Source organism: Rathayibacter sp. RFBD1 (assembly GCF_002932915.1).
In the GTDB taxonomy this organism is placed as follows: Bacteria; Actinomycetota; Actinomycetes; order Actinomycetales; family Microbacteriaceae; genus Rathayibacter.
This window is the reverse complement of sequence record NZ_PSWQ01000009.1, coordinates 282,041-335,976: the sequence shown is the minus strand read 5'-3', so window position 1 is coordinate 335,976 and position 53,936 is coordinate 282,041. Positions and strand designations below refer to the sequence as shown.

Below are 53,936 nucleotides of genomic sequence, written 5' to 3'. Positions count from 1 at the left end.
GCGCCACCGGCTCACCGGGCTCCGTGATCCGCTCCAGCGCCGCGACCAGGGGCGCGCACCGCAGCGCCTCGTTGGTCTGCGTCCTCCGCTCCGCCGCCACCGGCGCCACCCGCGCCCACTCGCTCCGGAGCCATGCGGCGAATCCGGCGCCGTCGACGTCGGGCACGCCGAGCAGCCGCGCGACCGAGAAGAGCAGGGACGGCTGCCGGTGCTGCGCGGGCAGCTCGTCGATCAGGGCGAGGAGGCGCGCATCCTCCGCGACGGCGAGCGCCCACTCGACCTGCCGCTCGGAGGTCTGCGCGAGCTCGACGGCGGCGCGGCGGAAGCGGTCGGCGGAGGAGGGCATGCCTCCATCCTGAGGGAGCGGCGCCACGGTTCCTGCAGGCGGGCGGAGGACCTGCGCGGCGGGCGACGGCCCCGCCTCCGCGGATGTCGGTGGTCGCCGGTAGAACGGACTCATGTCCGACACCGCTCCGAGCTCCGCGTCCGCGCCGGTCCGCGAGCGGCGCCTGCTCGACATCCGGCGGATCTACGCCGAGCCGGCCGCGCTCGAGCTGCCCCGCGGGCAGGAGGTCCTGGCGCGGTGGCCGGGCGCCGAGATCGTGCCCGTCGAGTCGCACTGGCTGATCCCGGAGGTGCACGGCGACGAGGCGAACGTCGCGCGCTGGGTGCGCATCAAGACGGAGGCGCTCGTGCTCGGGGTGAAGAAGTCGCTCGTCACGCGCCCGAACGGCCGCTCGGCCGACTTCATCGCCCCCTCCACCGCCAACGGCTGCGCCATGGCGTGCGTCTACTGCTACGTGCCACGGAGGAAGGGCTACAGCAACCCGATCACGCTCTTCACGAACATCGAGCAGATCCAGCGCCACCTCGCCCGGCACATCGGCAAGCAGGGCCCCAAGGCCGAGGCGAACCAGTGCGACCCGGAGGCCTGGGTCTACGACATCGGCGAGAACAGCGACTGCTCCGTCGACGCGCTGCTCAGCGAGAACGTCCGCGACCTCTGCGAGCTGTTCCGGATGTCGCCCACCGCCAAGGCGTCCTTCGCGACCAAGTACGTCAACCGCGAGCTCCTCGAGTGGGACCCGCTCGGGCGCACCCGCATCCGGTTCTCGCTGATGCCCGCCGAGACGGCGAAGGTCACCGACATCCGCACCTCGCCGATGGCCGAGCGGATCGCGGCGATCAACGACTTCGTCGACGCCGGCTACGAGGTGCACGTCAACTTCTCGCCCGTGATCCTCACCGAGACCTGGCAGCAGGACTGGACCGAGCTCTTCGACCAGCTCGACGCCGCCCTCCACCCGCGGGCGAAGGCGCAGCTCGCGGCCGAGGTGATCCTCCTCACGCACAACGAGGGCCTGCACGAGGTGAACCTCGGCTGGCACCCGAAGGCGGAGTCGCTGCTCTGGCAGCCGGGACGCCAGGAGCAGAAGGTCTCCGAGAACGGCGCCGTCAACATCCGCTACCGACGCGACCTCAAGCGCGCGGCCCTCGACCGCTTCCGCGCCCTCCTCGCCGAGCGCCTCCCCTACTGCCGCGTCCGCTACGCCTTCTGAGCGTCGGCACCCCCGCCGGAGCGGCGCGACGACTCGAGGAGGAGCGCACCCTCCTCCTCCCGCCGACTTGCCGAGACACCGCCAACCCGGCGAGACACCACCGCGGAAGGCGGCGCCTCTCGCACGAGAGCAGCGTCTCGCCGCAGGAGCTCGCGCAGCGCGTACGCAGGGGCCTCACTCCCGTCCGAGCACCCACCGACACCTGCCCCGTCCTGCCGAGACACTGCCGGCCCGCCCGGCACCTCACTGCCGAGGCGATGTCTCGCGCACGAGCGCGCCGTCTCGACGCAGCCGCCCCGCCCACCGGAGGCACCCGGCAACTGAGCCCCGGAGTCGCCCGGCTGGGAGTCCGCCCGGCGGCCGGGGCCACTGCTTCGCATTCCGGATAGCGGCACGTGCCCTCCGAACGAGGGGCGTACTTTCGGAGAACAGCCGGAGGGACGGCCCGACCGCCCGACTCCACGGGCCTGCAGAGCAGGCGTCAGCGGGGATCGACGGCTCGGCGCGACGGCATCCGGGCTCGACATCCCGGAGCCCGGCACCCCCGGATCGACACTCCGGACACTCGACTCGGCGGCACAGCACACCCCGGGTCCTGCTCCCCACGAACACCCCCACCATCTCGCACTCCCCCTCCCGGCGGCACTCGCCGGGGCACCCCACCGTCGCGGCCGGCACCCGCGACACAGCACAGAACGGCGGCACGCACCATGGGCGCTCTCCTCTACGGCACTCCCCCCACCTCGCACGAGATCGACGACCGCGCGCTCGCGCACCTCCAGATCGTCATGATCAACAAGTTCCGTCGCGACGAGGCGTTCGCCTTCCAGCTCGACGCCTCGAGCGCGCACGGCACCGGACGCCAGACGCTCTGGCTGCACCCGACCATCCCTCTCCAGTTCTCGTTCCACGGAAGCCGCATGCCGGCGATCAACGCCACCTGGGTGCGCGCACTGATGGAGGAGGCCAACAGCGGCCGGGGCCTGCGGATCGTCACCGAGCCGGCGCAGCAGCCCGAGTCCTCCGGGCTCACGCACGCTGCCTGAGCGCGCCGTGTCCAGGCGCGACGACGACGAGCCGATGGAGGTCACCGACTTCGTCGAGCTCGCCGGTGCGGTGCACGACGACGCGGGCTTCGAGTGCTCCTCCACTGTCGACGGTGTGACGGGCGCGCTCTGCGTGCTGCCCGACTCCCTGGTGCTGCGGAGCGCCGGCACCGGCGACTCGACCCGCGTCGGCACCCGCGACATCCGCTCCTGGCGGGCCACTCCGGCCGGCGCCACCTTCTCGCTCGCCGTGGAAGCCGGAGCGCGGCACACCGTGGTGCTGCTCACGCAGTTCCAGGCGGCGACCGTCCAGGCCATGACCCGCGCCGCCGGACCCGCGACTGGTTTATCCGCTTAACGAATTCCCCGTTCGGGGCACGCGGTGAGGAGCGCTCCTCGTGCGACCCTGATCGGGATGAACGAGAAGGACGAGGTCATGCGCTCCGACATCGGCGGGCGTGACATCGAGCAGGCGCGGGCTCTCTTCGAGCAGTCGTACAACGGGCACCGCTTCGTCGTCGAGCCCGGCGAGGACTTCTCGTACCGCTACACCTCCGTCGGCGACGGCGACGTGACGCTCCGCGGCAGCCAGTTCGCCGGCTCCGTGCAGGGCTCGATCCAGACCGAGGGCGAGTACGTCGTCTCGTGGCTGACCGCCGGCGCGGGCGTCACCGATCTCGACGGCGACGCGGTGACCCTCGGATTCGGGCAGCCGGCGATCTTCGTCAACGACCGTCCCAGCCGGTTCGAGTTCCACGACTACCGCCAGAACCTCATCCACTTCGACGGCGCGTACCTCGAGGGCATCGCGGAGGAGGTCGAGGGCACCCGCGGCCCCCTCCTCTTCGACACCACCGCACGACCCGAGGGCGCGGCGCTGCGGCGCTGGTCGGCGACCGTCGCGACGGTCGCCCGGGTGATCTACGACGCCGACAGCTCGCCGCTTCTGCGCCGCGAGGCCGACCGCGCGGTCGCCGTCGCCCTGCTCGAGACCTTCCCGCACGCGACGCTGGACACTCCCGGCGACCTCGGAGTACCCCGCTCGGGGCGCCTCCGCCAGGCGATCGAGTACATGTACGAGCACGCCCACGAGCCGCTCCGGACCGAGCAGATCGCCGACGCGGCGGGCATCGGCCTGCGGACGCTGCAGACCGAGTTCCGGCGCGAGTTCGGCTTCACCGCGGTCGACTACCTGCGGCGGATCCGGCTGGACGGCGTGCAGAAGGAGCTGCGGGCGGGCGAGTCCGGAGTCGTCAGCGTCAGCGAGGTCGCACGGCGCTGGGGCTTCGCGCACCTCGGCCGGTTCTCGGCCTCGTACGCCCACCGCTTCGGCGAGCGCCCCAGCACCACGCTCGACACCTGAGGCGTCAGAGGTAGTCGGTCCCGCCGTCGTCCTCGCTGTCGTCGCCCTCGCCGCGCGGCTGCACGGTCGGCCGCGCGGGCTGGAGCCGTCGGGTCTTCTCGCGCATCGACTCCACCGCCTCCGGATCGTCGAGGTCGACGCCGCGGTCGAGCGCCGGGCTGGTGAAGAGCTGGCTGGCCGGTCCGACCAGGAGACGGGTCTCGCCTCGCAGCCCCTCGTCCGAGAGCGACGGCACCACGACCAGGTCCGACTTCCCCACGTTCGCCAGCGCCTGCGCGTACTCGACGACCGCCGAGCACACCTCGTCGCCCAGCAGCACGAATCCGCTCGCGTAGTACAGCTTCTGCATCTCGCCCTCCCCTGGATCCCGGACCGCCCCTCCGGTCGGCCCGTCCCCCGACGCTAGGACGGCGCCGACCGGGCGCCCCACCCCTTGACGGGGGTGGGGCGGAGGGGTCAGAGTCCGCGCGGAACGGGCAGTCGCAGCGCGGTCGCGAGCGCCTCGACGACGCGGGTCGCGCGCACGTCGCCGACCCCCTCCATCCGGTTGGTGAGGAACGCGAAGCCGACTCCCGCGTCCGGGTCGGCGAAGGCGACCTGTCCGCCCGCGCCGTCGTGCCCGAAGCCGCTCGGCGTGAGGTACCGGCGCGCGTCCGTGCCGAGCTGGAAGCCGCAGCCCCAGGCCGGCCACGGGCCCGGCACCGGCCACACCGGCGGGCCGCTGCTGAGCGGAGCGGTGGCCCGCTCGATCGTCGCGTCCTCGAGCAGCCGCACGCCGTCCGTCTCGGTGAACGCCGCCGACCAGATCGCGGCGAGCGCCCGGGCCGAGCCGATGCCGCCCGCCCCGGGGATCTCGGCGGCCTGCAGCATGGGATCGTTGAAGCCCGTGCCCGGTCCGACGAGCTCGACGGGCAGCGCACCGCCGAGGGTCATCGCCCGCTCGCCCCAGTCGACGACTCCGGGGGTGCGCGCCGCGGCCTGCGCCGCCGTGAGCTCGGCGAGGGTGGGGCCGACGAGCATCGTCGCAACGCGACCCTGCTCGGAGGCGGGCAGCCCGATCCACGCCTCCGCGCCGACCGGTCCGGCGATCCGCCCCTGGAACGCGGCGCCGACGCTCCGCCCGGTCACCCGGCGGATCACCTCGCCGATCAGCCAGCCGTGCGTGATCGGGTGGTAGGCGTACCCCGTGCCCGGCTCCCACAGGGGCTCCTGCTCGGCGAGGCGCCCGGCGACGACATCCCAGTCGGCGAGGTCGGCGGTCGTGAGCGGGAGGCGGGGGGCCGAGAGCCCGGCCCGGTGGGCGAGCAGGTCCTGCACGCGCACGTCGGCCTTGCCCGCCGCGGCGAACTCGGGCCAGTAGTCGGCCACCCGGGCGTCGTAGTCGAGCAGCCCCTCCTGCACGAGACGTGCGGCGAGGAGGGAGACGAGGCCCTTCGTGCACGAGAAGACGACGCTGAGGGTGTCCTCCCGCCACGGCTCCTCCGCCCCCGCCTCTCCCGCCCAGAGGTCGACGACCGGCCGGCCGTGCAGCCGCACCGCGACCGCCGCTCCCGAGCCGGGCCGGACGGCCTCGGCGAAGGCGTCGCGGACCCCCTCGAACCCGGGCTCCACGACTCCGTGCACCGCAGTCACCCCTTCACCGCGCCCTGCAGCAGAGCGGTGATGAACTGCCGCTGGAAGATCACGAAGACCAGGATCGTCGGCACGATGATCAGCAGCGCGCCCGCGTTGAGCAGCGGGATGCTGTTGCTGTACTGCCCCTGGAAGAAGGTGAGCGCTCCGGCGACGGTGCGGTCCAGCGGATCGGAGACGAGCACCACCGGCAGGAGGAACTGGTTCCAGGTCCAGAGGAACAGCAGGATCGCGAGCGCCGACAGGGCCGGGCGCGCGAGCGGCAGCTGGATCCGGCGGAACTCCTGCCAGGTCGTCGCGCCGTCCACGCGCGCCGCCTCCGAGAGCTCGGACGGGATCCGGACGAAGTGCGCGCGCATCCAGACCACGCTGAAGGGCATGTAGAGCCCGATCAGCGGCAGGATGATCGCCCACTGCGTGTTCAGCAGGCCCAGCGACTGGATCTCGTAGTACAGCGGGATGATCAGCGACTCGAACGGGATCGTGAGCCCGAGGATGAGGAACACGAAGACGAACCCGCCGCCGCGGATGCGCAGGTTGCCGAGTGCGTAGCCGGCGAGGGTCGCGAAGAGCAGGCTGATCGGGACGACTCCGAGCACGATCAGGGCGCTCGACCCCATCAGCTGCAGGACGTGCCCGGTCTCGAAGGCCTGGGCGAAGTTGCCCCACTGCGGGTCCGTCGGCCAGGTGAGGCCGGTCGGATTCACGTCCGCCGGCTGCAGCGCCGCCGAGAGCATGTTGACCAGCGGGATGACGGTCAGCACGAGCACGACGATCAGGACGACGCGGCCGATGACGACCTCGGACTTGGTGACGATCATCGGTCGCTCACTCTCGAGAGGCGCTGGAGGGGGAGGACGCAGGCGAGCACGAGCACCATCAGCACGATCCCGAAGGCGGAGGCGAGACCCACGTCGCTCTGCGTGAAGCCGATCCGGTAGATCGAGATGCCGGGCACCAGAGTCGAGCGGCCGGGGCCGCCGAGCGTGGTCGTGTAGATGATGTCGAAGCTGCTCAGCGCCGCGATCACGGTGATCGTGGTGAGCACCGAGATCTCCTGGCGCAGGCCCGGGACCGTGATGGTGAAGAACTCCCGCAGCCACGTGCCCCCGTCGAGCCGGATGGCCTCGTAGAGCGAGACGTCGATCTTGCCGATGCCGGTGAGGAAGAGGACCGTGCAGAGCCCGGTGAGCACCCACGAGCCGATCAGGCCGACGGCGGGGAGGGCGGTCTGGAAGTCGCCCAGCCACGGCCGCGCGAGCGAGCCGAGCCCGACGGCCTGCAGGATCTGATTGACCGCTCCGGTCTGCGAGTACATCCACGACCAGGCGATGCCGGCCGCGGCGAGCGGGATGATCTGCGGCAGGAACAGGATCGTCTGCGACACGCTCGAGAAGACGCCGGGGCGCATCGAGCGCAGCAGGCTCGCGAGGACCAGGCCCGCCGAGACCGGGATCACCGTGAAGTAGAGGATCAGCACGAAGGCGTTGCCGATCGAGCCGAGCAGGTCGGGATCGGTGAACACGCGGAGGTAGTTCGAGAAGCCCACCCACTCGGAGGGGCCGACGCCGTTCCACTTGTAGAACGAATACTGCACCCCGGTGATCAGCGGGTAGATGACGAACGCGATGTAGACGAGCAGGGCCGGCACGACGAAGAGCCAGCCGACGAGGGTCGCCCGCCGCGCCGCAGTGCTCCTGCGGCGCGGCGTCCCGCTCCGGCCCCCGCGGTCGACGGCGCTCGAGACGAGAGGGCCGGCCGCGGTCATCCGGCGAGTTCCTTCGCGTAGAACTCCTGCACGGCCGTGACGAAGTCCTGGCCGGAGATCTGGCTGGTCACCAGCAGCTGCGACTCCGGGATGATCGCGCCCGCGTAGATGCCCGCGGTCGCGTTCGACATGAAGTCGACCTGGCCGTCCTCCGCGCCGATCTGCGCCGACATGGCGAGCGCCTGCTCGAGCAGCGAGCCCGACTCGACCTCGGGGAGCGCCTGGGCCGGGTCGCCGCCGGGAGCGGCACCGGTCACGTCGACGACGATCTGGCGCGCGGCCTCGTTCGTGTGGATCCAGTTGAGGAAGAAGACGATCTCGTTGAGGTGCGACGACTTCGCGGCGACCGAGAACGAGTTGGCGGCGCCCATGGCCACGTGGCTCCCGCCCTCCTCGGCCGGGGGCACCAGGAAGAAGTCGACGCCGTCGCCCATCTTGGTCTGCGTGTCGGCGGCCGCCCAGTTGCCGTTGAAGGCGAACAGGCCCTCGCCGCCCTGGAAGCGGCTGACGAAGGAGGAGTAGTCGATCGCGTTGATGTCCGAGGGGAAGTAGCCCGCGTCGGCCCAGGTGCGGACGAGCTCCGCACCCTTCACGTTGCCGTCGGTCTCGTAGGTGGCACCGGGGACCGTGAAGATCCAGTCGGCCATCTCCTGCTTGTCGGCGTACTGGTTCATCGCCGCCTGCACGACGAAGTTGACCACTCCGTCCTTGTCGCCGGCCATGATCGGCAGGACGCCGCCGGCCTTCGCCTTCGCGAGGTCCTCCTCGAACTCGGCGAGCGTGGTCGGCGGGGCGTCGATCCCGAGCTGCTTCGCGAGCTCGAGGTTCATGTAGATGCCGGTGACGCTGTAGCCCAGGCCCAGCTGGTAGAGCGAGCCCTTCCCGCGGACGCCGTCGGAGTCGACGCGGAGCGGGGCGAGCTGCGAGGCCGACCAGGCGTCCCAGCCGTAGGCGTCGAACCACGGGTCGAGGTCGGCGAGGAGGCCGTCCTTGACGGTGTCGCCGATGGTGGGCAGGCGGATGAGGTCCGGCGGAGTGTCGCTCGCGAGCAGCTTCGGCGAGTTGGCGGTGAGGTTCGCAAAGGTGTCGCGGTTGATGGTGAAGGTGACGTTCGGGAACTGCTTCGTGAACTCCTCCGTCAGCTTGTCGGTGACGGGGAAGCCGGTCTCGTCGGCGATGACGAGCTCGACGGTGTCGCTGGTGAGCTCGGTGCTCACGTCGACCGAGGAGCTCGCGGCCGGGGCGCTCGAGCCTCCGGGCGCGCAGGCGGCGAGGGTGAACAGGGCCGCGACCGAGCCGGCGCCGACCAGGACGGTCCTGCGGCCGATCGGCGTGCCTGGGGTGGGGAAAGACATGCGGTGACTCCTTCGTCGTGGGTGCAGGTGCTGCTGGTGCCCGGCCGCCCGGAGGGGCTCGAGCCGCGGCTCCGGACGGCCGCCTGAAACCTTTGAGCGGGGGACTAAAAGGTTTCAGGTGTGGATATAGTCTGTGCACACGGAAGACTTGTCAAGGGCGACGGCGGGAGGCGGCGGGCATGGCGAAGAAGCGCGTGACGCTCGCCGACGTGGCCCGCGAGGCGGGGCTGTCGATCTCGGCCGCGTCGATGATCCTGAACGGGAAGCCCGAGACCGGGCTGTCGAAGGACGCCCACGAGCGGGTGTTCGCCGCGGCCGAGGCGCTGCACTACCGGCCCAACGTCGCCGCCCGCGGGCTCCGCACCGACAAGACCCGCACGATCGGCTTCATCTCGGACCAGATCGCGACCACGCGCTTCGCCGGCGGCCTGATCAAGGGCGCGCTCACGGCGGCCGAGGCGGCCCGGCACGTCGTCCTGCTCCTCGAGACCGGCGGCGATCCGGCGCGCGAGGCCGAGGCCGTCGACGCGGTGCTCGACCGCCAGGTCGACGGCATCATCTTCGCCTCGATGCGCTCCCGCGAGTTCTACGTGCCGGAGCTGCCCGCCTCCACCTCCGTGGTGATGCTCAACGCGACGAACTCGCAGCACCCGGCGTCGATCCTGCCCGACGAGTACGCGGGCGGGCGCGCCGCGGTGGAGCTGCTGCACGCGCACGGCTACCGCGACGGGATCGCGCTGATCGGGCAGAACGACGAGGTCGAGCGCGACCGCTTCCGCTCGGCGACGGTGGCCGAGCGCGTCGCCGGCATCCGCGACGCCATGGCCGAGAAGGGGCTCGCGTTCGTCGCCGAGGAGTCGATCCCCGACTGGGAGCCCGAGCACGGCCACCGCGCGGTCGCCGACCTGCTGGCGCGGCGCGATGACATCCGCCTCCTGCTCTGCCTCAACGACCGGATGGCGTTCGGCGCCTACCAGGCGGTCGCGGAGGCGGGACTCTCGATCCCCGGCGACGTCGCCGTGGTGTCGTTCGACGACGACGAGCTGGCCGCCTACCTCCGCCCCGGGCTGACGACCGTGGCGCTGCCGCACGAGGAGATGGGCCGCCGGGCGGTCGAGCTGCTGCTGAGCGGCGCGCCGGGCGAGCGGGTGCTGGTGCCGATGCCGCTGGTGGAGCGGGCGTCGACGCGGCGGGTCTGACGGGCGGGGCCTGGGGCGGGCTGATCGGGGACGGCGGGCGGGCCCGGTGGAGTCGGGCGGAGCCGCCTCAGCCGGACGAGCGGATCCCTCCGGTCGGACCCCAGGCGACTCCGGTGCCGCCCGCGTCGCCCTGGTAGTCGTCGGGCGAGAGGGTCATGCCGCTCGCGATGAAGTCGCCGGTCGCCGCGCAGTCCGTGACGACGACGTCGCCGTCGGAGCGCGCGAGCCCGTAGAGGCAGACGGACTCGTCGGCGAGCTCCGCGGCCGAGAAGGAGTCGAGGCTGAGGGTGGCGAAGTAGTCGACTCCGGCGATGCTGCCCAGGTAGCGCGTCGGCCCCCAGTGGAAGACGCGGAGGCTCGCGAGGGTCGACAGCGGGCGCGTGGCGACGTCGTCGGGGACGGCCCAGAGCTCGGTGAAGACCTCCAGCGACGGGCGAGGGGCCAGCGCGACGGAGGCGGCCGTGCCGAGGGCGGCGAGCCCGAGCACGGCGACGAGGGCGGCGATCACCCCGAGGCGGCGGCGCGGGCGGGGCGGGGCGGAGGTGCGGCAGTCGGCGTCGTCGCCTCCGGTGGTCTCACTGCGCTCGCCCCATCCGGGTGCCGCGTCCCGGCCGGGTTCGCCTCGGCCCGACTCGTGCCGGCCGGTCTCGTCCCCACCGGTCCGGTCGCGGCGCAGACCCGCGACCGCGGCGTCGAGCGCCTCCTCCCGGTCGCGGAGCTGCGCGCGCAGCCGTGCCAGCTCCTCGAGCGCCGCGGGGTCCGCCTCCGCGCTGAACGCCCGGCGCTCGAGCGCGGCCCGCTGCCTCCGCTCCTTCGGCGACGCGCCGTCGCGGCGCCGCTGCAGGGCGGCCCGGCCCCGACCTCGACCGCCGAGGGCCGCGTCGAGCGCCTCCTCCGTCGCGGGGTCGAGCTCGTCGAGCAGCCTCGCCGCGCGGGCCGGCGTGACCACGGTGCCGACGGACGCCGGCACGTCAGCCCCGGTCGCGGACGGCGCGCGCCAGCGACTCGAGGCGCTCCCGGTACTCCGGCCACCACTCCTCCGGCACCGGCGGGAGGTTGTCGCCGGGCGTCCGGAGCCCGACCCGCCCGTCGATCAGCTCGCGGACGATGTCGGCGTGGCCGGCGTGCCGGTGCGTCTCCGCGGTGATGTGGACGAGGATCCGGTGCAGCGTCACGTCGCGGTTCGTCCACCAGGGGACCTGCCCGGGAGCGTCGAGCGGGAGTGCCGCGACCGTCGCGTCGGAGTGGGCCCACACGCGGCGGTACAGCGCGACGACGTCGGCCGTCGACTCGTCGGCCGTCGCCCACATGTCCGAGTTCGGCTCCGACTCGTCCTCCATCCACGGCATCGGCTCCGGGAACGGCCGCCCGAACACGGCGCCGAGGTAGCCCGCCTCGGTGCCCGCCACGTGCTTCACCAGGCCGAGCAGGTTCGTGCCCGTCGAAACCAGCGGCCGCCGCACGTCGTACTCGTCGAGCCCGTCGAGCTTCTGCAGCAGGGCGTCGCGCCCCTCCTGCAGGTAGCGGAGGAGGGTCTGCTTCGCGTCGTCGCTCATCTCCCCAGCCTGCCGCGCCCGTCCGAGCCGCGCCAGAGCGGTGCCGGAGCCGCGCCGTGCTCAGACCGCAGGAAGGATCGCCCCACGGGCACCGGGATCCTCGGATCCACGGGCCGCGCGAGCGATCCCTCCTGCGGTGTGGACGGGGTCAGGCCGGGACGCCCGCTCCCGCCCGCTGGACCCGGGTGCCGACGAGGCGCTGCGAGGAGGCGTCGACAGCGGCGGCCGGGCCGACCAGCTCGAGCGCCGCCTCCGTCTCGCGCGTCGCGCAGTCCGGGCCCACCCACAGCTCGACGCGGCCGGGCTCGACGATCCGCACGCCTTCGCGTCCGGTGAAGGCCAGGCGCGCGGCCGGGACCTCGAAGCGGACCTCCGCCTCCTCGCCGGGCTCGAGCGTGACCCGCGCGTAGCCGAGCAGCTGCGCCACCGGCCGGGTCACGCTCGCGAACACGTCGCGGGCGTACAGCTGCACCAGGTCGGTGCCCGCCCGCTCGCCCGTGTTGCGCACGCGCACGGTCGCCGTGAAGGAGCCGTCCGTCGGGGCGGATTCGTCGACCGCCAGCTCCGTCCGGGCGAAGGCCGTGTACGAGAGGCCGTGGCCGAACGGCCGCACCGGCGTGCTGTCGGCGGAGGTCACGTCCGACGGCCCGCCGAGGATCGGGTGCAGGTACGAGAACGGCTGCGCTCCGGCGGAGCGCGGCAGCGAGACCGGCAGGTGGCCGGAGGGGTCGACCCGTCCCGAGACGACGCCCGCGATCGCGCCGGCGCCCTCCTCCCCCGGGAAGAACGCCTGCAGCACGGCGGCGGGAGCCGACGGCCCGTCGAGCGCCCAGCCCACGGCGTAGGGGCGGCCGGTCAGCAGCACGAGCACGACCGGGGTCCCCGTCGCCACGACGGCCTCGACCAGCTCGCGCTGGCGGCCCGGGAGCTCGAGGCTCTCGACGTCGTTGCCCTCGCCGACCGTGCCGCGGCCGAACAGGCCCGCCCGGTCGCCGACGACCACGATCGCCACGTCGGAGTCGGCGGCCGCCCGGACCGCCTCGGCGATCCCGGAGGCGTCGTCCCCCTCGACCGAGCAGCCCTCGGCGAGCAGCAGCTCGGCCGAGCCGAACTCGTCCGCCAGCGCGTCCGCGACCGTCGGGATCTCGAAGCCCAGCGGCACGCCCGGGTGGTGCGCCAGCACGTGGTTGGCGAAGGAGTAGCAGCCCATGAGCGCGGGCGCGCTGTCGGCGTTGGGACCGATCAGCGCGAGGCGGCGCGGCGCAGCGAGCGGCAGGACGCCGTCGTTCGCGAGCAGCACCACCGACTCCTCGGCCAGGCGGCGGGCGATGTCGCGGTGGGCCGGCGAGTCGAGGTCGATCGACTCGGGGGCGTCGTCGAAGCGCGCGTCGAGCAGGCCGAGCCGCTCCTTCTGCGCGAGCACCCGCAGCACGGCCCGGTCGACGAGCGCCTCGTCGGCCTCCCCGGCCCGGATCCGCGCGGCCAGCGGCGCGAGGAACGCGTCGCCCGTGGGAAGCTCCACGTCGATCCCCGCGGCGAGCGCCAGCTCGGCCGCCTCGCCCAGATCGGCGGCGACCGCGTGCATGAGGTGGAGGAACGCGACCGAGAAGTAGTCGGCGACGACCACGCCGTCGAAGCCCCAGCGCTCGCGCAGCACGCCCGTGAGGTAGGCGGGCGTCGCTCCGACCGGGTCCCCGTCGATCTCGGCGTAGGAGTTCATCACCGAGCGGGCGCCCCCGTCGCGGATCGCCATCTCGAACGGCGGCAGCAGCACGTCCGCGATCTCGCGCGGTCCGGCGTGCACCGGCGCGTGGTTGCGGCCGCCGCGGGAGGCGGAGTAGCCGATGAAGTGCTTCAGCGTCGCGTCGACGCCGGTGGACTGCAGTCCCTGCACGTACGCGGTGCCGATCGTGCCGACCACGTACGGGTCCTCGGCGATGCACTCGTCGACCCGGCCCCAGCGGGGGTCGCGGATCACGTCGAGCACGGGCGCCAGGCCCTGGTGGATCCCGAGCTCGCGCATCGAGCCGCCGATCACGGCGCCGAGCTCGGCCACGAGCTCCGGGTCGAACGAGGCTCCCCAGGCGAGCGGAGTCGGGAACGTCGCGGCCTGCCAGGCGGCGAGCCCGGTCAGGCACTCCTCGTGGACGATCGCCGGGATGCCCAGCCGCGTCTCCTCGACGAGCCTGCGCTGCTCCGCCCACAGCCAGCGGGCGCGCTCGAGCGGATCGACGGGGCGCGTGCCGTAGACGCGGGTCAGCTGGCCGATCCCCTCGCGGGTCGCCTCGGCGTACCCGGTCGAGGTGGCCATCTCGCCGGCGAGCGGGGCGACGACCTCGCCGCCCTGGTCGACCCAGTAGCCGACCAGCTGGGAGAGCTTCTCCTCCAGCGTCATCCGGCCCAGCAGCTCGGTGGTGCGGGCGGACGGGGCCTGTGGGTCCTCTGGTGCGTGCGGTGCGGTCACGGTGCGACCCTCTCTGCGGGTGGGGCGACGGGTGCGGACGGGACGGGGGACGCGGCGGACGGGCGGAGCGATCCGCTCATCCCTTCACCGCCCCCGTCAGCCCGCCGACGATGCGGCGCTCGAAGACGCTGAAGAAGATCAGCGCCGGGATCATCGACAGCGACACGAAGGCGAGCACCTTCGCCGTGTCGACCGAGTACTGCGACGAGAACGCCTGGACTCCGAGCGGGAGCGTGAAGGTGGACTCGTTGTTGAGGATGAACAGGGGCAGCAGGTAGCTGTTCCAGCTCGCGATGAACGCGAGGATCCCCGTGGTGATCACGCCGGGCATCGCCAGGCGCACGACCATCCGGAAGAAGAAGCCGATCCGGCTGCAGCCGTCGATGAAGGCCGCCTCCTGGATCTCGTCCGGGATCGCGCGGAGGAACGGCACCAGGATGATGATCGTGGTCGGCAGGCCGAACGCGATCTGCGGCAGCACAACTCCGGCGAGCGAGTTCATCAGGCCGAGGCTCTTGATCACCAGGTAGAGAGGAGTGATCGCCACGGTCATCGGGAACATCAGGCCGGCGGCGAAGAGCGCGTAGAACACGCCGCGTCCGGTGAAGTCGTAGCGGGCCAGGACGTAGCTCGCCATCAGGCCGAGCACGACCACGCCGAGCGTCGTCGCGAGGCCGGCGATGGTGGAGTTGCCGACCTCCTGCCAGAAGACGCCGCCGGTGATCACGTCGAGGTAGTTCTGCACGTTCCACGGCGAGGGCAGGCCCGCCGGGTCGGTGGTGATCTGCGCGTTCGTGCGGAAGCCGCCGAGGATGATGTACGCCACCGGGGCGAGCATCAGCGCGATCACGACGATCGCCACGACGTAGGCGATCGTGGTGCCGCGGCCCAGGGGTTGCCGGCGCCGCTTCACCGCGAGAGGCCGAGGGGTCTCCGGAGTGATCGGCGGGGCCGTCATCGTCGTGCCGGTCATCGCTTGTCTCCCGTCAGTGCGCCCGCCGTGTCGCGCCGGAGCACGAAGCGCTGGTACAGCAGCGCCACCACGAGCGAGATCAGGAACAGGACCACCGCGACGGCGTTCCCGTACCCGTAGTTGCCGGCGTTGCGGCCGTTGGTGACCAGGTAGATCGCCATGGTCGAGGTGCCCGCGGTCGAGGACACGTACTGGCCCCAGATGATGTAGACGAGGTCGAACAGCTGCAGTGCGCCGATGATCGACAGGAACGCCCAGATCCGCAGGGTCGGCGCGAGCAGGGGCAGGGTGATCCGCCGCTGCACCTGCCAGTAGGAGGCGCCGTCGATGGCCGCGGCCTCGGACAGCTCCTCGGGGATGCCCTGCAGTCCCGCGAGGAAGAGGATCACGGCGAAGCCGATGTACTTCCACGTGATGATCAGCATCAGCGTCCAGATCGCGATCGCCGGATCCGAGAGCCAGTCCTGCTTCAGCGCGCCGAGGCCGACCTTCTCGAGCAGGCCGTTGACCGCGCCGCTGGTCTGGAGCATCAGGCTCCAGCCGGTGCCGACGACGACCTCCGAGATCACGTACGGCACGAAGATCAGGACGCGGATGATCGACTGCCCGCGCAGCTTGCGGTTCAGCAGCAGCGCCAGGAGGATCGCGACCGGCCCCTGGAGCACGAGCGAGAGCACCACGATGATGCCGTTGTGCGCGAGGGCGTCGTGGAAGGTGGGGTCCTGCAGGATCGTCAGGTAGTTGCGGAAGCCGACGAAGTCCGTCGGCACTCCGTAGCCCTGCCAGCTGAAGAAGCCGTAGTAGGCCGCCATCACGACCGGGAAGATCACGAAGGCGAGGAAGACGATCAGCGCCGGGCCGACCAGGAGCGCGATCTCGAAGCGCCCCGCCCAGCCCACGCTGCGGCGGCGCCGGCGCACCGGAGGCGTCGAGGTGACGCCTCCGGTGCGCGCGGTCCCGCGGGGCTCATCCACTCCGAGGAGCGGGCTCTCGCGGAGTGCCATGGTGGCTAGGCCTTCGCCGCGGCGGCGTTGACGGCCTCGACCAGCTGCTCGGGGTCGCTCTTGCCGGCCAGCAGGTCGACGACTCCGACGTTCAGCGCGTTGCCGACGTTGAGGCCGTAGACGGTGTCGAGCCACTGCGAGACGTACGGGGCCGAGTTGTAGGCCTCGAGGATCTGCTGCAGGTACGGCTCGGTGACCGCCTCCTGCGCCACGGTGTTCACCGGGGGCGCGTTGAAGGCCGCGTAGTACTCCTTCTGCACGTCGGAGGTGGCCAGGTAGTTGAGGAAGTCCACGCACTCGTCGGGAGCGCCCGCGGAGCAGGAGTAGCCGTCGACGCCGCCCATGATCGCGCCGGCCTCGCCGTCGCCGCCGTCGATCTCGGGGAACGGGAACCAGCCCAGGTCGGGCAGCGGCTTCTCGTCGGGGGTGAGGGAGGCGATCACGCCGGGGTTCCACGCGCCCATGAGCTCCATCGACGCCTGGTGGTTGGCGAGGAGTCCGGCCGAGCTGCCCGCGCCCTGCTGGGCGGCGGTGGTGAGGAAGCCCTCGTTGAACGGCTCGGTGGCCGAGAAGTCCTGCAGGTCCTCGCCCGCGCGGACCCAGCAGTCGTCCGAGAAGTCCTTGGTGTCGGCCGCCTCGGCCATGGTGTCGGCGCTGCACTCGCGGAGCGCGAAGAAGTAGTACCAGTGCGCGGCGGGCCAGGCGTCCTTCGCGCCGAGCGCGACGGCCTGGGCTCCGCTGCCCTTGATCTTGGTGATCGCCGAGTCGAGCTCGTCGATGGTCTTCGGGGTCTCGGTGACGCCCGCCGCCGTGAAGAGGTCCTGGCTGTAGAACAGGCCGCCCGGGAGGACGGCGACCGGCATCGCCCAGACCTTGTCGTCGAGCGTGTTCGCCGAGAACGAGCCCTCGGGGATCTCGCTGCGCGCCTGGTCCGAGATGCCGTCGGTGAGGTCCTTCAGCTGTCCGCCCGCGACCATGGCGGCGAGCTTGCCGCCTCCGCGCTGGAGGAAGACGTCGGGGGCGTCGCCCGAGTTGAGCGCCGTCTGGAGCTTGCCGTCGAGGTCCTCGTTCTGGATGGCCTGCGACTCGATGGTCACTCCGGGGTTCGCGGCCTCGAAGTCCGCGATCGTCTTGTCCCAGAACTCCTGGCCGGGGCCCGTGGTCGAGTTCTGCCAGAGGGTCATCGCGACGGTGCCGTCGCTCGATCCCGAGTCCTGGGCCGAGCAGCCGGTGAGGGCCGCGACCGTGCCGAGCAGGGCTGCTGTCGCCACTGCGATCTTCCTGAACTTCATCGTCCAACCGTTCTCTTCATCGAGGGCGCCGCCTGGTGCACCGGCGCCGTGGGGGGTTCCCGCCTTCGCGGGTGGAGTCAGTGTCCGCAGTGCTTGCGAAAGTGGTCAAACGTTTTCGAAATGGTTTTCGAAGCAGGGGTTACAGTCGGCCACATGACCACCCGACCGACCATCCACGACGTCGCCGCTGCCGCCGGCGTCTCGGTGGCGACGGTGTCCAAAGCCGTGAACGGCCGGTACGGCATCGCCCCCTCCACCGCCACCCGCGTGCTCGAGGTCGTGCGCGAGCTCGGCTACGAGTCGAGCCTCGTCGCGAGCAGCATGCGCTCCCGGCGCACGGGCGTGATCGGCGTGCTCGTCGCGGGGTTCGAGCCGTTCAGCGCCGAGATCCTGAAGGGCGTGGGGTCGGTGCTGGCGGAGTCGCGGTTCGACCTGCTCGCCTACTCCGGCTCCCACGAGGGCGAGCAGGAGGGCTGGGAGCGGCGCTCGCTCAGCCGGCTCAGCGGCACGCTCATCGACGGGGCGATCATGGTGACGCCGAGCGTGGTGAGCGCCCCCTCCGACATCCCGCTCGTCGCCGTGGACCCGCACACCGGCCGCGCCGACCTGCCGACCGTCGAGTCCGACAACTTCGGCGGCGCCCTGCTCGCCACCCGCCACCTCGTCGCCCTCGGTCACCGCCGCATCGGCTTCGTCGCGGGCCGCGGCGACCTGCGCTCGGCGAGGCTGCGCGAGGCCGGCTACCGGGCGGCGCTGGCGGAGGCCGGCATCGCCTTCGACGAGCGCCTGCTGCGGGTGGGCAACTACCACCGCGACACCGCCCGGCGGCCCGCCTCCTCGCTCCTGTCGCTGCCCGACCGCCCGACCGCGGTCTTCGCCGCCAACGACGTCTCGGCGCTGGCGATCATCGAGACCGCCGCGCACCTGGGCCTCGCCGTGCCCCACGACCTGTCGGTGATCGGCTTCGACGACGTGCCCGAGGCCGCTCGCTTCGATCCGCCGCTGACCACCGTCCGCCAGCCGATGCAGACGCTCGGAGCGACCGCCGCCGAGATGCTGATCGCGCTGATGGCCGGGCGCGAGCCGCGCTCGCTGCACGTGCAGCTGCCGACGCAGCTCGTCCGCCGCGCGACGACAGGACCGCCGGCATGAGCGGCGACGGGACCGCCGGCAGGGGCGACGAGCTGGAGGACGACGGCCCGACCGCGGTGCACGCCGCCCTCTTCGACGCGCTGGAGCTGGTGGACCTGCCCGCGCTCGAGGCGCTGCTCGACGAGCGCTTCGTGATCGAGCACCCGACCGGCCTGGTGCAGTCGCGGGAGGAGTGGCTCGCCGACATCGACGAGGCGCGCAAGGAGTACCACGAGATCGACCACGTCGAGAGCGCCCTCTCGGGCGGCGCCGCGCACCCGGTGCTCACCTCCCGCACCATCACCGAGGCGACCATCGGCCGCCTGCACGCGACCTGGCGGCTCCAGCTGACGAGCCGCCTCGTCCGCCGCGACGAGGGGTGGGTGATCACGCGGACCGTGGTGACGAGCTGGTGAGGCGGGCGGACCGGCGCGTCCGTGGCCGGCTGCAGGCGCGGCGGGCAGGATCGACACCGTGCTCCTCCAGGTCGTGACCCGCTCCGCCCGCCCGGCCGCCGAGATGTTCGACCGGGCGCGCGACATCGACCTGCACACCGCCTCGCAGGCCGGCGCTCGCGAGCGCGCGGTGTCCGGGACGACCACCGGGCTGATCGGCCTGGGCGAGCACGTGACCTGGAGCGCCCGGCACTTCGGCGTCCCGCTCCGACTGACCAGCACCGTCACCGCGCTCGACGCCCCGCACTCCTTCGTCGACGAGCAGACCCGCGGGCCCTTCGCGACCTTCCGGCACGAGCACCGCTTCGAGCCCCACGGCTCCGGCTCCGGCTCCGGCTCCGGCTCCGTGATGATCGACCGGCTCGAGTACTCCGCCCCGCTCGGCGTCCTCGGGCGGATCGCGGAGCGGCTGGTGCTCGACCGGCACCTGCGGCGGCTGCTGGAGGAGCGCGGCGCGTTCCTCGCCGGAGGCGACCGGTGAGGCTCCTGATCCGGACCCTGCTGACGCTCGTCGCCGTCGCCGGTGTCCTCTCGCTCGCGACGACCTCGGTGTTGCTCGCCCTGTCCTCCCTCGACACCGGTCGGGACCCCGGCGAGCTGCTCCTCCCGCTGGCCCGAGCGCTTCTGGCGACCGCCGTGACGGCGGCCGTCGGCGGGCTCCCCTACTCCGCGGGACGGGGTCGCGCGCCCTGGCCGGTCCTCTGGTCGGCCTCCACGGTCTGCATCCTCGCGATCGCCTGGATCGTGGTCTCGATCGCGGCGTGGACCGACGCGGGCGACGGGACGGACGCCGTCGTCGCGCTGCTGACCGTGGTGCCCGCCGCCTGCTGCTCGATCGCCGCGATGCCGGTGACCGAGCTCGTCCTCCGGGTGGGAACGCGCAGGATCGGCGCCCGTTAGCGGATCCGTCCCCGCCGCTTGACGTTGACGTTGCGTCAACCCGTACCGTCGCTTCCATCGCCGCCGGAGTCACCGGCGACGCGGAGACGGAGGGCGCTGTGGAGCAGGAGTGGACCGTGCACGAGGTGGCGCGGCTGGCCGGTACGACCAGCCGGACGCTGCGGCACTACGGGGCCGAGGGGCTGCTGCCGCCGAGCCGGGTGGGCGCGAACGGCTACCGCTACTACGACGCCGCCGCGCTCGTGACGCTGCAGCGGATCCTGCTGCTGCGCGACCTCGGTCTCGGGCTGCCCGAGATCGGGCGGATCCTGCGGCGCGACGCGGAGCCGGTGGCCGCTCTCGAGCGGCACCTCGACGTGCTCCAGGAGGAGCGCCGACGGCTCGACCGCCGCATCCGGGCGGTCGCCGGGACGATCACCACGATGAGAGAAGGGAACGGGCCGATGGCCGAGGAGATGTTCGACGGGTTCGACCACGCGGAGCACCGCGAGGAGGTGGAGCGCCGCTGGGGTACTCCGGCGTACGCCGACGGCGACCGCTGGTGGCGCTCGATGAGCGCGGAGGAGCGCGAGCAGTGGCAGCGGCGGCAGGCGGACCTCGCCGACGCGTGGACCGCCGCGGCGGCGAGCGGGGCGGATCCGACCGGGGAGGAGGCGCTCGTGCTGGCCGAGCGGCACCGCGCCTGGCTCGCCGAGGTGCCGGGCACGCCCCGCGACGCGACCGGCGGCCCGAGCGACGAGTACCTGCTCGGGCTCGGCGAGATGTACGTCGACGACGAGCGGTTCTCGGCGCACTACGGCGGAGTCGCCGGCGCCCGGTTCGTCCGCGATGCGCTGCGGGCACTGGTCGGGCGGCGGGGATGACGGAGGTTCCGTCTGCCGGGCCGGGACCCCGCTCCGGAACGGCATGATCGCCTGATGGGACGCATCCGATTCAGCAGTCCGGGCTGGGACGAGGACACCGACCGGGGACCTGCGCCCGACCCCGACCGTGCCCGGTACTCCCGGGACGACGGGGCGAGGTTCACCGCGATCACGCTCACCTGCCTGGCGGTCCTCCCCGCGATCGTCCTCACGGCCGCGTTCCTCCTCGTGCGGCTCCCTCCGCTCGACCGCGACGACCAGCCCGACTGGACGGCGCCGGGCGCGGAGGTCCTGGCTCCGTGGCTGCTGCTGTTCCTGCTCCCGCCGCTGGTCACGGGGCTGCTCGCCCGTCTGGTCGGCGGGCGGGACTCCTCCCACGGGTCCGGTCGCTCCGCCGCGGTCTGCCTCGTGGTGATGGCGCCGTTCCTCGGGCTCTCGGCCCTGTCGCTCCTCGGCTAGGCGCTGCCGCCCGGGAGCATCAGCATCGCGAATCCGGCGGTCGCAGCGGCCAGGACGACGCTGATCGGAACGGACCAGCGGGGCCGGTAGGCGCCGATGACGAGGGCGGCGAAGGCGAGGACCGCGCCGACCCCGACGACGGCGAACCACTGGAGGAAGGGCCACGCCGGCCCGGCGAGGCAGTCGATCGGCGGATCCTGGACCTCGAGGAATGTGCTGCGGTAGGTGCTCGCGCAGCCGGCGAGGAGCAGTCCGCTGACGGCGGCGCCGAGCCCGGCGAGCACACCGGCGACCACCCCTCCGATCGTTCCGACGAGGGCGAGGAGCGTCGCGACCGCGTCCGCGGCGGCCGCGCGATCGGGGCCGCCGGACCGTACGCCGCTCACGCCTGCAGGACCACCGCGCCGTAGTGCGTGCCGGCGCCCGTGCCCACCAGCAGCACCGACTCCCCCGGCTGCACGCGCGAGCGGTGCAGGGCCAGCGGGATCGCGCTGCCGATCGTGTTGCCGACCTCGCCGAGCGTGATCGTCATCCGGTCGCGACCCCAGAGGCGGGCCATGCCCTCGAGCCCGGCCGCGCTGGTCTGGTGCGGGACCACCCGGTCGATGCCGGGGAGCCCGCTCGAGAGGCCGGGCCGCACCTCCTCGAGGAACGCCGGGAAGTGCCGCAGCGCGTCGACGAGCAGCGCCTTGCCCTGCATGTCGAAGCGGAAGTCGGCGAGCCGGTCGGGCGCCTCCTCGATGCGGATCCGCGAGCCGAAGCCGCGCAGCTCCGCGTGGCGCACACCGCTCGGGCGGGTGCGGAAGTGCGTGGTGACCAGGCCCTGGCTCGGAGTCTCGGCGCGTCCGATCACGACGGCGGCGGCCGCGTCGCCGAAGAGCAGGGCGCTCTCGGGCTGGCCCGGGTCGATGCCGCGGCTGCCGCAGTCGGTCGAGACGATGAGCACGGTGTCGGCGCGACCCGTGGCGAGGAGGAACCCCGCCTCCTGCAGCGCGAAGAGGAACGACAGGCAGGTGGCGCCGACGCTGTACGCCGAGACGTCGTCGAGGCCGAGGCCCGCGGCGAGCAGCGCGCCTCCGTCCGGGATCGCCTGCAGCTGGGTCCCCGAGGCGTTGAGCACCACGTCGACCGTGTCGAGCCCGGCCGCCGCGAGCGCCCCGCGGGCGGCGAGCAGGCCGAGCTCCAGCGGGTCCTCGTCGTCGGTGACCCAGTGGCGGGTGCGCACGCCGGAGCGGCGCTCGGCCTCGTCGGCGGGCAGGCCGCAGAGCGCGGCGACCTCGGCGGTCGTGACGATCCGCTCGGGCAGCGCTTCGCCCGTGCCGAGGATGCGGAGCGGGAGGAGGTCGGGCACGCGGGCCCCTTCCTGCCCCGGGACGTGCGGAGCGAATCCCTGTATAGCGCGCCTCTGCACTTCTGCGTGCCGTGTCGGCGCGGTTTGACGTCACGGGCCCCCGCCGACACCATGGTCCCGGAGCGGGGGACGGATGGACGCGCGCGGTTTCTGGGTGGTCGTGCCCTTCCTCGACGAGGAGAAGCTGCTCGGCGGCACCCTCGACGCGCTCGCCCGCCAGACCGATCCGGACTTCACCCTCCTGCTCGTCGACAACGGCAGCACCGACGGCTCGCGCGCCGTGATCGAGGAGTTCCGCCGCCGGTGCCCGGAACGGCAGGTCGCCGTGATCGACGAGGCGCAGAAGGGCACGGGGGCCGCCTCCGACACCGGCTTCCGCCACGCGATCGCCGAGGGCGCGACGGCCGTCGCCCGCACCGACGCCGACTGCCTGCCGAGCGCCGACTGGGTGGCGCGCCTCAAGGCCGACCTCCGCGGCGGCGCCCGTTTCGTCGGCGGCCGCCTGTCCCCGCGGCGGGACGAAGCCGTCTACCGCTGGTACGACGGCGTACTCGGCACCGCGCTGATCCGCCTGATGGAGCACGCGCCGGGCGTCTTCTACCGCCGCCCCGGCCAGCGGTACCGGATGTTCATGGCCGCCGGCTGCAACCTCGCGATCGACGCCGCGCTGTACCTCCAGGTCGACGGCTTCCCGCGCTCGAGCATCGACGACACCGACGAGGACCTGGAGCTGCACCTCAAGGTCTGCCAGGTGATCGGGCGGAGCGAGGTGCTGCTCGACAAGCACGCGGTCGTGCTGATGTCGATCCGGAAGGGCAAGGCGCTCGGGTACCTGGGGATCCTGCTCTGGTACTGGGGCCGCAAGCGCGGGCTGGAGGTCGTCGATGTCCGATGAGCGCCGGCGCCGCGTGCTGATCACCGGGGCGACGGGCTTCCTCGGCGGCTACGCGGTGCGCGAGTTCCTGGCCGCGGGCGACGACGTGCTCGCCACCGGTCGCGCCCCCGAGGCGCTGGTGCGGCTGGAGGAGGAGGGCGCCACGGTCCTCCGCGCCGACCTCGCCGAGCTGGGCGCGACGACCGTCGAGGCCGACGTGCTCGTGCACGCCGCGGCGCTCTCGAGCCCGTGGGGCACGTGGAGCGAGTTCGAGCGCGCGAACGTCGCGGGGACCGAGGCGATGATCGCGCTGGCCGAGCGCTGCGGGATCCGCCGCTTCGTCTTCGTCTCGTCGCCGAGCATCTACTCCGCGCGGCGCCACCAGTACCTGGTGCGGGAGGAGGAGGTCGACACCGGCAGCCGGATGAGCCTCTACATCCGCAGCAAGATCGAGGCCGAGCGGCTGCTGCAGGAGGCGCACCGCGCCGGCCGGATCCCCGAGCTCGTGATCCTGCGCCCCCGCGGCCTGATCGGCGTCGGCGACCCCAGCCTCCTCCCCCGCTTCGTCGCCGCGAGCCGCCGCCGCGGCATCCCCCTCTTCGACGGCGGCCGGAACCCCGTCGACATCACCTGCGTCGAGAACGCCGCGCACGCGCTGGTGCTCGCCGCCGACGCTCCCGTGGCCGACGGCGGCGTCTACAACATCACCAACGGCGAGCCCGCTCCGCTCGGCGACCTCCTCGAGCGCTTCTTCGCCGCGATGGGCGAGGAGCCGCGCTTCATCCGCGTGGACCTGCGCGTGCTGACCGCGCTCGCCGAGATCCTGGAGCGGGTCTACCGGCTGCTGCCCAGCCGCGAGCCGCCGTTCACCCGCTACACCGTGGCGACCCTCGCCTACGCCCAGACCCTCGACATCTCGCGGGCGCGGACCGAGCTCGGCTACGAGCCGACCGTGCCGCTGGCCGAGGGCATCCGCCGGGTCGGCGAGCACTTGAGGAGGTCGCGTGGCTGAGTCGTCGCTGCAGGTGATGGCGTGCGGGAGCACCGTCTTCCCGCTGTCCCGGGTGTTCCGCGGGAGGGGGCTCCCCCGCCGCGTCTTCCCCTCGAACGTCTTCCTCTACACGCACGCGAGCGGCCGGCGGGTGCTCGTGGACACGGGCTACCCGCCGACGTTCCGCGGAACGGGCCTCGTCGGACGGCTGTACGAGCGCATCCTGCCCGCGACGGTGCCGGACGACGAGACCGTCGACCAGCGGCTGCTCGCCCTCGGCCTGACCCCGGCCGACGTGCAGTTCGTGGTGCTCACGCACCTGCACCCGGACCACGTGGGCGGCGTGCGCTGGTTCCCGGACGCGACGTTCGTGCTGTCGTCGGGCCAGGTCGCCTCCGTGCGGCGGAACCGGGTGCGCGAGGGGATCTTCCGCGCGCTGCTGCCGCCGTGGTTCGAGGCCGGGATCGTGGCGGACGAGCAGCCCGCGACGACGATCAAGGGGCTGACCGGATTCGACCTGTTCGGCGACGGGTCGCTGCTCGTGGTGCCGCTGCCGGGGCACGCACGCGGTCACCTGGGGGCGCTCGTCGAGGGGCGCGTGCTCGTGGCCGGAGACGCGGCGTGGGGGCGGGAGTTCCTCGGCTGGTCCGGGCGCCTGCGCCGGCTGCCGCGGTTCATCAGCGACGACGCGCGGGCGCACGAGCGGACATCCGAGATGCTGGAGCGGGTGGAGGCGGCGGGGGTGCGGCTGCGCTTCTCGCACGACGCGTATCCGGAGGGGGATGTCGAGCTGGGTGGGGCGGCGGCGAGTGGCGGACAGGACCTCATCGACCTCGACGGTGAGAGCTCCCGTCTCCGCTAGACGGGAGGCGACTCAGGTTCACGGGGTCCTCGGCGGATCAGCCGTTCGAACGTCCCGCGAGAGGCTCCGTCACCGGGCATGTCATCGGGCATGTCTTTCGGGACGCTGCGGACCGCGAGATCTCGAGTTCCGATGCTCGACCAGCCTCTAGCGGTCGTCAGCGGGGCAGGTGCTCATAGGGGACGCGGCGGCTCAGCCAGGCGAGCAGCCCGGCGGCGAGCGCCGCGATCGCCGCCGGGATGAGCAGCAGCCAGAGGGCCGATGTCACGGCGACGAGGACGAGCGCCGCCGCGGCGACGCCGGCGCCGATCGCGAAGTTCCAGCGCACATCCGTCGCCACTCCGCCCTCAGGACGCGCCCACAGCACGACGAGGGCCGTCGCGATCGGCCCGAGCAGCAGCCCCAGCACGAACCAGCGCCAGCGCGAGCGGCCCTTCTGCTCGGCCAGACCGGCGGTGACGATCGCGAGTCCGAACCAGATCCAACCGGAGTCCTCGGTGAGTGTCATGCGTGGAGCCTAGGGCGCGGGCAATATCACCCCGGCGAGGTCGCCGATCGGGCACGTGGGCCCGTCGCCCGCGTCTCCCGCCCAGCGGTCCCCGGCACGGCCGCTGACCTCCTCCGCTACCCAGGCACCACCACGAAGGAGACCCCGACGACGACGCCCAGCACGAGAGCCACTGAGCCGAACCCGATCAGGAGGGCGAACGTCAGCGGACGGGTCTCCCGGAAGCTCATCGTTCCGGGGATCAGCTCGTTGATCTCGGCGGGGCTCAGCGTCTTCTCCGGGGCGGGCGGCGCCTCGATCTCCCGCCGACGAGCGGCTCCGGTCAGGCGCGCCCACACGCTCCGGCCACCGGTGTGCAGGCCACGCGCCGCCGGCAGGAGCGGCGTCTCCACGGCAGCGACGACTGCCCGCAGATCCTCGATCTCCCAGTCCGCCCCGCGGAGCCGCAGCGACCGGGTCCCGTCCGACAGGAACAGGATCAGCGACGGGGGGAGATCGATCCCCTCACTGTTGGGGCTGGCGGGCACCCACGCGAGCAGCGCCTTCACCGACGGGTCGGCGCGCTCGAAGGTCACGACCCTGCCTCGAGCGTCCGTGCACTCGATCGCCCGGTCCGAGATCCGGAGCGACGCGGTGGCGAGGAACCGCCGGTTGCGAAGCGTCAGCACTCCGACGACCACCAGAGCCACCGCGGTGGCGAAGCCGAACAGCCCGAGGTAGACGGCCAGCGCGGCACCGCGGTCGTCGGCGACCGCGACTCCCCAGACGCTCCCCGCCAGCAGGACCAGCGCGGGAAGGACGGCGACGGGCCTCAGCCGTCGCGACTCGTTCTTCTGCCGGGCCCTCGAGGGCCGGAACTCGCGAACCGGCTCCGAGCGGTCCGCCCGTCGCCGCTCCATCAGACGGACGCGACGGACGGAGAGCCGGTGCGGACGCGGTTCCGAAGAGGGTCGTCGAGGATGCGGCGCATGGCGTCAGGGTAGCGGTGGCGTTTGGTCGTGCCGCGCGGGTCGTCACCTGACGACAGGTCGGCCCCTCCCGAGGTGCTGCCGCCGAGCACGATCATCCGAGCGAGGGCTCGTCCGGGTCGACAGACTGGGCTGGTGTCCTCACCGATGACGATCCGCGCCGTGCCGACCTCGGCCCAGCGTGAGGAGATGCACCTCAGGCTCCATCTCGCAGAGAGCAGGCGAGTGCTGCCTCTCGCGGCCGTCCCCGGCGATCGGCCTCCTCAGGACCTTCCGTACCGGGCAGCGCACTCGACGCACGCGCGACGCCGGGCGCGGCGGCAGGCCGCCGGGGGCCGAGCGCCCTGACGCGACTCCCGCGCCGCCGGCGACACGACGCCCCCACTCGACGCCCCACGTACCCACTCAGACAGGACCTGCCATGACCTCCTCCCTCTCCCACCCGGCGAGCCGCTGGGCTCTCGACCACATGCCCCTCACCGCGCAGGCCGTCCGGGAGCTCGCTCCGGTGCTCTCCGGGAAGAAGCTGGCGATCTGCCTCCACGTCGAGCCCAAGACCGCCGCCCTCGTCTCGCTCCTCGTCGAGGCCGGGATGGACATCGCTCTGACGGGCTCGCCCGGAACCACGAAGGACGACGTCGCCGACGACCTCCGCGCCCTCGGCGTGCACGTGCACACGAAGCAGAGCGACGGCGAGGCGGAGCACCTCCGCAACATCGAGAAGGTGCTCGAGCACGATCCCGATCTCACCCTCGACAACGGCGCCGACCTGACTCTCCGGCTCATCAACTCGGGCGTCCCGGACCACTACCTCGGCGGCACCGAGGAGACCACCACCGGCGGCATCCGCCTGCGGGAGAACAGCGCGACCCTCCCGCGACCGGTCGTCGTCATCAACGACTCGCCCCTCAAGCTGATCGTCGAGAACGAGTACGGGGTCGGCCAGAGCGTCGTCCAGGGCTTCATGAACGCCACGAACCTCATGATCCCCGGCACGCGCGCCGCGGTCATCGGCTACGGCCCGTGCGGACGCGGAGTCGCCGACACCCTCGCGCAGCTCGGAGCGCGGGTCTCCGTCGCCGACGTCGACCCGATCCGCTCGCTGCAGGCGATCCTCCGCGGCCACCGTGTCGGACCCGTCGCCGACGTCCTCTCGGACGCGCAGTTCGTCTTCACCGCCACCGGCGCACCCGGCGTCATCGGCGCCGCGGAGATCGACGCGTTTGCCGACGGCGCCGTGATCGCGGGCGTCGGCCACTTCCCGTGGGAGATCGACGAGGACGCCCTCGCGGCCGCCACGGAGTCGACCACCGAGTTCGCCGACGGACAGCGCCGGCAGGGCATCCGCCTGAAGAACGGCAAGCAGATCGTCCGCCTCGAGAACGGCCGGATGATCAACCTCACCGCCGCCGGTGGGAATCCGATCCAGGCGATGGACCTCGGCCTGACCCTCCAGGCACGGAGCCTCGCCGCTGTCGTCACCGCGGACCTCGACGCCGCCGTGCAGCCCGTCCCGGCCGACGTCGAGCACCGCATCGCGACCGACCTCGTCGCCCTCCTCAGCCGCTGAGGGGCGAGCGGCGGACCTCGCGGCGATCCGCGGGGCGGCGGCACCTCAGAAGACGGCGATCGGATTGACCGGAACGCCGGTGAGCCCGAGCAGGCGCGGTGGAGCCACGCTGAGCAGGAACGACCAGCGGGACAGCTCGGCGCAGACCACGGCGAGCTGCTCCACGTCCGCGCTGTCGATGAGGGGCATGCCCAGCCGTGCGAGCGCGACCATGTGCATCGGCATCGGCATCTCGGGATCGTGAGGGGGGAAGCTGTCGCCGACGTCCCCCGCGTAGAGCGCCACGCCCCGGTCATGCATCCAGGTCACGGCGTCGACGGTCATGCCGGGGGCCTGCTCCTCCGAGTCCCAGGAGAAGCCCCACCCGCTGCGGACGACGAGCGCGTCGCCGGACTGCAGGGGGACGCCTCCCCGGCGCTCGGCCGCGTCGAGGTCGGCGGCGACGATCGCGTGCGCCGCCGGCAGCCTCCCCTGCGGCGCGAGGTCGAGGAGGACTCCGCGCGTGACGATGCCCTCGGCGAACGAGGAGGTGGATCCGTGCATCACTCCGCCGGCGGTGACGGCTTCGGCGAGAGGCCGGCCCGGGTAGACGACTCCGTCATCGACGGGCAGGTGCGCGAACGCGTCCAGGTGGGTCATCGCCGGGTGGTGCGGAGTCACGATCAGCACCTCGGACATGCCCATCGGAGGGGTTCCGGTGTAGAGGAGCGCCTGCTGCACCGGGGGCGACGGCGGAGCGGCGGGCGCGAAGGGGCCGCCCAGCATCGACGCGGGAGCCACGGGGAGGGCGAGCGAGACCCAGCGGCCGGTCCTCACCTCCTCCGCGGCACGTCGCCGTGCGGCGTCGTCGATGAGGGTGAGCGTGCCGAGCTCGTCCTCCGCGCCCCATCGGCCTCGGTCGTCGGGGAGCTGCGTGCCGGTCATGGGATGTCCTGTCGGATCGATGTGGTCCGGGGTGTGGTGCACACTCCAGGGAGGGGACTGCAGAAGCAGGTCCCTGCAGGCTACCTCGTGAAGCAGGTTCCTGTTTCTTCGAATCACCCAGGAGGGATGTCGGCGTGGACGACGACGAAGGACTCGAGGCCGTCCTCGGCTGGAACGCGGTCAAGGTCGCGCGGATCATCGGCGCGCGCATCACCGCCGGGCTCGCGGAGCACGACGTGAGCCTGGTGCAGTTCGGCGTCCTCTCCTGCCTCACCGGCGGAGCGCAGCTGACCTCGGCCGAGATCGCCCGCGCGGTCTTCGTCCGCCCGCAGACGATGTCCGAGGTCCTCGACGGCATGGAGCGGCGAGGGCTGATCGAGCGTGTCGGAGTCCGCGGGAAGGGCCGACGCACACCCATCCGTACGACCGCCGACGGGGAGCGCGTCCTCACCGCGGCGCGCGCGGTCGCGCTCGCGACCAACGACCTCAGCGACGTCGGCCTGAGCGCCCCCGCCGCCCAGCAGCTGAACGACCTCCTGCTCACCGTCATCCGGAACGCCGAGGAGCCTACGGGAGCCGGGTTCGGGTCCTGACGAGGTCGAAGCCGGGCTTCGGAGCATCGCCGATGCAGGACCTCGTCCAGACGGTGCTCACAACGAAGGATGGATCTGCTCCAGGACCCCGCGATCCGCGCGGAACGGGCGCCGGAGCCTCATCCTTCCTCCGTCGCGAACAGGATCAGCCGATCCGCAGCAACGCCGACACCGCTGCCACCACCGTCCGCTGAGGAGGGTCGGGCGGGCGACGAGACCCTCCCGCCCGTCCTCGGGCATCACGCCGGGCGCAGCCAGTCCGTGATCGCGCCGACGACTTGGTCGAGGTGGGACTCGAGCAGGAAGTGCCCGCCGTCGACGAGCTCGATGCGCGCGTGGGGCGCGTCGCGGAGGAACGCCTGGGCGCCGGCGGGGGCGAAGATCTCGTCGTTCCGGCCCCAGACGGCGAGGACGGGGACTCCGGACTCGCGGATCCACGCCTGCACCGCGGGGTAGAGCTCGCGGTTGGTGGCGTAGTCGCGGAAGAGCGCCAGCTGCACGTCGTCCTGGCCGGGGCGGGCGAGGAGAGCGAGGTCGTGCTCCCAGGCGTCCGGATCGACGGTGGTGGAGTCGGGGACACCGTGGGTGTACTGCCATTCGACGGCCTCCCGGCCGAGAGCCGGCCGGAGGGCGTCGCGCGTCTCGTCGGTCCGCTCGGCGGCGTCGGCCCAGATCGGGTCCCAGAAGCCGGGCACGAAGCCCTCCTCGTAGGCGTTGCCGTTCTGCGAGATCACGGCGACGACCGCGGACGGATCGGCGAGGGCGAGGCGCCAGCCGACGGGGGCGCCGTAGTCCTGGACGTAGATCGCGTACCGGGTCACCCCGATGGTCTCGAGGAAGCGGCCGGTCACCGCGGTCAGGGCGGCGAACGTGTAGTCGAAGTCCTCGACGGAGGGCGCGGACGAGCGTCCGAAGCCGATGTGGTCGGGGGCGATGACGCGGTAGTGCCCCGCGAGGGCGGGGAGGAGGTGGCGGAACATGTGCGAGCTGCTCGGGTATCCGTGCAGCAGCAGGAGGACGGGCGCGTCGACGGGCCCGGCCTCCCGCCAGAAGACGTCGAGTCCGTCGACGGACACGGTGCGGTGATGGACGACGACCATGGCTAACCCCTTACAATAGATTTACTGGTTAGCCGGACGCTAGCATGGATCGAACGGGCCGCACGGCGGGAGAACGGGGAGCGATGGATCGGGACGAGGAGCTGCTCCTGGCGGTGCTGAACAGCGCGCCGGTGGTGGACGGACGGCCGACGGACGACCTCGGCGACGCGTCCGGTCGCGAGCTCGCCCGGCGGTGGGGCGGAGTCGGCACCGAGGACGAGCTCGAGCGGCTGCGCCGCGCCCGCGACGCGCTCCAGGCCGTCGTGCGCTCGGACGCGCCCGCGGCCGTCACGGAGCTCGCGGACCTGGTCGCGCGCGCCGTTCGCACCCCGCGCATCACCGGTGAGGGCGTCGTGTGGGAGCTGAGCGCTCCCGAGCCGGATCGCCTCGCGGTGCAGTCGGTCCTCGCCTGGTCCGCTGTGAACGCCCGGTTCCCCGGGCGGCTCCGCGCCTGTGCGAACGACGAGTGCAACCTCTTCCTCCTCGACCGCAGCCGCCCCGGCACCGCCAAGTGGTGCTCGATGGCGACGTGCGGCAACCGGATGAAGGCCCGCGCGCACGCGAGCCGGTCGCGGGACTGAGCGCGGCCGGGAGGCGGACGCCGTCGAGCTAGCGGGGTCGCACGTCGTAGGTGACCCGGAGGAGCCCGTCCCCCTCGCTGCTGTGATGGCCTCGGAGGGTGAGGAGCACGTCGCCGGTGAGGTCGCCGAAGAGGCGGTGACCCTGTCCGATCAGCACGGGAGCGATCGAGACGGTCAGCTCGTCGACGAGGCCCGCCCTCAGGAACGCCTGGATGGTGCGGCCTCCGTCGATGTAGACGCGCTCTGCCGCTCCGGCGTCGAGCAGCAGCGCCGCCTCCTCGACGGAGTGAGCCACCTCCACTCTGCCGTCCGCCTCGATCGTGGTGCTCAGCACGACGACCCGCTTCCCCTCGAACGGCCAGGCGTCGAAGCCGAGGACCGTCTCGTAGGTGGAGCGCCCCATGACGAGGGTGTCGATCGTCGGGAAGAACGTCTCCCAGATGAGCGCGGGGTGGGCCGTCGCCTCCGCGGTGTGAGGTCGCGGGGCGGGATCGGTGAGCCAGTCGAGGTCTCCGCCCGGTCGCGCGATGAAGCCGTCGAGACTCGTGCCGATGAACACGCATCCCGTCCACGATCGGTTCTCTGCCATGTCCAGCCTTTCCGAAGAGCGTCGTGTGCGAGGGCAATGATCGCAGGGGAGGCGTCGCGACCGGACGGTCATCGGGGTCCCGGCGCGGCATCGGCGGTCGGCCGCCCGAGACGCTCGGCCGCGCGCGGATCCGCTGAGTACGCTCGGGCCATGCAGCGCACGGTGGGCGGAGTCGTCATCGAGGTCGTCCACTCGAGGACCGGTGACGCGACCCGGACTCCCGACGGCCCGATCCAGCTGTGGAGGATCACCCTCTCCGGAGCAGGCATCGATCACACCGCGACGGTCGCCGTCGCCGGCACGTCGACGGAGCCGGACGACGACGTGCTCGCCACCGTCCTCGACGTGGCCGTCGTGGAGTACGTCTCCGTATCCGAGGATTCGAGCACGACTCCGGCGTTCCGCGAGTGGAAGCGGGACCACGCGTCCGAACTGCATCAGCTCGTGGCGGCGCTTCGAGCGGGCAGCTGACTCCTGCCGGGCGAGCAGCGGATGCTAGGCGCCGCGCAGCCGGGCCGTCGATGCGGACGCCTGCGCTCGAGCCCGTTGCAGGGCCTCCTCGCGTCCGGCCGCGTCGAGGCGGGCGGGACCGTAGGTGACCACCGGGGGCAGGACGTCGTACCCGACGAACTCGAGCATCCCGCGATGGATGTGGAAGAGGAACGACTGCAGGTCGCCGTAGCCGTCGGCGGCGCCGGGCGCGAACGCCGCTTCGCCACCTCCCGTCGTCAGCAGGAGCATCGCGCTCCTGCCGCGCAGGCCGCCCTCGGCGAAGACGCCGTGCTCGCCTCCGAACGTCGCGCCCATCACGAAGACGCGGTCGATCCAGCCTTTCATGATCGCCGGCATCGAGAACCACCACAGGGGGAACGAGAGCACCAGGAGATCCGCCTGCATCAGCTCGTCGAGGTCGCTCGCGACGGGCTCCCCGAGCGTCTTCTCGAGGACTGCGGTCATCTGCTGCGCCTGCGGCTTGAAGTAACCGGAGCCGGGCGCGAACTGGTCGCGGTGCAGCACCGGGTCCCGGCCCTCGGCGTACAGGTCGAGCCGGCGCACCTCCATGCCGTCGGCCCTCAGCTGCTCGAGGACCGCGTCCGCCTGCGCCGAGGAGAAGGACCGCTCCTCGGGATGGGCGTGGACGAGCAGAGCGCGGCGAGCGGGAGCGGCCTCGGAAGCATCGGTCATGCCGCCGATCATATCGACGATTCGCGATACGTCGCTAGATCGAGGCTCCGAGCCGCCTCAGGAGCCCGTCGACGTCGGCGTCGCTCCTCCGGTAGTGGGTGTACTTCCCCACGCGCGTCGAGCGGACGAGGCCCGCGCGCTCCAGGGATCCCATGTACGACGAGATGGTCGACTGCGCGAGACCGCTCTTCGCGGCGAGATGGGTGACGCAGACCCCGAACTCGGCGCGGTCGGCGATCGGCTCGAACTCGCTGAACGACGCCTCGGGAGAGCGGAGCCACTCCATGATCTGCAGTCGCGTGGGATTGCCCAGCGCCTTCAGCACCTCGACCAGTCCCGTGTCCACCGCGCCATTCTCCCCTGCTCGCCGCCCGGGCGCCTCCGCGCCGGAATCACCCTCCGCCCGGACGCACCCCGCTCACGGCAGCAGGATCACCTTGCCGTCGAGCGTCCGGGACTCGGCGAGCTCCATCGCCTCGACGATCCCCGTGAGCGGGAAGCGGGCGGCGATGTTGGCCGTCAGCGAGCCGTCGGCGAGGAGTCCGAGCACGCGGCCGAGGTCCTCCTCGAGCCGCGCACGGAAGCGCGCGGGGCGCAGCGAGTGGCCCGCCCAGAGGTCGTAGAAGACCGCGCGCCGGCCGTTGGGGGCGAGCTGGTAGGCCTGGATCCGCGCGAGCTGGCGGAGGAACGGGGGCCAGATGCTCCCGGTGCTCGCGCTGACGATCGCGTACGCGACGAGGGTGCCGCCGGGCGCGAGCAGCGACCACGCCAGCCGGGTCGTCGCTCCGCCGACGTTGTCGAACACGGCCTGCACTCCGCCGGGAGCGAGCTCGCGCACGCGGGCGGCGAGGTCGGGATCGGCGTAGTCGACGGGCTCCACTCCGGCCGCTCGGAGGGCCTCGTGGTGGCGGGGCGAGGCGGCGCCGATCACGCGGATCCCCTCGAGGCGGGCGAGGCGGTGCACGAGGCCGCCGACTCCGCCGTTCGCGCCGAACAGGAGGATCGTGTCGCCGCGGGAGACCCGGGCCGAGCAATGCAGCATCTGCCACGCCGTCACTCCGTTGACCACGACGGCCTCGGCGTCCTCCGACGCGACCGCGTCGGGGACGAGAACGCAGTCGCGGGCGGCGACACGGGCGTGCGCGGTCCAGCCGCCGGTCTTGGTGAGCGCGGCGACGCGGCGGCCCTCGAGCGACGCGTCGCCGCCGGGGCCGACCGCGAGGACCCGGCCGACGAGGTCGTAGCCGGGCGTGAAGGGGAACGGCGGCTGGGCGAAGTAGCGGCCGCGGCGCATCGACTGCTCGGCGAACGAGATGCCGGTGGCCTCGACGGCGACGAGCAGCTCGCCGGCCGCGGGAGGCTCGACCGGTGCCTGCTCGAGGAGCAGTCCGGACGGCTCGACGATCCCGGGGAGGACGACGCGGGTGGTGGTGCGGGGAAGGGTGGTGGACATGAGGGGCTCCTGGAGGTTGTAGGTGAGTGACTGGACAGTCACAACGGCGGACATGAGAAAGAGGGTGGCGAAGAGGAGGAGGAAGAGGAGGGAGAGGGAAGGACCGCGGACTCAGTCGCGGTGCCGGATGCCGTCGGAGACGATGCGGGCCCACTCGGAGTCGACGCCGCCGAGGTCGGTCTGCACGATCAGGTGGCAGAGCTGCCCGTAGGCGACGAAGCGCTGCACGGCCGGGCCGTCGGCTCCGGACACGACGGTGACCGTCCGGACGACCGACGAGATCCCCCGGCGCACCGCCTCGCGGATCTCGGGGACCTCGCACGCGCTCTGCGCCTGCGACTGCAGCATGATCAGGTCGCGGTCGGCGATCAGGTCGATGTAGGCGACGGTCATCGCCTCGAGCCGGTCGGCCGGGTCCGAGGAGGGCGAGGCCTCCCCCGCCGCCGCGAGCGTGGACGCCACCTGCTCGTAGCAGCGGTCGACCGCGGCGACGAAGACGCCGAGCTTGCCCGGGAACAGGCGGAAGACGTAGGCGGGCGAGACGCCGGCCTCGGCCGCGACCTCGGTGATCGGAGTCGCGGCGTAGCCGGTGCGCGCGAACACGTGCAGCGCCGCCGCGGTGATCCGCTCGCGCTGCGCCTCGGCGGTGGAGCGGGTGGAGGGGGTGGGCATGTGACTGATCGAACACTTACTTCGTTCGGTTGTCAAGAGCGACTGCCGGACGGATCGACGCGCGGGCCGGATCCGGAGCCCCAACGACTCCTTCAGCAGTACCGACGCAGGCCTGCCGGCCAGGAGGGGCGCGCGCCGATCCGGAGCTCGAGCGCGCCTCCTCCGCCCTGCCGAAAGTGGTTCGGCTACCGTCCGTCGCGGGCCGAGATCCTCGGTCCGCCACCCGAGGAGGGATCGCCCATGCACGATTCGACCGAGGCTGCCGTCGTCAAGAGGGTCCTGGAGGACGAGATCCTCGAGAACTACGCCTCCGTGGTGGACGTGGTCCGGACCTGGATCGAGAGCCCGAACAGCGTCTGCATCGTCTACCGGCGCCGTCTCGACGGCGACCATCTGATCGGTCAGCGCTTCCGCTTCCCACCGCACGCCGCGAACGACGATCCCGTCTCGACGGGAGTCGATGCGGCGCTGAACACGGCCGAGCCCCTCGGCGCACCCCTGGAACGCGCGCGGCTCGCGGGCGGGGTCTTCTGGTTCGCGATACCGCCGACCGACGCACTGCCCTCCATCCCCGACGGGCCGTCAGCACCGAGCCGGGACTGAGCGACGGCGGCGAGCTCGACCGGGCACCCCCCCTACCCCGCACCCCCACCCCGCCCCTAGGTTGGGGGGACCCGCATCGCCGACCGCGCACCACTGAGTTCCGATGGAGGAACGCCATGGCCACGACACCCGTGCTCCGCAGGATCGCGATCGCGCTGGTCGCGGTCGTCGCAGTGGGAGTGGCGGGTGCCGCACCGGCGTCCGCTCTCGACAGGCCCGTCTCCGGATACCTGAAGGACAGCGGGCTCACGCCCGAGAAGATCCGCGACTTCCTCGGCGGACCCCTCATCTCGCCCTCGACGCAGGTGGGCTACGACGGAGCGGTCTCGAGCGTCGATGCGAACGCGAGCCGCGTGGGCATGGAGGTGCTGAAGCGCGGCGGCAACGCAGCTGACGCCGCTGTCGCCACAGCCGCGGCCCTCGGCGTGAGCGAGCCCTACAGCGCCGGCATCGGCGGAGGCGGGTACTTCGTCTACTTCGACAAGGCCTCCGGCGAGGTCAGCACCATCGACGGACGCGAGACAGCGCCGGCCGGCATCACCTCGGACGCGTTCCTCGACCCCGCGACCGGAGCCCCGTACCCGTTCACCCCGGACCTCGTCTCCTCCGGCGTCGCGGTCGGCGTGCCCGGCACGGTGGCGACCTGGGACACCGCGGTCGACCGCTTCGGCACCCTGCCGCTCCCCGTCGTGCTGGCGCCCTCGATCGCGCTCGCGGCGAAGGGCTTCCGGGTGGACGAGACCTTCCGCAACCAGACGCTCGACAACCTCGAGCGGTTCCAGGCGTTCCCCGACACGGCCGAGCTCTTCCTCCCCGGTGGGGACGCGCCGAAGGTGGGCAGCACCTTCCGCAACCTCGACCTCGCGAAGACGCTGACCTCCATCGCCGTCCACGGGCCGGACGCGTTCTACGAGGGCGCGCTGGCCGCCGAGATCGCCGACACGGTCCAGAACCCGCGGATCGCCGAGGGGTCGGACCTCCCCGCCCCGGCCGGCACGATGACGGCCGCCGACCTCGCGGCCTACTCGGTCGCCGAGCAGGCGCCGACCCGCGTCTCCTACCGCGGACTCGACGTCTACGGGATGGCACCCTCCTCCTCCGGCGGGATCGCGGTCGGCGAGGCCCTCAACATCCTCGAGAACCACGACCTCGCGTCCGAGGACACCGGCAGCGCCCTGCACCTCTACCTCGAGGCGTCCGCCCGCGCCTTCGCCGACCGGGGCGCCTACGTCGGCGACCCGGCCTTCGTCGACGTGCCCACCGAGACGCTCCTCAGCCAGGAGTTCGCGGACTCGCGGGACTGCACGATCGACCCGGCGACCGCCTCCGTCCGCCCGGTCGCGCCCGGCGCTCTCGACGGCTCCGGATGCGCGACCGCCCCCGCCGCGGAGGAGTCGGACACCGAGAACATCTCCACCACCCACCTCTCGGTCGTCGACAAGTGGGGCAACGCCGCCTCCTACACGCTGACGATCGAGCAGACCGGCGGCTCGGCGATGACCGTCCCCGGCCGCGGCTTCCTCCTCAACAACGAGATGACCGACTTCTCCCCCACCTTCGTCGACGGGGACCCGAACCGGATCGAGCCGGGCAAGCGCCCGCGCTCGTCGATGTCGCCGACGATCGTGCTCGACGGCGGGGACGTGCGGTTCGTCGTCGGCTCGCCGGGCGGATCCACGATCATCACGACGGTCCTGCAGACCCTGGTCAACCGCATCGACCTCGGCATGACGCTCCCCGAGGCGGTGGCAGCGCCCCGCGCCTCCCAGCGCAACGGCGCGACGACCTCGGCCGAGCCCGAGTTCATCGAGGCGTACGCCGACGACCTCGCTCCCTTCGGCCAGCAGCTGGTCCCCTCGGGCGACACCTTCACCTCGGCCGCGCAGATCGGCGCGGTGGCCGCCATCGAGGTCGACCCCTCCGGCCGGATGACCGCGGTCGCCGAACCGGTGCGGCGCGGCGGCGGCGTCGGGCTGGTGGTCCGGCCCGAGAAGTGACGCCACGGAGCCTCCCCGGCCCGCTGAGAGGAACCGTCGGCCGGCCGCTTCTCTCGCCCGGGAGCGGTCCTCCGCGGGAAGGGGGCGTCTGCGACACTGGGGAGATGTCGTCGTCGCGCCCGCTGCGCACCCTCCGAGGTGTCGTCGCGGCGACGGTGGCGACGCTCGTCGCACTGTTCTCGCACGTGGCCGGCGGCGGCCAGATCCCGGGTCCGCTCGGTGTCGCGATGCCGCTCGTCCTGTCGGTCCTGGTGTGCGTGGCGTTCGCCGGGCGCAGGCTCTCCCTGGTCCGCCTGGCGGTCTCGGTGGGAGTCAGCCAGTTCCTGTTCCACACGCTCTTCACGATCGGGACCTTCACGGGGCCGGTCGATGCGCCGATGGTGCACGCGCACCACGGTGCCGTGATCGACGTCAGCGCGGCGATGACGCACAGCGGGATGACCGGCTCCTCGATGTGGGCGGCGCACCTCGTCGCCGCCGTCGCGACGACCGCGGCGCTCCACCGCGGCGAGTCCCTCCTCGTCAGGGTCGCCGCGACGACGAGCCACCTCGTCACCCGCCTGGTGCGGGTCCTGCCGACCCCGGCGACCGCTCCTCGACCCGCGCGACGCTCCTCCTTCGAGCTGCGCGACGTGCTCCCCCTCGCCTCGGGCGTCTTCCCCCAGGCGGCGCTGCGGCGCGGCCCCCCTCTGCAGCCCGCCTCCTGATCATCGACGCGAGCCGCGGCGAGGACCTCCCCGGAGGTCTCCGCGGCGTCTGACCGACCCGTCTCCTCCCCCACAGGGGTCTCCGAGGGACGCCGGCCGGTCGGCGTCTCGGTGACTCCTCCCGGACGGATCGTCCTGGCCCGGCGCTCCTGCGCGCCGGCGGAGGGGTCTGTGGAGCGTCCCCTCGGGGACGCCCCTGAAGGGAGCCACGCCTGTGGCACAAGCATCGACACCGGTCGACGACGACCTCCTCCCGCCTCCGCGGCCGCTCGCCACTCCTCTCCGCGGGGCGGAGGCAGCCCTCCTGCTCGCGATACCGGCGGCGGTCGCCGTCGCCCTGCTGGGCCTGTCGTACACCGGGGCGTTCTCGGTGGCGACGCGGCTGATCGACCCCGGCGACCTGGTCGGCCGCGGTCTGGGTGGCGTCCGCGATCGCTGTCCTCGTGTTCACGGCGGCGAACACCATCGGGCAGCCGCTGGACGCGCCGGGCTTCCGGACGCAGCTCGTCTTCTACGCCACGCAGATCGAGCTGGGGCAGACGCTCGTGGCCTCGACGGCGTGCGCGACGGCCGTCCTCCTCCTCACCCTGTTCTCGCGGCGGCGGGCCTGGGTGGCGGCGGCGACCGCGATCGCGGTGCTGGCGCTGCTCCCCCTCTCGCTCTCCGGGCACGCCGCCGGCGCCGACGAGCACGCGAACGCGGTGAACAGCCTGGCCGTGCACCTGATCGGAGTGACGGCCTGGGCCGGCGGGCTCGCCGCGGTGATCCTGCTGCGGCGGACCGTCGGCGCCCAGCTCGGCGTGGTCGTCGCACGCTACTCGGTGCTGGCCGGCTGGGCGTTCGGGGCGGTCGCCTTCTCGGGTCTGGTGAACGCGTCGCTCCGGATCGAGGACCTCGACGACCTGAGCACGCCCTACGGGCAGCTGCTGATCGTCAAGGCCGTCGCGCTGCTCGCCCTCGGCGGCGCGGGCCTCGGGCACCGGCTGCGGCTGATCCCGCGGCTGCGCGCCGACCCGGCCGACCGCCGCGCGTTCGTCGCGATCGCGGTCGGCGAGGTGGTGGTGATGGCGCTGACCATCGGCGTCTCGGTGGCGCTCTCGAACAGCGCGCCGCCGGTCTCGCAGGACCCGATCAGCGGAGACGTCCGGCGCAGTCTGCTCGGCTTCCGCTACCCGCCCGAGGTCACGCCCGAGCGGATGCTCGACCAGTGGCACCTCGACGCCGTCTGGCTCGGGATCGCGGTCGTCGGCGCCGCCCTCTACGTGTCGGCGGTCCTGAGGCTGCGGCGCCGCGGCGACGCCTGGCCGCTCGGGCGCACCGTCGCCTGGGTGGCCGGCTGCGCGGCCCTCGCCTACACGACCAGCGGCGGCCCGGCCGTGTACGGGCAGGTGCACTTCAGCACCCACATGATCCAGCACATGCTGCTGATGATGGTCGTGCCGCCGCTGCTCGTGCTCGGCGGACCGGTGCTGCTCGCTCTGCGGGTGCTGCCGGTGCGCCGCGACGGCGGGCGCGGGCTGCGGGAGTGGATCCTCGCCGTCGTGCACTCCCGCTACCTCGCCGTGCTGTCGCGGGCGCCCGTCGCCGCCGTTCTCTTCGCCGGCAGCCTGGTCGTCTTCTACTACACCGGCTGGTTCGAGTGGGCGATGTTCAGCCACCAGGGCCACGTCCTGATGACCCTGCACTTCCTCGCCACGGGCTACCTCTTCTTCTGGGTCCTGATCGGCGTCGACCCCGGCCCGAACCGGCCCGGCCACGTGCTGAGGCTGCTGGTGATGCTCGCGACGCTGGCGTTCCACGCCTTCTTCGGCCTGGCGATCATGTCGCAGACCACTGTGCTGGCCGCGTCCTGGTGGACCGCGCTCGGATACACCGACACGGAGGCGCTGCTCGCCGACCAGGGCGTCGGCGGAGGGATCGCCTGGTCGGCGGGCGAGATCCCGATGGTGCTGATCGCCCTGGTCGTGGTCGCGCAGTGGGTGCGCTCCGAGGAGCGGACCGCGAAGCGCTACGACCGGCGCGCCGACCGCGACGGCGAGGCCGAGCTCACCGCCTACAACGACCACCTGAACCGGCTCGACAGCCGGAGCACTCCCCGTCCGACCACCACGAAGGAGACCGACCGATGACCTCTCGACCCCTGCGACGGCTTCCCGCCGCGCTGGCAGCCCTCGCCCTGGCGGGCGTCCTGATCGGGACGGCCGGGCCCGTCCAGGCGCACGACCAGCTGATCAGCAGCACTCCCGGCTCCGGTGAGCACTTCACGAACTCGCCCGCGGAGGTGACGCTGACGTACTCCGAGGACGTCCTCACGATCGGCGCGCTGGTCCTCGTCACCGACATGGACGGCATCGACCACGTGTCCGGCCCGGTCGAGCTGACCGACTCGACGGTCACTGCTCCGCTCGAGGCGGCGCTTCCGGGCGGCTCCTACGACCTCAAGTGGCGGGTGGTCTCCGCCGACGGCCACCCGATCGCGGGCGTCGTCCCCTTCACCGTCGGTGACGGCGCCTCGGCGCAGGCCGCGGCCGTGGCGGAATCCACCCCGACCATCGAGCCGACCGTCGTCGCAGCCGCCTCCTCGCAGGCCCCGCCGGACGTCCTCCGACCGGTTCTCATCGGTCTGACCGGCGCGGTCCTCGCCGTCGCGGCCTTCCTCCTGATCACCCGCCGCCGCGGGCGGCCCTCGACCACCGCCGAAGACCGGACGTCGTCGTGACCGCCGACGTCCTCCACCCACCGCACCACTTCACAGGAAGGCGCCACACCATGCGCACTCGACACGTCACCACCCTCTCCGCCCTCTCGGCCGCAGCCCTGCTCGCCCTGACCGGCTGCAGTGCCGGAGCCTCCGGCAGCCCCTCCGCCGAGGTCGCGCCCGCCGCGACCGAGGTGAGCATCACCGACGGCTGGGTGAAGGCCGCCGACTCCGGCATGTCCGCCGCGTTCGGTGAGCTGGAGAACTCCGGCACCGAGGACGTCACCGTCGTGTCCGCCACCTCCGCCGCGTCCTCCGAGCTGGAGCTGCACGAGACCGTGGCGAACGAGTCGGGCGAGATGGTGATGCGCGCCAAGGAGAGCGGCTTCACGATCCCCGCCGGCGGCAGCCTCGAGCTCGCCCCCGGCGGGAACTACATCATGCTGATGGACCTCGCCGCGCCGATCGTCGCCGGGGACGAGGTCACCGTCACCCTCACCTTCTCGGACGACTCCACGACGGAGTTCACCGTCCCGGCGCGCGACTACGCCGGCGCGAACGAGGACTACGAGGGCGGCGACATGGACATGGACATGGGCGGAGAGGGCTGATGAGCGAGGACCGCGAGACCGGCCACGGCGCCGACGAGCGCCCGCGCAGCGCCGTCAGCCGGCGACGGCTCCTCCTCGGCGGAGCAGTCGCCGGCATCGGCGCGGCCGGTGCGATCGGAGCGGACCAGCTGCTCGGCCGCGGCGGCGCTGCGCCGGCAGCGGCCGCCGCGCTGAACGGCGACGAGACGATCCCCTTCCACGGTGCGCACCAGGCGGGGATCGCCGCGAAACCGCAGGCGCACGCGACCTTCGTCGCCCTCGATCTGCGCGAGAGCACCGACCGGGACGGGCTGCGGCGGATGCTGCGCATCCTGTCCGACGACGCCGCGCGCCTCACCCAGGGGCAGCCGGCCCTGGCCGACTCCGAGCCCGAGCTCGGCGTGGTCCCCGCCCGCCTCACCGTGACCTTCGGGTTCGGGCCGAGGCTCGTGTCCCTCGCGGCCGGCGAGGCGGCGAAGCCGGCCTGGCTGGCACCGCTGCCCGCGTTCGGGATCGACCGGCTCGAGGAGCAGTGGAACGACGGGGACCTGCTGCTGCAGTTCCACGCCGACGACGCGTTCACGATCGCGCACGCGCTGCGGATGCTGCTGAAGAACACCCGCACCTTCGCGACCGTCCGCTGGACCCAGACCGGGTTCCGCCGGGCGCACGGCTCCGAGAAGGTCGGCACCACGATGCGGAACCTGTTCGGCCAGGTCGACGGGACCGTCAATCCGCGCCCCGAGGACGTCGACTTCGACGAACTGGTCTGGGTCCGCGACGGCTGGCTCGCCGGCGGCACCGGGCTGGTGCTGCGCCGGATCCGGATGGACCTCGACAAGTGGGACCGCCTGGACCGCAGCGGCCGCGAGCAGTCCGTCGGGCGGACCCTCGCGAACGGCGCGCCCCTCACCGGGACGGCGGAGGCCGACGAGCCCGACTTCGAGGCGACGACGGCCATCGGCTTCCCGGTGATCCCGGAGTTCTCGCACATGAGGCGCGCCCGCTCGGAGAACACCGCCGAGCGCTTCCACCGCCGCGCCTACAACTACGACGACACCCCGACGGGCGAGGACATCTCGAACTCCGGGCTGATCTTCGCGGCGTACCAGGCCGACGTCACCGCGCAGTTCGTGCCGATCCAGAAGCGACTGGACGAGCTGGACCTGCTCAACGAGTGGACGACGCCGATCGGCTCCGCCGTCTTCGCGATCCCGCCGGGTTGCGTCGAGGGCGGTTACATCGGCGACACCCTCCTCTGACCCTCACCGGCACCCGCCACAGCACCGAAGGACCAGAAGCATGACCACCACCGCCACGAGACCCCGCGACTCCGCCGACACCCCGCCCCCGCCGCGCAGAAGCAGCGGAGGCTGGCTCGGACAGCTGCTGCTCCGCCTGCACTTCTCCGCCGCCCTCTTCGTCGGGCCGTTCATCCTCGTCGCCGCGACCAGCGGAGCGCTCTACGCACTCACCCCGCAGCTCGAGCAGGTCGTCTACGCGCAGGAGCTGCACGCCCCCGAAGCGGACACCTACCTGCCCCTGGCCGACCAGATCGACGCCGCCGACGCGTACACCGGAGGCGGGCAGAGCATCGTCGCCGTCCGCCCCGCACCGAACCCCGGCGACACCACCCGGGTGATGTACGCGGACCCGTCGCTCGGCGCCAGCGAGACCCGCGCGGTCTTCATCGACCCGGCCACCGCCGACGTCCGCGGCGACCTCACCGCCTACGGCACCAGCGGCGCCCTGCCGTTGCGGACCTGGGTCAGCGACCTGCACCGGACGCTGCACCTCGGGGACGTGGGCCGCTACTACAGCGAGCTCGCCGCCTCCTGGCTGGGGGTCGTCGCCCTCGCCGGCCTGGGCCTCTGGATCATCCGCCTCCGCCGCGCCCGCGTGAAGAGGGACCTGCTGCGCCCCGCGCCGAGGACCACCGGCTACAAGCGCCTGTTCTCCTGGCACGCCTCCACGGGCGTCTGGCTGCTCGTCGGCGCCCTGTTCCTCTCGACCACCGGCATCACCTGGTCGCTCTACGGAGGCGGGAACTTCGAGACCCTCCGCTCCGCAGTCGGCTGGACCACGCCCTCGCTGGGGACGACGCTCGGCGACCGGACCGGCGAGGTGGCCGACGAGCACGCCGGGCACGCCGGACACGGCGCGGCCACCGGCGACGCCGTCGAGTCGACGGCGGGCTACTCGCCGGCCGCCTACGACTCGGTGCTCTCGGTCGCCCGCGAGGTCAACGTGAACACGGGACTGGTCGAGATCCGGCCGCCCGCGGCGGAGGGCTCGGCCTGGGTCGTGCAGGAGATCCAGCGCAGCTTCCCGACCGAGGTCGACGGCGTCGCGATCGACGGGAGCACGATGCAGGTCGTCGACCGGGTCGACTTCGCCGACTTCGGCCTCGTCGCCAAGCTCTCCCGCTGGGGCATCGACACGCACATGGGCTCGATGTTCGGGCTGCCCAACCAGCTGCTGCTGTTCGTCACCGCGGCCGGCATCGCCACGATGGTCGTGCTCGGGTACCTGATGTGGTGGAAGCGCCGCCCCACCCGCGGCCCCCGACGGCTCGTCGGCACCCCGCCGGCCCGGGGAGCGCTCCGGCGCGCGCCGTGGTGGGGAGTCGCGTCCGTCCTGGTCGTCGCCGGCGCGGTCGGGCTGTTCCTCCCGCTCGTGGGTGCGAGCCTCGCGGCCTTCGTGATCGTCGACACGCTGCTGGGGCTCCGACCCGCGCACCGCTGAGCGCGCGCGCCGGCCCGGTGAGGTCCACCGGGCCGGCGTCACAGCCCCTTCGGGAAGCCGAGGGAGCGCAGCACGGGGTCGAGGCCCTCCCATTGCTGACGCCGCTCCGCGTCCCGGTCGGCGCCGCTCCCCCGGAGTCCGACCGCCTTCGCGGCGTACACGGCGGCGTGCGAGCAGTGATCGACCATGTGCGCGACGGCCGCGGCCTGCCCGGCCGCCCGCGCGGCAGCGGTGGCGGCCCGCTCGCCCGCCTGCGTCGCGGCGCGGGCTGCGGCGTGCGCCGCGAAGGCCGCCGTGCGGCACTCCGTCATCGGAGCCTCGCCCCGCTCCCACGCGAAAAGGACGTCGAGCGCGCGCCGGGGCCGGGGATCGTCCGGGTCCCACTCCTCGAACGCGGGGAGGGCGCGCTCCGCGCACTCCGCCGCCCACCGCGCGAGCGCCCGGTGGACCTCCGGCTCCGGATTCGCCCAGGCCGGCTCCTCCGCTCCGCTCACGGGTCTTCCTCCGATTCCGGAGCTCAGCTCAGGCGCTCGGTCAGGTGGACGGTGACGACGTCGCCGAGGTCCTTGCCGATCGTCTTCCGCAGTTTCGCGCTGATCGACAGCATGTGACCGCCGGCGCCGGTCGGCAGCAGGCCCGCGGTCACCGGCTCGCCGTCGACGGTGGCGACCACCCTCACGGACCTCCCTGTGCCGAGCAGCTCGACGGAGCCGGGCACCTCGACGCACGACCAGAGGTCGCCCTTCACGGCGACACCGATCGGGGCGGTGAAGGCGAGGTCCAGGGGGCCGGCGCTCATGCGCTCTCCTCCGCGGACGCCGCGCTCTCGCCGGAGGAGTCCTGCCCGCTGTACCGGTCGAGGATCTCGTCGTACATCGCGGCGTCGAGCAGACCATCGGACAGGGCCCGGCGGACCTCCTCGAACTCCCCCGGGTCGAGGGTCGTCCAGTCGACGCCGTCGCTCGGCGATCCGGGCCGGTAGCACCGGCGGCCGAGCTCGTCGACGGCCTGCTCCCGCGTCAGCTCCCCCGCGGCGAAGCGCTGCGCGATCCCGTACGGTGTCGCGCCGGAGAAGCCGGAGCGCACGTGCGGCAGCGCGGCGGCGGCCTCGATCCCGTCGGACACCTCGTCGATCGACATGCGGACCCCTCCCGTCCGAGGGTCCACCGACCCTCCCGTCGACCCTACGACGAGACGTCGCATCCCGGTCGGGCCGGGCGACGCGCACTGCCCTCGACATGCGGCTACCGTTCCTCCATGACCGGACGCGCCGCTACGTCCCGGCACGAGTTCCGCGTCGACTCGCGCACGCTCGTCGCCCACGACTTCCCCGGCACTCGAGCCCCCCGCGCTGTCGTCGTCTGGTGCGGAGGGACACCGCACACCGGCGCACTCCTCGCTCCCCACGTCGACGCCGCTGCGGCGCGCGGCATCCGGCTCGTCTCCGTCGCCCGTCCCGGCTTCGGCGGCTCGATGCGGGCTCCCGGACGGAGCATCGCGGATGCGGCCGCCGATGTGCTCCGCGTCGCCGACCTGCTCGGGATCGAGCGTTTCGCAGTGACGGGCTACTCCGGCGGCGGCCCGCACGCACTGGCCGTCGGGGCTCTCGGAGGTGATCGCGTCGTGGGCGTCGCGACGTTCGGCAGCCCGGCGCCCTTCAGTGACGACGGAGCGTGGTTCGACGGCATGCAGGATCCGGGCGCTCTCCGCAGCGCGCGCAACGGCCGGGCTGTGCGCGAGGAGTGGGAGGAGACGGCCCGCTTCGATCCGGAGCAGTTCACCGGTGACGACTACTCGGCCCTCGACGGCCCGCTGACGGCGCTCGGCGCAGAGGCCGGACGCGCCGCGGAGCTCGAACAGGGCGGGAGCGTCGACGACGACCTCGCCCTCGTCATGCCCTGGGGCGTCGACCTCTCGCGCCTCACCGCGCCGGTCCTCCTCCACCACGGCGCGGCGGACAGGGTGGTCCCGGTGGCCCACGCGGAGCGGATCCGCCGCCTCCACCCGGCTGCGGAGCTCACGATCCGGCCCGGTCGAGGCCACATCGGCGTCCTGCTCGACTGGCCGGACGTCCTCGACCGCCTCCTCGCGGACGGGACCCCCGGGGACCGCCCCGGCAGCGGAGGCTGAGCGTCTCATCGCGGCCGGCAGCGGATCCGACGCGCAAGGTGGGCCTGGAAGGGCCACGCTTCGGGAGGGCTCCCTCCGCGAGGATCACGGCATGGCCCCCCACACGGATCCCCGCCGATGACTCTGCAGGACCTCGCCGACGAGCTCGCCCAGGCTCTCGACCGCCCGGTGACGATCGAGGACGCCTCGAGCCGGGTGCTGGCCGCGACGCGCGCGCGCGAGGAGGCGCCTCACGACGGGGTGTTCCCCGTCCAGGATCCGCGGGGTCGGCTCGCGACCCTCCTCCTCCCCCGGGAGCGGCCCGCGCCGCTCACTCCGGCCGAGTACTCGCTCATCGATGCGGCCGTCGGAGCGATCCGCCGCCTCCTCGGCCCCTCGACGCGGGCGGGCGGCAGCTCCCGGCGCGCGGACGTCCTCGCGGCGCTCCTGTCGGGCGACGGCGGCACCAGGCGCGCCTCCTTCGCCGAGGCGGTCGAGCGCCGCTGGCTGCGCCGGGACGCCCAGACCGTGGTCCGCGCGGTGCGGCTGACCGGCCCGACCGGCTCCCTCCAGCGGACGGCGCTGGCGCGGCGGATCGACGCGAGCGCGGCCTCAGGTCTGACGTTCCTCGGCGACCAGGAGGGCGTGCTGTTCTTCGTGAGCGTGGAGGCGCCCGAGGCCGCCGCGGAGGCGGACGACGTCCTGCGGGCGGAGGCGCGCGGCCGCGGCACGGCCGTCGACGCGATCGGCTCGGCCCGCTTCGACGTCCGCGACGACGACCTCCTGCCGACCGCCGAGCGGGCCGCCCTCGCGGCGACCATCGTCGGCTCCCTGCCCGACGGCCGCGGCCGGGCCGACATCGCCGAGCTCGGGGCGTGGGTGCTCCTCGCCTCGATCGGGGCGGACAGCTCGCAGCTCGCCATGCTCTCGCCGGCCGCGGCGACGCTGCTCGAGCGGGGCGACGAGGTGCAGCGGCGAACCGTGGAGGCCTACCTCGACGTGCGCGGCAGCGTGCGGGAGGCGTGCGGGCTCCTCCACATCCACCGCACCACGCTCTACTACCGCCTCGACAACCTGCCCGAGGCGGTCCGGGAGGCGCTCGACGACGGCCTCGCCCGCAGCACGCTGCACCTCTGCCTCAAGCTGATGAAGTTCCGCGACGGGCTCGAGCGGCGGCGGGCCTCGTGACCGTGCCCGGGGACCTCCCGCAGGTCCGCCTCTACGGGCGGCGCGAGAGCCGCGACGCGTGGGAGATCCGCGACCTCCTCTCGCGCAGCGTCGTCTCGTTCTCGTGGACGCCGATCGACACGGACGAGCAGTGCCTCGCCGTCGCCGGGCACCCGCTCGCCACCGCGTCACTCCCCCTCGTGGTGTTCCCGGACGGCAGCCGCGCCTCCGATCCGACGCTCGCCGAGGTCGCGGCCCGGCTCGGCTGGGTGGGCTCGCCGCGGCTCGCGGAGTACGACCTCTCCATCTACGGAGCCGGCCCGGCCGGGCTCTCGGCCGCCGTGTACGCCGCCTCGGAGGGGCTGAAGGTCGTGGTCCTCGAGCGCTCGGCGATCGGCGGGCAGGCCGGCTCGAGCAGCCTGATCGAGAACTACCTCGGCTTCCCGCACGGGATCGCGGGAGCCGATCTGGCCGAGCGCGCGCGGCAGCAGGCCGTCTCGTTCGGCGCCGAGCTGCTGCGGATGCGCGAGGGGATCCGCGGGCGCTTCGCCGACGACCGGATCCACGCGCTGCTCGCCGACGGGACGACCGTCGTCGCCCGCACCAACATCTGCGCCACGGGCATCCAGTGGCGCCGGCTCGGCCTCGAGCGCGAGGACGAGATGCTCGGCGTCGGCCTCTACTACGGTGCCGGCACGAGCGAGGCGCCGCTCTGCGAGGGCGAGGACGTCGTGGTCGTCGGAGGCGGCAACTCGGCCGGGCAGGCCGTGATGAACCTCTCGGCGCACGCGCGGCACGTGACCATGCTGGTCCGCGGCCCGGATCTGGCCGACAGCCTCTCCTCCTACCTCGCGGAGCGCGTCGTCCGGCAGCCGAACGTGACGATCCTGCTCGACTCCCGCGTCACCCGCCTGCACGGCGCCGACGCCCTCGAGTCGATCGAGGTCGAGAACTCGGCGACCGGCGCGCACGGGGCGCTGGCCACCTCCCACCTCTTCGTCTGCATCGGCGGCGAGCCGGACACCACGTGGGCGGCGGAGACCGCGATCGTCCGCGACTCCGGCGGCTACCTCGTGACCGGACCGGATCTCGCCGGCGAGCACGCCGCTCCCGACTGGCCGCTCGAGCGGGCGCCGTTCTACCTCGAGACCAGCGTCCCCGGCTCCTTCGCCGCGGGCGACGTGCGCCGCAGCTCGGTCAAGCGCGTCGCCTCCGCAGTCGGCGAGGGCGCGATGGCCGTCACCTTCGCCCACCGCCACCTGCAGGAGACCTCGTGAGCCGCCGGCTGCCGACGGTGCGCCACGGCGTCGGCTTCTGGATCGTCGCCGCGACCTTCCTGCTCGTGATGGCGTACTCGACGGTGCCGACTCCGCTCTACCCGCTCTACCAGCAGCTCGACGGCTTCCCGCCGTTCGTGATCACCGTCGTCTTCGCCGCCTACGCGGTCGGAGTGATCGTGAGCCTGTACCTCGCCGGTCACGTCAGCGACTGGCTCGGCCGCCGCCGAGTGCTGCTGATCGCGGTGCTCGTCTCGGCGGTCTCGGCCGTGCTCTTCTCGCTGACGACGGAGGTGCCGGGGCTGATCGTCGCCCGCTTCGTCAACGGCGTCAGCATCGGGATGCTCACCGCCACGGCGACCGCCCACCTCGGCGAGCTGCGCGCCCGCGCCCGGCCCGACGAGAACACGATCGTCGCCGCGTCGATCTCGGGCGCGGTGAACCTCGGCGGACTCTCGCTGGGCCCGCTGCTCGGAGGGGTCTTCGCCGAGTTCCTGCCCGATCCGCTCCTCCTGCCGCACCAGGTGTTCCTGGTCGCGCTGCTCGTGGCGGGCCTGGCGCTGCTCCTCGTGCCCGAGACGGTCGACGTGCCGGAGACGGCGCCCGCCTACCGGCCGCAGCGGCTCTCGGTGCCGGCGGACGCGCGCCGGGCGTTCCTGCTCGCGGCGTTCGGAGCCTTCTCGGGATTCTCCGTCCTCGGCCTCTTCACCTCGCTCGCACCGACGTTCCTGGTGCAGACCTTCCAGGTGCGCGACCACCTGCTGGCCGGAGCGACGTCCTTCGCCGTGTTCGCCTCCGCGGCCCTCGGCCAGCTGCTGCTCGTGAAGGTGGGGACGCGCCTGCAGCTCTCGATCGCGGTGGCGGGCTGCGCGGTCGGGCTGGCGGCGGTCGCGGCCGGAGCGATCGCTCCGCAGCTGGGGGTGTTCCTCGCCGGGGCCGTCGTCTCGGGCTTCGGGGTGGGGCTGCTCTTCAAGGGCTCGATCGGCACGGCGGTCGCCCTCGCGGATCCCGCCCGCCGGGGCGAGACCCTGGCGGTGGTGTTCCTGGTCGCGTACACGGGGCTCGCGGTGCCCGCCCTGGCGGCGGGAGCGGCGCTCAACCTCGTCGCCGCGACGACGGTTCTGACGGTGTTCGCGGCGCTGGTGCTGGCGGCGACCGCGACGGCCGGCGTGCTGCTGCGTGCCCGCAGCGCGGCGGCCGGGCGATGAGCGGCGGAGCGGGGCGGCGCTGCGGGGTGCGGGCCGGCGGCCGTCCGGGTGCCGGCCGCGTGCACCCCGGACGGCCGCCCGCCGCGTCAGAAGTCCTCGCGCCGCTCCTGCTCGGCCTCGGCGGCCGGCTCGAGCGCGGCGAGATCCCCGAGCGCGAGGCGCAGCTGGCGCAGCAGCCACTCCTCGGTCAGCGCACCCGCGTCGAGCGCGTCCAGCCGGCGGAGGCGCTCGGCTGCCGACCCGGTGAGGTCGGCGGGCGTCCCCGCGCTCATGCGCCGTACCCCGCTCCGCGGAGCAGGCGGCGCAGGTCGACGAGCTGCTGCTCGTCCACGTCCTTGTGGTGCGGCCGGTGGAGGGTCTCGGTCGTCGAGCCGACCGTCACCGAGAAGGCGCCGTCGTGCTTCTCGTGGACGGTGCCGACGGCCTCGAGCAGCGTCAGCACGTCCGCCCAGAGGACGTTGTGGCTCGGCGAGTCCTCGAGCAGCCGCTCGAGGGTGTCTCGCTGGTTCGAGTGGAGGTGGCGGGTGTCGGTCATGAACGGCCCTTCGGTGTCTGCGCACGCGCCCCGGTGGCGGTGCTCGGCGTCGCGTCCGACGGTAGGCGCGCGGGTGGAGCCGGTGCGCGAGTCGGATGACTCGAAGAGCGGACGCCGCGGGGCGGCCCCGCGAGAGGTGCGGTTCCCACGAGAGGTGCGGCCGTGAATCCGGAGCCGAGCGACCGCCTCGACGAGGAGGAGCATCCCCGCACGCCCGCGCTGCCCGAGGCCGCCGTCTCCGCCGCGTCGCTCCCGGACCGGCCGGCCGCGTTCCTCAACGCCCTGCTGACCGAGCACTTCGTACTGGAATCGGCGCGCGGCATCACCGTGACGGAGTCGAGCAGCCGCGCCTCGCTCTATCTGACGATGCTCTCCAGCTCGCTCGTGGCCTTCGGCTTCCTCGCCCCGACCCGGTACGCGATGGGGTTCCTCGCGGTGATCATCCCGGTCGTCGTGCTGCTGGGGGTGTTCACCTACGAGCGGCTGGTGCAGACCTCGATGGAGGACATCGCCGCGCTGACGGCCATCCAGCGCATCCGCCGCTACTACGGGACGCTGCTGCCGGGCGCGGGCGCCTACTTCGCAGTGCCGCGCGGCCGCCACGCGCCGAACGAGCTGCTCGAGATCGGCCGGCGGCAGAGCTGGCGGGGCATCTTCTTCACGATGTCCTCGGCGATCGCGGTGGTCAACTCGATCGTGGCGGGCGCCGGAGTCGCGCTCGCGCTGACGCAGAGCGGCGCGGACGAGGTCCCCGCGATCGCGTGCGGGATGGCGGCCGCGGTCGTCCTCGCGGTGCTGCACGGGGTGTACCAGTTCCACCGTTACCGGCAGATGCGGTTGCGGATCGCCGAGGCGGAGGCGCTGGACGGGGTCGAGAGGGGGTGACGGGGCGGGGCCCGCGGGTGACGGGCGCCGCTCATGCGCGGCGCCGGCGCCGGCTGCGGTCGGCGGCTGGCCGGCGTGCGTCGACCTGCTCCCGCGACTCCTTCCGCGACTGCTCAAGAGTTGTCGCACTCGACGCCCAGTGCGACAACTCCTGGACTCTCGTGGCGATCGCTCCCCGGCGGGCCGCCGCGAGCATCCAGAAGTCGCCGTCGTCGGTCGCGATTACGGCGACTTCTGCGGTCTCGCGGAGGCGCGCGGCTCAGCCCCGCTCAGCCCCGCTCGGCGCGCTCGGCGAGGAGGTACTGCCAGTCGCGCGGCACGCGGTCCTTCGGCCCCGGGGTGGTCTGGCTCGCCGGGTGGCTCTGCGGGTCGGCCAGGGCGGGGCCGTCGGCGTAGTCGTCGGTCCGGTAGTCCCAGAACCAGTCCTCGCCGGGCTCGAAGCTGCGGATGACCGCGTGGCCGGTCGAGCGGTAGTGGGCCGTCGCGTGGCGGTTCAGCGAGTCGTCGCAGCAGCCGATGTGCCCGCAGAGCGCGCAGCGGCGCAGGTGCAGCCACCACGAGCCGGACTGCTCGCACTCGACGCAGCCGGGGCCGCTCGGCGGGACGGAGGGGTCGATCATCTGCTGCGACGTCATGCGCTCAGCATGCGCCTCCCGCGGCGGCAGGCACCAGGTCGGATGACTCGATCCTGCGGCTCCGTCACGCGCTCCGGGCGTCCTCGAGGCTGAGGAGCGCGTCGCGGAGCCCGGCCCGCGAGGTCACCCCGAGCTTGGGGAAGATCCGGTACAGGTGCCCGCTGACGGTGCGGGGCGAGACGAAGAGCTGCTGGGCGATCTGCTTGTTCGACAGGCCCGCGGCGGCCAGGGAGACCACGCGCCGCTCCTGCTCGCTGAGGTCGGCGGCGACCGGCGCCTCCCCCGCTCCGCCCGCCGCCCGCAGCTCGTGCTGGGCGCGGGCGAGCCAGAGCTCGGCCCCCACCGCGGCGAACCCCGCGGCGGCCTGGCGGAACCGGGTGCGCGCCTCCAGCGGGCGCATTCGGCGGCGCAGCCACTCGCCGTGGCAGAGCTGGACGCGCGCCCGCTCGAACGGCCACTCCTCGGAGGCCGGGTCGAGGGAGCGCTCGAAGAGGGCGCCCGCGCCGCCGGTCGGATCGAGGACCGCGGTCGCCGCGAGGGCGAGCATCCGCCCGCGGGGAGCGAGGGGCCGCGCGGCGAGGTCCGCCGCGGCCGCCGCCAGCTCGGCGCAGCGCTCGGGCAGGCGGAGGCGCGAGGCGGCCTCGGCTGCGTCGAGGAGCTCCAGCGGATCGCCGCCGGCGCGGGAGGAGGAGCGGGCGTGCGCCTCCTCGAAACGGCCGCCGCCGAGGTCGAGCGAGCACAGGGCGTGATCGGCGGCGCGCGCGACCGACGCCGCTCCGTGCCGCAGCGCCCAGGCCGTCGCGCGCTCGGCGCACTCGAGGGTGCGTGCCCGGTCGCCCTGCACGGCGTGGACTCGGGCGCGAGTCGCGTCGATCAGCGCGCGCACGGCGGGCAGGTCGTCGGCGCGGGCGGCCGCGCGGTCGAGGTCGGCCGAGGCGTCGTCGAGGCGACCGCCGTCGAGGGCGGTGGTGCCGCGGCGGAGGAGGGCGAGGGCGCCGGGCAGGCCGTCCGCCTCCTCCCCGCCGTCGAGGAGCCCGGCGAGGCGGTCGCGGCGCTCGTCCGAGACCTCGAGCAGCGACCAGGCGAGGTGCAGCGCGACCGTCTTCCACGGGTCGCCCGTGACCGCGGAGTCCTCGGCGAGCAGCAGGCGGCGCTCCCACTCCTCGTCCGGGACCGGCCGCACGCAGGCCTCCACGAGGCGCAGGACGGGATCGAGGGGGTGCTCCTCGCCGACGGCGAGCGCCTCCTGCCACCACGCGGGATCGCCGCGGAGCATGCAGGCGAGGTGGAGAACGGTCGCCAGCAGGTCGGCGGCGGCGTCGTGAGGGGCTGCGTGGTCGGCGGGGATGCTGCCGGCGTCGTCGTTGGAGGCGCCGGTCTCGGCGGGAGAGACACCGCCGACAGGAGAGGCACCACCGACAGGAGAGTCACCGCCGGCGAGCGAGGCACCACCGACTCCCGCGCCCCCACGCCCCACCCGAGCGCCGAGCCCCCGGAGGGCCGCGCGGCGGACCCCGCCCACGTCCCCCGTGCGGAGCAG

General features: G+C 73.1%; 61 protein-coding genes (2 of these 61 running past the window's edge). 31 read left to right on the top strand and 30 right to left on the bottom strand.

Features of this window, described 5'->3' with window-relative positions:
- On the bottom strand, window positions 1-346 hold the beginning of the coding sequence (locus C5D50_RS05185; protein WP_181137296.1) for a DUF2332 domain-containing protein. Its footprint begins 620 nt before the window's first position; the window shows 346 of its 966 coding nt (coding positions 1-346); it begins with the start codon at window positions 344-346; its stop codon lies beyond the left edge, outside the window.
- A gap of 112 nt (window positions 347-458) precedes the next feature.
- Between C5D50_RS05185 and C5D50_RS05180 the strand changes: the two genes are divergently transcribed.
- The 4 genes from C5D50_RS05180 to C5D50_RS05165 all read left to right on the top strand — a co-directional run bounded on the left by C5D50_RS05180 (window position 459) and on the right by C5D50_RS05165 (window position 3,968).
- Entirely contained in the window at window positions 459-1,559 is a 1,101-nt protein-coding gene (locus C5D50_RS05180; protein ID WP_104282949.1) for a spore photoproduct lyase family protein, read from the top strand.
- Window positions 1,560-2,269: 710 nt separating this feature from the next.
- Window positions 2,270-2,605: an ATP-dependent DNA ligase gene (locus C5D50_RS05175; RefSeq protein ID WP_104223411.1), complete on the top strand. Its 336-nt coding sequence runs from the start codon at window positions 2,270-2,272 to the stop codon at window positions 2,603-2,605.
- Between the two features lie 7 nt (window positions 2,606-2,612).
- A complete protein-coding gene (locus tag C5D50_RS05170; protein ID WP_104223412.1) occupies window positions 2,613-2,963 on the top strand; it encodes a hypothetical protein in 351 nt (116 codons plus the stop codon).
- A gap of 57 nt (window positions 2,964-3,020) precedes the next feature.
- Window positions 3,021-3,968 carry an AraC family transcriptional regulator gene (locus C5D50_RS05165; protein WP_104282948.1) on the top strand — a complete coding sequence of 316 codons (948 nt, stop codon included), beginning with the start codon at window positions 3,021-3,023 and terminating at the stop codon, window positions 3,966-3,968.
- A 4-nt stretch (window positions 3,969-3,972) separates the two neighbouring features.
- Here the strand turns inward: C5D50_RS05165 and C5D50_RS05160 are convergent, their stop codons facing one another.
- The 5 genes from C5D50_RS05160 to C5D50_RS05140 form a co-directional block, all read right to left on the bottom strand.
- The gene (locus C5D50_RS05160) at window positions 3,973-4,317 is read right to left on the bottom strand and encodes a hypothetical protein (protein WP_104223414.1); all 345 of its coding nucleotides are present in this window, start codon (window positions 4,315-4,317) and stop codon (window positions 3,973-3,975) included.
- 107 nt (window positions 4,318-4,424) lie between these two features.
- Window positions 4,425-5,591 (bottom strand): serine hydrolase domain-containing protein, encoded by a 1,167-nt coding sequence (locus C5D50_RS05155; RefSeq protein ID WP_258069558.1) that lies wholly within the window; start codon window positions 5,589-5,591, stop codon window positions 4,425-4,427.
- 5 nt (window positions 5,592-5,596) lie between these two features.
- On the bottom strand, window positions 5,597-6,421 hold the full coding sequence (locus tag C5D50_RS05150) for a carbohydrate ABC transporter permease (protein WP_104239126.1): 825 nt from the start codon (window positions 6,419-6,421) through the stop codon (window positions 5,597-5,599).
- The gene (locus tag C5D50_RS05145) at window positions 6,418-7,368 is read right to left on the bottom strand and encodes a carbohydrate ABC transporter permease (protein ID WP_104250415.1); all 951 of its coding nucleotides are present in this window, start codon (window positions 7,366-7,368) and stop codon (window positions 6,418-6,420) included. Before C5D50_RS05145 ends, C5D50_RS05150 begins: the two co-directional genes overlap by 4 nt.
- Entirely contained in the window at window positions 7,365-8,723 is a 1,359-nt protein-coding gene (locus C5D50_RS05140; RefSeq protein ID WP_104255797.1) for an ABC transporter substrate-binding protein, read from the bottom strand. The genes C5D50_RS05145 and C5D50_RS05140 overlap by 4 nt, the downstream gene beginning before the upstream one ends.
- Window positions 8,724-8,902: 179 nt before the next feature.
- Between C5D50_RS05140 and C5D50_RS05135 the strand changes: the two genes are divergently transcribed.
- Entirely contained in the window at window positions 8,903-9,922 is a 1,020-nt protein-coding gene (locus C5D50_RS05135) for a LacI family DNA-binding transcriptional regulator (protein WP_104239129.1), read from the top strand.
- Window positions 9,923-9,989: 67 nt separating this feature from the next.
- Here the strand turns inward: C5D50_RS05135 and C5D50_RS05130 are convergent, their stop codons facing one another.
- The 6 genes from C5D50_RS05130 to C5D50_RS05105 all read right to left on the bottom strand — a co-directional run bounded on the left by C5D50_RS05130 (window position 9,990) and on the right by C5D50_RS05105 (window position 17,211).
- A complete protein-coding gene (locus tag C5D50_RS05130; protein WP_104282943.1) occupies window positions 9,990-10,892 on the bottom strand; it encodes a hypothetical protein in 903 nt (300 codons plus the stop codon).
- Between the two features lies 1 nt (window position 10,893).
- Window positions 10,894-11,478, bottom strand: coding sequence for a DinB family protein (locus C5D50_RS05125; RefSeq protein ID WP_104282942.1), 585 nt, complete (start codon window positions 11,476-11,478; stop codon window positions 10,894-10,896).
- 148 nt (window positions 11,479-11,626) lie between these two features.
- Entirely contained in the window at window positions 11,627-13,873 is a 2,247-nt protein-coding gene (locus tag C5D50_RS05120) for a glycoside hydrolase family 3 N-terminal domain-containing protein (RefSeq protein WP_104282941.1), read from the bottom strand.
- Window positions 13,874-14,018: 145 nt separating this feature from the next.
- Window positions 14,019-14,915 (bottom strand): carbohydrate ABC transporter permease, encoded by an 897-nt coding sequence (locus C5D50_RS05115; RefSeq protein ID WP_104224899.1) that lies wholly within the window; start codon window positions 14,913-14,915, stop codon window positions 14,019-14,021.
- Window positions 14,912-15,919, bottom strand: coding sequence for a carbohydrate ABC transporter permease (locus C5D50_RS05110; RefSeq protein ID WP_104226347.1), 1,008 nt, complete (start codon window positions 15,917-15,919; stop codon window positions 14,912-14,914). The genes C5D50_RS05115 and C5D50_RS05110 overlap by 4 nt, the downstream gene beginning before the upstream one ends.
- Window positions 15,920-15,924: 5 nt before the next feature.
- Window positions 15,925-17,211, bottom strand: coding sequence for an ABC transporter substrate-binding protein (locus C5D50_RS05105; protein WP_104224901.1), 1,287 nt, complete (start codon window positions 17,209-17,211; stop codon window positions 15,925-15,927).
- 153 nt (window positions 17,212-17,364) lie between these two features.
- On the opposite strand from C5D50_RS05105, the gene C5D50_RS05100 reads away from it, so the two are divergent.
- From C5D50_RS05100 to C5D50_RS05075, 6 genes are all read left to right on the top strand, one after another.
- On the top strand, window positions 17,365-18,363 hold the full coding sequence (locus C5D50_RS05100) for a LacI family DNA-binding transcriptional regulator (RefSeq protein WP_104224902.1): 999 nt from the start codon (window positions 17,365-17,367) through the stop codon (window positions 18,361-18,363).
- Window positions 18,360-18,758, top strand: a complete 399-nt coding sequence (locus tag C5D50_RS05095) for a nuclear transport factor 2 family protein (RefSeq protein WP_104234103.1) — start codon at window positions 18,360-18,362, stop codon at window positions 18,756-18,758. The genes C5D50_RS05100 and C5D50_RS05095 overlap by 4 nt, the downstream gene beginning before the upstream one ends.
- 58 nt (window positions 18,759-18,816) lie before the next feature.
- A complete protein-coding gene (locus tag C5D50_RS05090; protein ID WP_308471091.1) occupies window positions 18,817-19,278 on the top strand; it encodes an SRPBCC family protein in 462 nt (153 codons plus the stop codon).
- Window positions 19,275-19,697: a hypothetical protein gene (locus C5D50_RS05085; protein WP_104282940.1), complete on the top strand. Its 423-nt coding sequence runs from the start codon at window positions 19,275-19,277 to the stop codon at window positions 19,695-19,697. The genes C5D50_RS05090 and C5D50_RS05085 overlap by 4 nt, the downstream gene beginning before the upstream one ends.
- A 98-nt stretch (window positions 19,698-19,795) precedes the next feature.
- A complete protein-coding gene (locus C5D50_RS05080) occupies window positions 19,796-20,560 on the top strand; it encodes a MerR family transcriptional regulator (RefSeq protein WP_104282939.1) in 765 nt (254 codons plus the stop codon).
- Between the two features lie 54 nt (window positions 20,561-20,614).
- A complete protein-coding gene (locus tag C5D50_RS05075) occupies window positions 20,615-21,019 on the top strand; it encodes a hypothetical protein (protein WP_104282938.1) in 405 nt (134 codons plus the stop codon).
- Here the strand turns inward: C5D50_RS05075 and C5D50_RS05070 are convergent.
- Both C5D50_RS05070 and C5D50_RS05065 read right to left on the bottom strand, forming a co-directional pair.
- Entirely contained in the window at window positions 21,016-21,405 is a 390-nt protein-coding gene (locus C5D50_RS05070) for a hypothetical protein (protein WP_104273746.1), read from the bottom strand. The two genes, C5D50_RS05075 and C5D50_RS05070, sit on opposite strands and share 4 nt — an antisense overlap.
- The gene (locus C5D50_RS05065; protein ID WP_104282937.1) at window positions 21,402-22,370 is read right to left on the bottom strand and encodes a 3-oxoacyl-ACP synthase III family protein; all 969 of its coding nucleotides are present in this window, start codon (window positions 22,368-22,370) and stop codon (window positions 21,402-21,404) included. The genes C5D50_RS05070 and C5D50_RS05065 overlap by 4 nt, the downstream gene beginning before the upstream one ends.
- A 133-nt stretch (window positions 22,371-22,503) precedes the next feature.
- On the opposite strand from C5D50_RS05065, the gene C5D50_RS05060 reads away from it, so the two are divergent.
- The 3 genes from C5D50_RS05060 to C5D50_RS05050 are packed head-to-tail and all read left to right on the top strand — an operon-like array spanning window position 22,504 to window position 25,097.
- Window positions 22,504-23,265, top strand: a complete 762-nt coding sequence (locus C5D50_RS05060; RefSeq protein ID WP_104282936.1) for a glycosyltransferase — start codon at window positions 22,504-22,506, stop codon at window positions 23,263-23,265.
- A complete protein-coding gene (locus tag C5D50_RS05055) occupies window positions 23,255-24,256 on the top strand; it encodes an NAD(P)-dependent oxidoreductase (RefSeq protein WP_104282935.1) in 1,002 nt (333 codons plus the stop codon). The genes C5D50_RS05060 and C5D50_RS05055 overlap by 11 nt, the downstream gene beginning before the upstream one ends.
- The gene (locus C5D50_RS05050) at window positions 24,249-25,097 is read left to right on the top strand and encodes an MBL fold metallo-hydrolase (protein WP_104282934.1); all 849 of its coding nucleotides are present in this window, start codon (window positions 24,249-24,251) and stop codon (window positions 25,095-25,097) included. Before C5D50_RS05055 ends, C5D50_RS05050 begins: the two co-directional genes overlap by 8 nt.
- A 157-nt stretch (window positions 25,098-25,254) precedes the next feature.
- Here C5D50_RS05050 and C5D50_RS05045 read toward each other — a convergent pair whose 3' ends face one another.
- Together C5D50_RS05045 and C5D50_RS05040 are read right to left on the bottom strand one after the other, a co-directional pair.
- Window positions 25,255-25,605 carry a hypothetical protein gene (locus tag C5D50_RS05045; RefSeq protein WP_104282933.1) on the bottom strand — a complete coding sequence of 117 codons (351 nt, stop codon included), beginning with the start codon at window positions 25,603-25,605 and terminating at the stop codon, window positions 25,255-25,257.
- Window positions 25,606-25,721: 116 nt separating this feature from the next.
- Window positions 25,722-26,504: a hypothetical protein gene (locus C5D50_RS05040; protein ID WP_104282932.1), complete on the bottom strand. Its 783-nt coding sequence runs from the start codon at window positions 26,502-26,504 to the stop codon at window positions 25,722-25,724.
- Window positions 26,505-26,994: 490 nt separating this feature from the next.
- Here C5D50_RS05040 and C5D50_RS05035 point away from each other — a divergent pair, with 490 nt between their 5' ends.
- A complete protein-coding gene (locus C5D50_RS05035; RefSeq protein WP_104282931.1) occupies window positions 26,995-28,143 on the top strand; it encodes an adenosylhomocysteinase in 1,149 nt (382 codons plus the stop codon).
- Between the two features lie 45 nt (window positions 28,144-28,188).
- On the opposite strand, the gene C5D50_RS05030 is transcribed toward C5D50_RS05035, so the two are convergent.
- A complete protein-coding gene (locus C5D50_RS05030; protein ID WP_104282930.1) occupies window positions 28,189-29,067 on the bottom strand; it encodes a cyclase family protein in 879 nt (292 codons plus the stop codon).
- A 134-nt stretch (window positions 29,068-29,201) separates the two neighbouring features.
- On the opposite strand from C5D50_RS05030, the gene C5D50_RS05025 reads away from it, so the two are divergent.
- Window positions 29,202-29,660, top strand: coding sequence for a MarR family winged helix-turn-helix transcriptional regulator (locus tag C5D50_RS05025; RefSeq protein WP_104282929.1), 459 nt, complete (start codon window positions 29,202-29,204; stop codon window positions 29,658-29,660).
- Between the two features lie 239 nt (window positions 29,661-29,899).
- On the opposite strand, the gene C5D50_RS05020 is transcribed toward C5D50_RS05025, so the two are convergent.
- Window positions 29,900-30,760, bottom strand: coding sequence for an alpha/beta fold hydrolase (locus C5D50_RS05020; RefSeq protein ID WP_104282928.1), 861 nt, complete (start codon window positions 30,758-30,760; stop codon window positions 29,900-29,902).
- Between the two features lie 83 nt (window positions 30,761-30,843).
- Between C5D50_RS05020 and C5D50_RS05015 the strand changes: the two genes are divergently transcribed.
- Window positions 30,844-31,341 carry a CGNR zinc finger domain-containing protein gene (locus C5D50_RS05015; protein WP_104282927.1) on the top strand — a complete coding sequence of 166 codons (498 nt, stop codon included), beginning with the start codon at window positions 30,844-30,846 and terminating at the stop codon, window positions 31,339-31,341.
- Between the two features lie 28 nt (window positions 31,342-31,369).
- Here C5D50_RS05015 and C5D50_RS05010 read toward each other — a convergent pair whose 3' ends face one another.
- Entirely contained in the window at window positions 31,370-31,930 is a 561-nt protein-coding gene (locus C5D50_RS05010; protein ID WP_104282926.1) for a dihydrofolate reductase family protein, read from the bottom strand.
- 150 nt (window positions 31,931-32,080) lie between these two features.
- On the opposite strand from C5D50_RS05010, the gene C5D50_RS05005 reads away from it, so the two are divergent.
- Window positions 32,081-32,401 carry a hypothetical protein gene (locus tag C5D50_RS05005; protein ID WP_104282925.1) on the top strand — a complete coding sequence of 107 codons (321 nt, stop codon included), beginning with the start codon at window positions 32,081-32,083 and terminating at the stop codon, window positions 32,399-32,401.
- Between the two features lie 24 nt (window positions 32,402-32,425).
- On the opposite strand, the gene C5D50_RS05000 is transcribed toward C5D50_RS05005, so the two are convergent.
- The 4 genes from C5D50_RS05000 to C5D50_RS04985 all read right to left on the bottom strand — a co-directional run bounded on the left by C5D50_RS05000 (window position 32,426) and on the right by C5D50_RS04985 (window position 35,240).
- On the bottom strand, window positions 32,426-33,115 hold the full coding sequence (locus C5D50_RS05000) for an NAD(P)H-dependent oxidoreductase (RefSeq protein ID WP_104282945.1): 690 nt from the start codon (window positions 33,113-33,115) through the stop codon (window positions 32,426-32,428).
- Window positions 33,116-33,149: 34 nt separating this feature from the next.
- Window positions 33,150-33,461: a helix-turn-helix transcriptional regulator gene (locus C5D50_RS04995; RefSeq protein WP_258069557.1), complete on the bottom strand. Its 312-nt coding sequence runs from the start codon at window positions 33,459-33,461 to the stop codon at window positions 33,150-33,152.
- 72 nt (window positions 33,462-33,533) lie between these two features.
- The gene (locus C5D50_RS04990) at window positions 33,534-34,568 is read right to left on the bottom strand and encodes a medium chain dehydrogenase/reductase family protein (protein ID WP_104282924.1); all 1,035 of its coding nucleotides are present in this window, start codon (window positions 34,566-34,568) and stop codon (window positions 33,534-33,536) included.
- 111 nt (window positions 34,569-34,679) lie between these two features.
- Window positions 34,680-35,240, bottom strand: coding sequence for a TetR/AcrR family transcriptional regulator (locus C5D50_RS04985; RefSeq protein ID WP_104282923.1), 561 nt, complete (start codon window positions 35,238-35,240; stop codon window positions 34,680-34,682).
- 240 nt (window positions 35,241-35,480) lie between these two features.
- Between C5D50_RS04985 and C5D50_RS04980 the strand changes: the two genes are divergently transcribed.
- From C5D50_RS04980 to C5D50_RS04945, 8 genes are all read left to right on the top strand, one after another.
- Window positions 35,481-35,843, top strand: a complete 363-nt coding sequence (locus C5D50_RS04980) for a hypothetical protein (RefSeq protein ID WP_104282922.1) — start codon at window positions 35,481-35,483, stop codon at window positions 35,841-35,843.
- Between the two features lie 116 nt (window positions 35,844-35,959).
- Window positions 35,960-37,840, top strand: coding sequence for a gamma-glutamyltransferase (gene ggt, locus C5D50_RS04975; RefSeq protein WP_104282919.1), 1,881 nt, complete (start codon window positions 35,960-35,962; stop codon window positions 37,838-37,840).
- Between the two features lie 104 nt (window positions 37,841-37,944).
- Entirely contained in the window at window positions 37,945-38,547 is a 603-nt protein-coding gene (locus C5D50_RS04970; protein ID WP_104282918.1) for a hypothetical protein, read from the top strand.
- A gap of 419 nt (window positions 38,548-38,966) precedes the next feature.
- A complete protein-coding gene (locus tag C5D50_RS04965; RefSeq protein WP_258069556.1) occupies window positions 38,967-40,676 on the top strand; it encodes a bifunctional copper resistance protein CopD/cytochrome c oxidase assembly protein in 1,710 nt (569 codons plus the stop codon).
- Window positions 40,673-41,266, top strand: a complete 594-nt coding sequence (locus C5D50_RS04960) for a copper resistance protein CopC (protein ID WP_104282917.1) — start codon at window positions 40,673-40,675, stop codon at window positions 41,264-41,266. Before C5D50_RS04965 ends, C5D50_RS04960 begins: the two co-directional genes overlap by 4 nt.
- A gap of 50 nt (window positions 41,267-41,316) precedes the next feature.
- The gene (locus C5D50_RS04955) at window positions 41,317-41,856 is read left to right on the top strand and encodes a copper chaperone PCu(A)C (protein WP_104282916.1); all 540 of its coding nucleotides are present in this window, start codon (window positions 41,317-41,319) and stop codon (window positions 41,854-41,856) included.
- Window positions 41,856-43,097 (top strand): Dyp-type peroxidase, encoded by a 1,242-nt coding sequence (locus C5D50_RS04950; RefSeq protein WP_104282915.1) that lies wholly within the window; start codon window positions 41,856-41,858, stop codon window positions 43,095-43,097. The genes C5D50_RS04955 and C5D50_RS04950 overlap by 1 nt, the downstream gene beginning before the upstream one ends.
- A gap of 40 nt (window positions 43,098-43,137) precedes the next feature.
- Entirely contained in the window at window positions 43,138-44,580 is a 1,443-nt protein-coding gene (locus C5D50_RS04945) for a PepSY domain-containing protein (RefSeq protein ID WP_104282914.1), read from the top strand.
- 38 nt (window positions 44,581-44,618) lie between these two features.
- Here C5D50_RS04945 and C5D50_RS04940 read toward each other — a convergent pair whose 3' ends face one another.
- From C5D50_RS04940 to C5D50_RS04930, 3 genes are read right to left on the bottom strand one after another with little or no spacing between them, the layout of a single operon-like run.
- The gene (locus C5D50_RS04940; protein WP_104282913.1) at window positions 44,619-45,074 is read right to left on the bottom strand and encodes a putative immunity protein; all 456 of its coding nucleotides are present in this window, start codon (window positions 45,072-45,074) and stop codon (window positions 44,619-44,621) included.
- A gap of 23 nt (window positions 45,075-45,097) precedes the next feature.
- Window positions 45,098-45,379 carry a DUF1905 domain-containing protein gene (locus C5D50_RS04935; RefSeq protein WP_104282912.1) on the bottom strand — a complete coding sequence of 94 codons (282 nt, stop codon included), beginning with the start codon at window positions 45,377-45,379 and terminating at the stop codon, window positions 45,098-45,100.
- Window positions 45,376-45,720: a hypothetical protein gene (locus C5D50_RS04930; protein ID WP_104282911.1), complete on the bottom strand. Its 345-nt coding sequence runs from the start codon at window positions 45,718-45,720 to the stop codon at window positions 45,376-45,378. The genes C5D50_RS04935 and C5D50_RS04930 overlap by 4 nt, the downstream gene beginning before the upstream one ends.
- Before the next feature lie 117 nt (window positions 45,721-45,837).
- Between C5D50_RS04930 and C5D50_RS04925 the strand changes: the two genes are divergently transcribed.
- The 4 genes from C5D50_RS04925 to C5D50_RS04910 all read left to right on the top strand — a co-directional run bounded on the left by C5D50_RS04925 (window position 45,838) and on the right by C5D50_RS04910 (window position 50,341).
- Window positions 45,838-46,710, top strand: coding sequence for an alpha/beta fold hydrolase (locus tag C5D50_RS04925; RefSeq protein WP_104282910.1), 873 nt, complete (start codon window positions 45,838-45,840; stop codon window positions 46,708-46,710).
- Between the two features lie 117 nt (window positions 46,711-46,827).
- On the top strand, window positions 46,828-47,877 hold the full coding sequence (locus tag C5D50_RS04920; RefSeq protein ID WP_104263397.1) for a helix-turn-helix domain-containing protein: 1,050 nt from the start codon (window positions 46,828-46,830) through the stop codon (window positions 47,875-47,877).
- A complete protein-coding gene (locus tag C5D50_RS04915; protein WP_181137295.1) occupies window positions 47,874-49,133 on the top strand; it encodes an NAD(P)/FAD-dependent oxidoreductase in 1,260 nt (419 codons plus the stop codon). The genes C5D50_RS04920 and C5D50_RS04915 overlap by 4 nt, the downstream gene beginning before the upstream one ends.
- Entirely contained in the window at window positions 49,130-50,341 is a 1,212-nt protein-coding gene (locus C5D50_RS04910; protein ID WP_258069555.1) for an MFS transporter, read from the top strand. Before C5D50_RS04915 ends, C5D50_RS04910 begins: the two co-directional genes overlap by 4 nt.
- An 86-nt stretch (window positions 50,342-50,427) precedes the next feature.
- Here the strand turns inward: C5D50_RS04910 and C5D50_RS04905 are convergent, their stop codons facing one another.
- Both C5D50_RS04905 and C5D50_RS04900 read right to left on the bottom strand, forming a co-directional pair.
- Window positions 50,428-50,613, bottom strand: a complete 186-nt coding sequence (locus C5D50_RS04905) for a hypothetical protein (RefSeq protein WP_104224778.1) — start codon at window positions 50,611-50,613, stop codon at window positions 50,428-50,430.
- Window positions 50,610-50,876, bottom strand: coding sequence for a hypothetical protein (locus C5D50_RS04900; RefSeq protein ID WP_104257441.1), 267 nt, complete (start codon window positions 50,874-50,876; stop codon window positions 50,610-50,612). The genes C5D50_RS04905 and C5D50_RS04900 overlap by 4 nt, the downstream gene beginning before the upstream one ends.
- Window positions 50,877-51,038: 162 nt before the next feature.
- Between C5D50_RS04900 and C5D50_RS04895 the strand changes: the two genes are divergently transcribed.
- Window positions 51,039-51,761: a hypothetical protein gene (locus C5D50_RS04895; RefSeq protein WP_104288940.1), complete on the top strand. Its 723-nt coding sequence runs from the start codon at window positions 51,039-51,041 to the stop codon at window positions 51,759-51,761.
- A 269-nt stretch (window positions 51,762-52,030) separates the two neighbouring features.
- On the opposite strand, the gene C5D50_RS04890 is transcribed toward C5D50_RS04895, so the two are convergent.
- Both C5D50_RS04890 and C5D50_RS04885 read right to left on the bottom strand, forming a co-directional pair.
- Entirely contained in the window at window positions 52,031-52,396 is a 366-nt protein-coding gene (locus C5D50_RS04890) for a UBP-type zinc finger domain-containing protein (RefSeq protein WP_104284037.1), read from the bottom strand.
- 64 nt (window positions 52,397-52,460) lie between these two features.
- Window positions 52,461-53,936, bottom strand: partial view of a LuxR C-terminal-related transcriptional regulator gene (locus C5D50_RS04885; RefSeq protein ID WP_104288939.1) — the 3' portion only. The gene runs 1,236 nt beyond the window's last position; the window shows 1,476 of its 2,712 coding nt (coding positions 1,237-2,712); the start codon falls outside the window, past its right edge; it ends in the stop codon at window positions 52,461-52,463.

Bases quoted from the DNA above. Each gene is read 5' to 3' on its own strand.
- C5D50_RS05015 (WP_104282927.1), top strand. From the start codon at position 30,844: ATGGATCGGGACGAGGAGCTGCTCCTGGCGGTGCTGAACAGCGCGCCG.
- C5D50_RS05150 (WP_104239126.1), bottom strand. From the start codon at position 6,421: ATGATCGTCACCAAGTCCGAGGTCGTCATCGGCCGCGTCGTCCTGATC.
- C5D50_RS05160 (WP_104223414.1), bottom strand. From the start codon at position 4,317: ATGCAGAAGCTGTACTACGCGAGCGGATTCGTGCTGCTGGGCGACGAG.
- C5D50_RS05045 (WP_104282933.1), bottom strand. From the start codon at position 25,605: ATGACACTCACCGAGGACTCCGGTTGGATCTGGTTCGGACTCGCGATC.
- C5D50_RS04905 (WP_104224778.1), bottom strand. From the start codon at position 50,613: ATGAGCGCGGGGACGCCCGCCGACCTCACCGGGTCGGCAGCCGAGCGC.
- C5D50_RS05135 (WP_104239129.1), top strand. From the start codon at position 8,903: ATGGCGAAGAAGCGCGTGACGCTCGCCGACGTGGCCCGCGAGGCGGGG.
- C5D50_RS04925 (WP_104282910.1), top strand. From the start codon at position 45,838: ATGACCGGACGCGCCGCTACGTCCCGGCACGAGTTCCGCGTCGACTCG.
- C5D50_RS05145 (WP_104250415.1), bottom strand. From the start codon at position 7,368: ATGACCGCGGCCGGCCCTCTCGTCTCGAGCGCCGTCGACCGCGGGGGC.
- C5D50_RS05000 (WP_104282945.1), bottom strand. From the start codon at position 33,115: ATGACCGATGCTTCCGAGGCCGCTCCCGCTCGCCGCGCTCTGCTCGTC.
- C5D50_RS04935 (WP_104282912.1), bottom strand. From the start codon at position 45,379: ATGAGCGCCGGCCCCCTGGACCTCGCCTTCACCGCCCCGATCGGTGTC.
- C5D50_RS05105 (WP_104224901.1), bottom strand. From the start codon at position 17,211: ATGAAGTTCAGGAAGATCGCAGTGGCGACAGCAGCCCTGCTCGGCACG.
- C5D50_RS04930 (WP_104282911.1), bottom strand. From the start codon at position 45,720: ATGTCGATCGACGAGGTGTCCGACGGGATCGAGGCCGCCGCCGCGCTG.
- C5D50_RS05100 (WP_104224902.1), top strand. From the start codon at position 17,365: ATGACCACCCGACCGACCATCCACGACGTCGCCGCTGCCGCCGGCGTC.
- C5D50_RS04970 (WP_104282918.1), top strand. From the start codon at position 37,945: ATGTCGTCGTCGCGCCCGCTGCGCACCCTCCGAGGTGTCGTCGCGGCG.
- C5D50_RS04950 (WP_104282915.1), top strand. From the start codon at position 41,856: ATGAGCGAGGACCGCGAGACCGGCCACGGCGCCGACGAGCGCCCGCGC.
- C5D50_RS05020 (WP_104282928.1), bottom strand. From the start codon at position 30,760: ATGGTCGTCGTCCATCACCGCACCGTGTCCGTCGACGGACTCGACGTC.
- C5D50_RS05010 (WP_104282926.1), bottom strand. From the start codon at position 31,930: ATGGCAGAGAACCGATCGTGGACGGGATGCGTGTTCATCGGCACGAGT.
- C5D50_RS05120 (WP_104282941.1), bottom strand. From the start codon at position 13,873: ATGACGCTGGAGGAGAAGCTCTCCCAGCTGGTCGGCTACTGGGTCGAC.
- C5D50_RS04920 (WP_104263397.1), top strand. From the start codon at position 46,828: ATGACTCTGCAGGACCTCGCCGACGAGCTCGCCCAGGCTCTCGACCGC.
- C5D50_RS04900 (WP_104257441.1), bottom strand. From the start codon at position 50,876: ATGACCGACACCCGCCACCTCCACTCGAACCAGCGAGACACCCTCGAG.
- C5D50_RS05110 (WP_104226347.1), bottom strand. From the start codon at position 15,919: ATGGCACTCCGCGAGAGCCCGCTCCTCGGAGTGGATGAGCCCCGCGGG.
- C5D50_RS05005 (WP_104282925.1), top strand. From the start codon at position 32,081: ATGCAGCGCACGGTGGGCGGAGTCGTCATCGAGGTCGTCCACTCGAGG.
- C5D50_RS04945 (WP_104282914.1), top strand. From the start codon at position 43,138: ATGACCACCACCGCCACGAGACCCCGCGACTCCGCCGACACCCCGCCC.
- C5D50_RS05060 (WP_104282936.1), top strand. From the start codon at position 22,504: ATGGACGCGCGCGGTTTCTGGGTGGTCGTGCCCTTCCTCGACGAGGAG.
- C5D50_RS04985 (WP_104282923.1), bottom strand. From the start codon at position 35,240: ATGCCCACCCCCTCCACCCGCTCCACCGCCGAGGCGCAGCGCGAGCGG.
- C5D50_RS04955 (WP_104282916.1), top strand. From the start codon at position 41,317: ATGCGCACTCGACACGTCACCACCCTCTCCGCCCTCTCGGCCGCAGCC.
- C5D50_RS05180 (WP_104282949.1), top strand. From the start codon at position 459: ATGTCCGACACCGCTCCGAGCTCCGCGTCCGCGCCGGTCCGCGAGCGG.
- C5D50_RS04990 (WP_104282924.1), bottom strand. From the start codon at position 34,568: ATGTCCACCACCCTTCCCCGCACCACCACCCGCGTCGTCCTCCCCGGG.
- C5D50_RS05075 (WP_104282938.1), top strand. From the start codon at position 20,615: ATGGGACGCATCCGATTCAGCAGTCCGGGCTGGGACGAGGACACCGAC.
- C5D50_RS05115 (WP_104224899.1), bottom strand. From the start codon at position 14,915: ATGACCGGCACGACGATGACGGCCCCGCCGATCACTCCGGAGACCCCT.
- C5D50_RS05125 (WP_104282942.1), bottom strand. From the start codon at position 11,478: ATGAGCGACGACGCGAAGCAGACCCTCCTCCGCTACCTGCAGGAGGGG.
- C5D50_RS05095 (WP_104234103.1), top strand. From the start codon at position 18,360: ATGAGCGGCGACGGGACCGCCGGCAGGGGCGACGAGCTGGAGGACGAC.
- C5D50_RS04960 (WP_104282917.1), top strand. From the start codon at position 40,673: ATGACCTCTCGACCCCTGCGACGGCTTCCCGCCGCGCTGGCAGCCCTC.
- C5D50_RS05165 (WP_104282948.1), top strand. From the start codon at position 3,021: ATGAACGAGAAGGACGAGGTCATGCGCTCCGACATCGGCGGGCGTGAC.
- C5D50_RS05140 (WP_104255797.1), bottom strand. From the start codon at position 8,723: ATGTCTTTCCCCACCCCAGGCACGCCGATCGGCCGCAGGACCGTCCTG.
- C5D50_RS05055 (WP_104282935.1), top strand. From the start codon at position 23,255: ATGTCCGATGAGCGCCGGCGCCGCGTGCTGATCACCGGGGCGACGGGC.
- C5D50_RS04980 (WP_104282922.1), top strand. From the start codon at position 35,481: ATGCACGATTCGACCGAGGCTGCCGTCGTCAAGAGGGTCCTGGAGGAC.
- C5D50_RS05030 (WP_104282930.1), bottom strand. From the start codon at position 29,067: ATGACCGGCACGCAGCTCCCCGACGACCGAGGCCGATGGGGCGCGGAG.
- C5D50_RS05040 (WP_104282932.1), bottom strand. From the start codon at position 26,504: ATGGAGCGGCGACGGGCGGACCGCTCGGAGCCGGTTCGCGAGTTCCGG.
- ggt (WP_104282919.1), top strand. From the start codon at position 35,960: ATGGCCACGACACCCGTGCTCCGCAGGATCGCGATCGCGCTGGTCGCG.
- C5D50_RS05175 (WP_104223411.1), top strand. From the start codon at position 2,270: ATGGGCGCTCTCCTCTACGGCACTCCCCCCACCTCGCACGAGATCGAC.
- C5D50_RS04890 (WP_104284037.1), bottom strand. From the start codon at position 52,396: ATGACGTCGCAGCAGATGATCGACCCCTCCGTCCCGCCGAGCGGCCCC.
- C5D50_RS05035 (WP_104282931.1), top strand. From the start codon at position 26,995: ATGACCTCCTCCCTCTCCCACCCGGCGAGCCGCTGGGCTCTCGACCAC.